53 protein-coding genes and 2 rRNA genes (1 of these 55 only partly in view) are annotated in these 57150 nt (G+C 57.6%); 32 read left to right on the forward strand and 23 right to left on the reverse strand.

Annotated features, from left to right (window positions below):
- Positions 1-199: 199 nt before the first annotated feature.
- Positions 200-3091 (forward strand): 23S ribosomal RNA (locus C7H09_RS15715).
- A 101-nt stretch (positions 3092-3192) separates the two neighbouring features.
- Positions 3193-3307 (forward strand): 5S ribosomal RNA (gene rrf / locus C7H09_RS15720).
- 179 nt (positions 3308-3486) lie between these two features.
- On the opposite strand, the gene C7H09_RS15725 is transcribed toward rrf, so the two are convergent.
- Together C7H09_RS15725 and C7H09_RS15730 are read right to left on the reverse strand one after the other, a co-directional pair.
- On the reverse strand, positions 3487-3981 hold the full coding sequence (locus C7H09_RS15725) for a hypothetical protein (RefSeq protein ID WP_106764433.1): 495 nt from the start codon (positions 3979-3981) through the stop codon (positions 3487-3489).
- Between the two features lie 7 nt (positions 3982-3988).
- Positions 3989-4861 carry a M15 family metallopeptidase gene (locus tag C7H09_RS15730; RefSeq protein ID WP_106764435.1) on the reverse strand — a complete coding sequence of 291 codons (873 nt, stop codon included), beginning with the start codon at positions 4859-4861 and terminating at the stop codon, positions 3989-3991.
- A 473-nt stretch (positions 4862-5334) separates the two neighbouring features.
- On the opposite strand from C7H09_RS15730, the gene C7H09_RS19795 reads away from it, so the two are divergent.
- From C7H09_RS19795 to C7H09_RS15750, 4 genes are read left to right on the forward strand one after another with little or no spacing between them, the layout of a single operon-like run.
- Positions 5335-5853, forward strand: a complete 519-nt coding sequence (locus C7H09_RS19795; protein ID WP_133166243.1) for a DUF6795 domain-containing protein — start codon at positions 5335-5337, stop codon at positions 5851-5853.
- 35 nt (positions 5854-5888) lie between these two features.
- Positions 5889-6386, forward strand: a complete 498-nt coding sequence (locus C7H09_RS15740; RefSeq protein WP_206074343.1) for a DUF6795 domain-containing protein — start codon at positions 5889-5891, stop codon at positions 6384-6386.
- 51 nt (positions 6387-6437) lie between these two features.
- Entirely contained in the window at positions 6438-7586 is a 1149-nt protein-coding gene (locus C7H09_RS15745; RefSeq protein ID WP_240616619.1) for a lipase family protein, read from the forward strand.
- Between the two features lie 39 nt (positions 7587-7625).
- A complete protein-coding gene (locus tag C7H09_RS15750; protein WP_106764446.1) occupies positions 7626-7931 on the forward strand; it encodes a hypothetical protein in 306 nt (101 codons plus the stop codon).
- A gap of 75 nt (positions 7932-8006) precedes the next feature.
- On the opposite strand, the gene C7H09_RS15755 is transcribed toward C7H09_RS15750, so the two are convergent.
- The 6 genes from C7H09_RS15755 to mutM form a co-directional block, all read right to left on the reverse strand.
- A complete protein-coding gene (locus C7H09_RS15755; RefSeq protein ID WP_106764448.1) occupies positions 8007-9542 on the reverse strand; it encodes a phosphoenolpyruvate carboxykinase in 1536 nt (511 codons plus the stop codon).
- Positions 9543-9714: 172 nt separating this feature from the next.
- Positions 9715-10569 carry an Hsp33 family molecular chaperone HslO gene (gene hslO / locus C7H09_RS15760; protein ID WP_106764451.1) on the reverse strand — a complete coding sequence of 285 codons (855 nt, stop codon included), beginning with the start codon at positions 10567-10569 and terminating at the stop codon, positions 9715-9717.
- Positions 10570-10628: 59 nt separating this feature from the next.
- Positions 10629-11036 (reverse strand): ribosome-associated heat shock protein Hsp15, encoded by a 408-nt coding sequence (gene hslR / locus C7H09_RS15765; RefSeq protein WP_106764454.1) that lies wholly within the window; start codon positions 11034-11036, stop codon positions 10629-10631.
- 48 nt (positions 11037-11084) lie between these two features.
- Positions 11085-11774 carry a GMP/IMP nucleotidase gene (gene yrfG, locus C7H09_RS15770; protein WP_106764456.1) on the reverse strand — a complete coding sequence of 230 codons (690 nt, stop codon included), beginning with the start codon at positions 11772-11774 and terminating at the stop codon, positions 11085-11087.
- Positions 11775-11856: 82 nt separating this feature from the next.
- The gene (locus C7H09_RS15775; protein ID WP_106764458.1) at positions 11857-12189 is read right to left on the reverse strand and encodes a hypothetical protein; all 333 of its coding nucleotides are present in this window, start codon (positions 12187-12189) and stop codon (positions 11857-11859) included.
- Positions 12190-12360: 171 nt separating this feature from the next.
- Positions 12361-13173: a bifunctional DNA-formamidopyrimidine glycosylase/DNA-(apurinic or apyrimidinic site) lyase gene (gene mutM, locus C7H09_RS15780; RefSeq protein ID WP_106764460.1), complete on the reverse strand. Its 813-nt coding sequence runs from the start codon at positions 13171-13173 to the stop codon at positions 12361-12363.
- A 185-nt stretch (positions 13174-13358) separates the two neighbouring features.
- Between mutM and C7H09_RS15785 the strand changes: the two genes are divergently transcribed.
- A complete protein-coding gene (locus tag C7H09_RS15785; RefSeq protein WP_106764463.1) occupies positions 13359-14537 on the forward strand; it encodes a DesA family fatty acid desaturase in 1179 nt (392 codons plus the stop codon).
- Positions 14538-14569: 32 nt separating this feature from the next.
- On the opposite strand, the gene rsmD is transcribed toward C7H09_RS15785, so the two are convergent.
- Positions 14570-15223 (reverse strand): 16S rRNA (guanine(966)-N(2))-methyltransferase RsmD, encoded by a 654-nt coding sequence (gene rsmD, locus C7H09_RS15790; protein ID WP_106764465.1) that lies wholly within the window; start codon positions 15221-15223, stop codon positions 14570-14572.
- Positions 15224-15420: 197 nt separating this feature from the next.
- Between rsmD and ftsY the strand changes: the two genes are divergently transcribed.
- The 7 genes from ftsY (at position 15421) to C7H09_RS15825 (ending at position 22819) form a co-directional block, all read left to right on the forward strand.
- Positions 15421-16692: a signal recognition particle-docking protein FtsY gene (gene ftsY / locus C7H09_RS15795; protein ID WP_106764467.1), complete on the forward strand. Its 1272-nt coding sequence runs from the start codon at positions 15421-15423 to the stop codon at positions 16690-16692.
- A 26-nt stretch (positions 16693-16718) separates the two neighbouring features.
- Positions 16719-17393: a cell division ATP-binding protein FtsE gene (gene ftsE, locus C7H09_RS15800; protein ID WP_106764470.1), complete on the forward strand. Its 675-nt coding sequence runs from the start codon at positions 16719-16721 to the stop codon at positions 17391-17393.
- On the forward strand, positions 17383-18387 hold the full coding sequence (gene ftsX, locus C7H09_RS15805) for a permease-like cell division protein FtsX (protein WP_116704455.1): 1005 nt from the start codon (positions 17383-17385) through the stop codon (positions 18385-18387). The genes ftsE and ftsX overlap by 11 nt, the downstream gene beginning before the upstream one ends.
- Positions 18388-18579: 192 nt before the next feature.
- A complete protein-coding gene (gene rpoH / locus C7H09_RS15810) occupies positions 18580-19440 on the forward strand; it encodes an RNA polymerase sigma factor RpoH (protein ID WP_106764472.1) in 861 nt (286 codons plus the stop codon).
- Between the two features lie 146 nt (positions 19441-19586).
- Positions 19587-20504: an NAD(P)-dependent oxidoreductase gene (locus C7H09_RS15815; RefSeq protein ID WP_106764474.1), complete on the forward strand. Its 918-nt coding sequence runs from the start codon at positions 19587-19589 to the stop codon at positions 20502-20504.
- A gap of 166 nt (positions 20505-20670) precedes the next feature.
- Positions 20671-21351 (forward strand): winged helix-turn-helix domain-containing protein, encoded by a 681-nt coding sequence (locus tag C7H09_RS15820; protein WP_106764476.1) that lies wholly within the window; start codon positions 20671-20673, stop codon positions 21349-21351.
- On the forward strand, positions 21338-22819 hold the full coding sequence (locus C7H09_RS15825) for a HAMP domain-containing sensor histidine kinase (protein WP_106764479.1): 1482 nt from the start codon (positions 21338-21340) through the stop codon (positions 22817-22819). The genes C7H09_RS15820 and C7H09_RS15825 overlap by 14 nt, the downstream gene beginning before the upstream one ends.
- Position 22820: 1 nt before the next feature.
- Here the strand turns inward: C7H09_RS15825 and C7H09_RS15830 are convergent, their stop codons facing one another.
- Complete coding sequence (locus C7H09_RS15830) at positions 22821-23102, reverse strand: hypothetical protein (RefSeq protein WP_106764482.1); 282 nt, start codon at positions 23100-23102, stop codon at positions 22821-22823.
- Between the two features lie 274 nt (positions 23103-23376).
- On the opposite strand from C7H09_RS15830, the gene greB reads away from it, so the two are divergent.
- Entirely contained in the window at positions 23377-23892 is a 516-nt protein-coding gene (gene greB / locus C7H09_RS15835; RefSeq protein ID WP_106764485.1) for a transcription elongation factor GreB, read from the forward strand.
- 126 nt (positions 23893-24018) lie between these two features.
- Positions 24019-24462: a hypothetical protein gene (locus tag C7H09_RS15840; RefSeq protein ID WP_240616620.1), complete on the forward strand. Its 444-nt coding sequence runs from the start codon at positions 24019-24021 to the stop codon at positions 24460-24462.
- A gap of 10 nt (positions 24463-24472) precedes the next feature.
- On the opposite strand, the gene C7H09_RS15845 is transcribed toward C7H09_RS15840, so the two are convergent.
- From C7H09_RS15845 to C7H09_RS15865, 5 genes are all read right to left on the reverse strand, one after another.
- Positions 24473-24781, reverse strand: a complete 309-nt coding sequence (locus C7H09_RS15845) for a site-specific integrase (protein WP_106764490.1) — start codon at positions 24779-24781, stop codon at positions 24473-24475.
- 124 nt (positions 24782-24905) lie between these two features.
- The gene (locus C7H09_RS15850) at positions 24906-25166 is read right to left on the reverse strand and encodes an acyl-CoA-binding protein (RefSeq protein WP_106764492.1); all 261 of its coding nucleotides are present in this window, start codon (positions 25164-25166) and stop codon (positions 24906-24908) included.
- Between the two features lie 133 nt (positions 25167-25299).
- Positions 25300-25635, reverse strand: a complete 336-nt coding sequence (locus C7H09_RS15855) for a hypothetical protein (protein WP_106764495.1) — start codon at positions 25633-25635, stop codon at positions 25300-25302.
- A 41-nt stretch (positions 25636-25676) separates the two neighbouring features.
- Positions 25677-26372 carry a PspA/IM30 family protein gene (locus C7H09_RS15860; protein ID WP_106764498.1) on the reverse strand — a complete coding sequence of 232 codons (696 nt, stop codon included), beginning with the start codon at positions 26370-26372 and terminating at the stop codon, positions 25677-25679.
- 14 nt (positions 26373-26386) lie between these two features.
- On the reverse strand, positions 26387-26791 hold the full coding sequence (locus tag C7H09_RS15865; protein ID WP_106764500.1) for a YjfI family protein: 405 nt from the start codon (positions 26789-26791) through the stop codon (positions 26387-26389).
- 264 nt (positions 26792-27055) lie between these two features.
- On the opposite strand from C7H09_RS15865, the gene C7H09_RS15870 reads away from it, so the two are divergent.
- The 8 genes from C7H09_RS15870 (at position 27056) to C7H09_RS15905 (ending at position 38315) form a co-directional block, all read left to right on the forward strand.
- Entirely contained in the window at positions 27056-27619 is a 564-nt protein-coding gene (locus C7H09_RS15870) for a hypothetical protein (protein ID WP_240616621.1), read from the forward strand.
- 39 nt (positions 27620-27658) lie between these two features.
- Entirely contained in the window at positions 27659-29662 is a 2004-nt protein-coding gene (locus C7H09_RS15875) for a flotillin family protein (RefSeq protein ID WP_106764504.1), read from the forward strand.
- An 89-nt stretch (positions 29663-29751) separates the two neighbouring features.
- Entirely contained in the window at positions 29752-35016 is a 5265-nt protein-coding gene (locus C7H09_RS15880) for a DNA repair ATPase (RefSeq protein ID WP_106764506.1), read from the forward strand.
- Positions 35017-35162: 146 nt separating this feature from the next.
- A complete protein-coding gene (locus tag C7H09_RS15885; protein WP_106764508.1) occupies positions 35163-35486 on the forward strand; it encodes an ElaB/YgaM/YqjD family protein in 324 nt (107 codons plus the stop codon).
- Positions 35487-35488: 2 nt separating this feature from the next.
- The gene (locus C7H09_RS15890; RefSeq protein ID WP_106764510.1) at positions 35489-36025 is read left to right on the forward strand and encodes a hypothetical protein; all 537 of its coding nucleotides are present in this window, start codon (positions 35489-35491) and stop codon (positions 36023-36025) included.
- Positions 36026-36114: 89 nt separating this feature from the next.
- Positions 36115-36987 carry a DNA ligase gene (locus C7H09_RS15895; protein ID WP_106764512.1) on the forward strand — a complete coding sequence of 291 codons (873 nt, stop codon included), beginning with the start codon at positions 36115-36117 and terminating at the stop codon, positions 36985-36987.
- Positions 36988-37149: 162 nt separating this feature from the next.
- Positions 37150-37728: a porin family protein gene (locus C7H09_RS15900; protein WP_106764514.1), complete on the forward strand. Its 579-nt coding sequence runs from the start codon at positions 37150-37152 to the stop codon at positions 37726-37728.
- A gap of 149 nt (positions 37729-37877) precedes the next feature.
- The gene (locus C7H09_RS15905; protein WP_106764516.1) at positions 37878-38315 is read left to right on the forward strand and encodes a YtoQ family protein; all 438 of its coding nucleotides are present in this window, start codon (positions 37878-37880) and stop codon (positions 38313-38315) included.
- 105 nt (positions 38316-38420) lie between these two features.
- Here the strand turns inward: C7H09_RS15905 and cysK are convergent, their stop codons facing one another.
- The gene (gene cysK, locus C7H09_RS15910) at positions 38421-39392 is read right to left on the reverse strand and encodes a cysteine synthase A (RefSeq protein WP_106764518.1); all 972 of its coding nucleotides are present in this window, start codon (positions 39390-39392) and stop codon (positions 38421-38423) included.
- A 172-nt stretch (positions 39393-39564) separates the two neighbouring features.
- On the opposite strand from cysK, the gene C7H09_RS15915 reads away from it, so the two are divergent.
- A complete protein-coding gene (locus C7H09_RS15915) occupies positions 39565-40344 on the forward strand; it encodes an ATP-binding protein (protein WP_106764899.1) in 780 nt (259 codons plus the stop codon).
- Between the two features lie 18 nt (positions 40345-40362).
- Here the strand turns inward: C7H09_RS15915 and C7H09_RS15920 are convergent, their stop codons facing one another.
- The 3 genes from C7H09_RS15920 to pdsR are packed head-to-tail and all read right to left on the reverse strand — an operon-like array spanning position 40363 to position 44438.
- Positions 40363-41697, reverse strand: coding sequence for a DUF3422 family protein (locus C7H09_RS15920; RefSeq protein ID WP_106764520.1), 1335 nt, complete (start codon positions 41695-41697; stop codon positions 40363-40365).
- Positions 41694-43733 carry a proteobacterial dedicated sortase system histidine kinase gene (gene pdsS / locus C7H09_RS15925; RefSeq protein WP_106764522.1) on the reverse strand — a complete coding sequence of 680 codons (2040 nt, stop codon included), beginning with the start codon at positions 43731-43733 and terminating at the stop codon, positions 41694-41696. Before pdsS ends, C7H09_RS15920 begins: the two co-directional genes overlap by 4 nt.
- Positions 43734-43736: 3 nt before the next feature.
- Positions 43737-44438, reverse strand: coding sequence for a proteobacterial dedicated sortase system response regulator (gene pdsR / locus C7H09_RS15930; protein WP_106764524.1), 702 nt, complete (start codon positions 44436-44438; stop codon positions 43737-43739).
- 201 nt (positions 44439-44639) lie between these two features.
- Here pdsR and C7H09_RS15935 point away from each other — a divergent pair, with 201 nt between their 5' ends.
- The 5 genes from C7H09_RS15935 to C7H09_RS15955 all read left to right on the forward strand — a co-directional run bounded on the left by C7H09_RS15935 (position 44640) and on the right by C7H09_RS15955 (position 48863).
- Positions 44640-46781 carry a marine proteobacterial sortase target protein gene (locus C7H09_RS15935; protein ID WP_106764526.1) on the forward strand — a complete coding sequence of 714 codons (2142 nt, stop codon included), beginning with the start codon at positions 44640-44642 and terminating at the stop codon, positions 46779-46781.
- Entirely contained in the window at positions 46781-47362 is a 582-nt protein-coding gene (locus C7H09_RS15940; protein WP_106764529.1) for a class GN sortase, read from the forward strand. Before C7H09_RS15935 ends, C7H09_RS15940 begins: the two co-directional genes overlap by 1 nt.
- Positions 47363-47408: 46 nt before the next feature.
- The gene (locus tag C7H09_RS15945; RefSeq protein WP_106764531.1) at positions 47409-48128 is read left to right on the forward strand and encodes a lysophospholipid acyltransferase family protein; all 720 of its coding nucleotides are present in this window, start codon (positions 47409-47411) and stop codon (positions 48126-48128) included.
- Between the two features lie 95 nt (positions 48129-48223).
- Complete coding sequence (locus tag C7H09_RS15950; protein WP_106764534.1) at positions 48224-48460, forward strand: GlsB/YeaQ/YmgE family stress response membrane protein; 237 nt, start codon at positions 48224-48226, stop codon at positions 48458-48460.
- A gap of 1 nt (position 48461) precedes the next feature.
- A complete protein-coding gene (locus tag C7H09_RS15955) occupies positions 48462-48863 on the forward strand; it encodes an MAPEG family protein (protein ID WP_106764536.1) in 402 nt (133 codons plus the stop codon).
- Between the two features lie 53 nt (positions 48864-48916).
- Here C7H09_RS15955 and C7H09_RS15960 read toward each other — a convergent pair whose 3' ends face one another.
- A complete protein-coding gene (locus C7H09_RS15960; RefSeq protein WP_106764537.1) occupies positions 48917-49357 on the reverse strand; it encodes an OmpA family protein in 441 nt (146 codons plus the stop codon).
- Between the two features lie 224 nt (positions 49358-49581).
- Here C7H09_RS15960 and C7H09_RS15965 point away from each other — a divergent pair, with 224 nt between their 5' ends.
- Positions 49582-51033, forward strand: a complete 1452-nt coding sequence (locus tag C7H09_RS15965) for a rhomboid family intramembrane serine protease (RefSeq protein WP_106764538.1) — start codon at positions 49582-49584, stop codon at positions 51031-51033.
- A gap of 33 nt (positions 51034-51066) precedes the next feature.
- Here C7H09_RS15965 and C7H09_RS15970 read toward each other — a convergent pair whose 3' ends face one another.
- The 3 genes from C7H09_RS15970 to C7H09_RS15980 form a co-directional block, all read right to left on the reverse strand.
- Positions 51067-52521, reverse strand: coding sequence for a hypothetical protein (locus tag C7H09_RS15970; RefSeq protein WP_106764541.1), 1455 nt, complete (start codon positions 52519-52521; stop codon positions 51067-51069).
- 111 nt (positions 52522-52632) lie between these two features.
- Positions 52633-53616: a response regulator gene (locus C7H09_RS15975; RefSeq protein WP_106764543.1), complete on the reverse strand. Its 984-nt coding sequence runs from the start codon at positions 53614-53616 to the stop codon at positions 52633-52635.
- Entirely contained in the window at positions 53616-56519 is a 2904-nt protein-coding gene (locus C7H09_RS15980) for an MHYT domain-containing protein (RefSeq protein ID WP_106764546.1), read from the reverse strand. Before C7H09_RS15980 ends, C7H09_RS15975 begins: the two co-directional genes overlap by 1 nt.
- 218 nt (positions 56520-56737) lie before the next feature.
- Between C7H09_RS15980 and acnA the strand changes: the two genes are divergently transcribed.
- Positions 56738-57150, forward strand: the beginning of a protein-coding gene (gene acnA, locus C7H09_RS15985; protein ID WP_106764548.1) for an aconitate hydratase AcnA. Its footprint extends 2350 nt past the window's final position; the window shows 413 of its 2763 coding nt (coding positions 1-413); it begins with the start codon at positions 56738-56740; its stop codon lies beyond the right edge, outside the window.

Raw genomic sequence — 57150 nt, forward strand, 5'->3', positions numbered from 1 at the left:
CTTTCTGATCACTGGGTCAGATTTGCTCTTTAACAAATTGGACGAGATAGAACAGAATATTCTTCTCTCATTATCTCCGAGAGAAGATTGTTCAAAGTGATAGCGATTTCAAGCGTTATCCGGTGTTATCGTTGAGGTTGTTGATGAAACAGCCACAAGAGATTGAGTTCCTCGGAACCCAGTTATCTTGGGGTTATATAGTCAAGCAACTAAGCGCATACGGTGGATGCCTTGGCAGTCAGAGGCGATGAAAGACGTGGAAGCCTGCGATAAGGCTCGGGGAGCTGGCAAACAAGCTGTGATCCGGGCATCTCTGAATGGGGAAACCCACCGATCTTCGGATCGGTATCTTGCACTGAATACATAGGTGTAAGAGGCGAACCAGGGGAACTGAAACATCTAAGTACCCTGAGGAAAAGAAATCAACCGAGATTCCCTCAGTAGCGGCGAGCGAACGGGGACCAGCCCTTAAGCTGAACAACTGGTAGGAGAAGGCTCTGGAAAGTGCCGCCATAGTGGGTGATAGCCCCGTATCCGAAACCTGAGTTCAGTGAAATCGAGTAGGTCGATGCACGAGAAACATTGACTGAACATGGGGGGACCATCCTCCAAGGCTAAATACTCCTGACTGACCGATAGTGAACCAGTACCGTGAGGGAAAGGCGAAAAGAACCCCTGTGAGGGGAGTGAAATAGACCCTGAAACCGTATGCGTACAAGCAGTCGGAGCAGACTTGTTCTGTGACGGCGTACCTTTTGTATAATGGGTCAGCGACTTATGTTTAGTGGCGAGGTTAACCGTTTAGGGGAGCCGTAGGGAAACCGAGTCTGAATAGGGCGAATCAGTCGCTAGGCATAGACCCGAAACCGGGCGATCTATCCATGAGCAGGTTGAAGGTTGAGTAACATCAACTGGAGGACCGAACCCACTGTCGTTGAAAAGCCAGGGGATGACTTGTGGATCGGAGTGAAAGGCTAATCAAGCCCGGAGATAGCTGGTTCTCCCCGAAAGCTATTTAGGTAGCGCCTCGGACGAATACCACAGGGGGTAGAGCACTGTTTGGGCTAGGGGGTCATCTCGACTTACCAACCCCATGCAAACTCCGAATACCTGTGAGTACTATCCGGGAGACACACGGCGGGTGCTAACGTCCGTCGTGAAGAGGGAAACAACCCAGACCGCCAGCTAAGGTCCCAAAGTACCAGTTAAGTGGGAAACGATGTGGGAAGGCTCAGACAGCTAGGAGGTTGGCTTAGAAGCAGCCATCCTTTAAAGAAAGCGTAATAGCTCACTAGTCGAGTCGGCCTGCGCGGAAGATGTAACGGGGCTCAAACTGGTCACCGAAGCTGCGGCTGCATACTCTGTATGCGGGGTAGGGGAGCGTTCTGTAAGCCTGCGAAGGTGTGTTGAGAAGCATGCTGGAGGTATCAGAAGTGCGAATGCTGACATGAGTAACGATAATGCGGGTGAAAAACCCGCACGCCGGAAGACCAAGGGTTCCTGCGCAACGTTAATCGGCGCAGGGTGAGTCGGCCCCTAAGGCGAGACCGAAAGGTGTAGTCGATGGGAAACGGGTTAATATTCCCGTACCTTGGATAGCTGCGATGGAGAGACGGAGAAGGCTAGGTGAGCCGGGCGACGGTTGTCCCGGTTTAAGCGAGTAGGGAGAGGACTTAGGCAAATCCGGGTCCTCAATCCTGAGACGTGACGACGAGTGTCCACGGACGCGAAGTCATTGATGCCCTGCTTCCAGGAAAATCTTCTAAGCTTCAGGCTATTCGAGACCGTACCCCAAACCGACACAGGTGGTCAGGTAGAGAATACCAAGGCGCTTGAGAGAACTCGGGTAAAGGAACTAGGCAAAATGGTGCCGTAACTTCGGGAGAAGGCACGCTGGCGTGTATGTGAAACCCCCGCGGGTGGAGCAGAAGCCAGTCGAAGATACCAGGCCCCTGCGACTGTTTATTAAAAACACAGCACTGTGCAAACACGAAAGTGGACGTATACGGTGTGACGCCTGCCCGGTGCCGGAAGGTTAATTGATGGGGTTAGCATTCGTGCGAAGCTCTTGATCGAAGCCCCGGTAAACGGCGGCCGTAACTATAACGGTCCTAAGGTAGCGAAATTCCTTGTCGGGTAAGTTCCGACCTGCACGAATGGCGTAACGATGGGGGCGCTGTCTCTACCCGAGACTCAGTGAAATTGAAATCGCCGTGAAGATGCGGTGTATCCGCGGCTAGACGGAAAGACCCCGTGAACCTTTACTATAGCTTCACAGTGAACTTTGAGCATGCTTGTGTAGGATAGCTGGGAGGCTTTGAAACCGGGACGCCAGTTCCGGTGGAGCCAACCTTGAAATACCAGCCTGGCATGTTTGAGGTTCTAACTCTGGCCCCTTATCGGGGTTGAGGACACTGTGTGGTGGGTAGTTTGACTGGGGCGGTCTCCTCCCAAAGCGTAACGGAGGAGCACAAAGGTGGGCTAAGCACGGTCGGACATCGTGCGGTTAGTGTAATGGCACAAGCCCGCTTGACTGCGAGACAGACACGTCGAGCAGGTACGAAAGTAGGTCATAGTGATCCGGTGGTTCTGTATGGAAGGGCCATCGCTCAACGGATAAAAGGTACTCCGGGGATAACAGGCTGATACCGCCCAAGAGTTCACATCGACGGCGGTGTTTGGCACCTCGATGTCGGCTCATCACATCCTGGGGCTGAAGCCGGTCCCAAGGGTATGGCTGTTCGCCATTTAAAGTGGTACGCGAGCTGGGTTTAGAACGTCGTGAGACAGTTCGGTCCCTATCTGCCGTGGACGTTGGAGATTTGAGGAAAGCTGCTCCTAGTACGAGAGGACCGGAGTGGACGAACCTCTGGTGTTCGGGTTGTTTCGCCAGAAGCATTGCCCGGTAGCTATGTTCGGACAGGATAACCGCTGAAAGCATCTAAGCGGGAAGCCCCTTCCAAGATGAGATCTCCCCGAGGCCTCGAGCCTCCTGAAGAGCCGTTCAAGACCAGGACGTTGATAGGCCGGGTGTGTAAGCGCTGCGAGGCGTTGAGCTAACCGGTACTAATTGCTCGTGCGGCTTGACTATATAACACCCAAGATAATTGCGGATAACCTGCGAAATCGTTCATCACAGCGGAGTGAAAACTCCCATCTTCTATCCCGTCCAACCAGTGATCAACCGATTTGCCTGACGACCATAGCGGTCTGGAACCACCTGATCCCATCCCGAACTCAGAAGTGAAACAGTCCTGCGCCGATGGTAGTGTGGCGTTGCCCATGTGAGAGTAGGTCATCGTCAGGCTCCTAATACCAAACCCCAGTTTCTATGAAGCTGGGGTTTTTTTATTTTGGGCCTAAGACAAGTTAGATGCATCTGAAACTAAAACCCCTGCGCCTCACGGCGCGGGGGTTTTTCGTTCCGAGTTTTGCAACAGGTTGTGGAAGAGGTTTGGAAGCTGGATAAACCCCGATACGGTGACGTTAAGGGCGTGTTCTCTTGATGTTAAATTTCTCACCATTCTGAGTTGCCTCTATGGATACCTCGTCGGGCTTAAACTGGTACAGATAGCCTGGAATGTCGCGCCCTTCAAACGTTCGTTGTACGAAGTTGTAGACTTGGGGTTCAACGATCGGGCCGGGGTAGAGATAACCCTTGGCCTTACCTTTCTTCATAAACAAAACAGAGTACGCTGGCACCTCGACGTCGATCGTAATTGGTAATCTATTCCGGGTGGATCTGGAGTCCTGGTTGAAGAACGCCCAACTGTCGTCGACGGAGGTGGCAAATTCGTTGAGGTAGTGCGCAAAGTCGCTATAAGTTTCGCTCGTATTATTGGGTACGACATCCATTGTCACGACAACAGATCTTCCCGACAACCAGGCCTCCGCCAGTGGGCTGCCTGAGGGGTCTGCTTGTGCACAGGCACTGATCATGGCGCCCAGTGCCAAGGGCGTCAGGGGGCGTAACAAGGCCATAGCAGGGTTACTCCACGTTTTTGATCGGAATTGGCTGGTTGTTGGTGATGGAGCGCTGGTTGAAAAAGAATTTGAATGTGTATGCGTCACCGTAGGGATCCAGCCGTTTGTCAAAGTGCGGGGTATCCGGGTTGGAGAAGTCGCCGCCCCAGCGGAAGCCAGCGGCTTTCAGGTCGCTAATCAGATTATCCGCTCCGGTTGTCTGGTTTCCAGCCGCAAAGGTGCGGCTGGTGTTCCAGTTGTCACCATCCACAATATTGCAGTCGATTGCATGCCCTATCAGGTGCTGTGAGCGCGTAGCAGGGGTAACGACGGCTCCGGAAACTGGAGCGCCGTTTACCCGGAAGGCCTGATTGAGCACCAGTTTAACGGATCTTTCTCCAGCCTTGGTGTTAGCGGTTTTGATCAGGTCTACGGCCTCTGATGCCAGCACCACATCGCCTTCGCGTACTGAGCCATGATTCAGAACCCGGAAGCCCGCGCCTATCTCCACATGCTCAAGAGTGGAGCTGCTCACTCTTACAAGGTCGCCGGTACTGCTATAGCCCTGATCCAGCCACCGCTTGAGTTCGCTGGCCGTTTGCTGATCCAGGCGTCCACTCATTGTTTGAACAACTTTGCGGGTGTCGGCCACTGCGGCCTGATTGCACAGTCGGTAAGGGTGGCTATTCAGGCACCATTGAAACATCTTCAAGGCGCGCTCGGTGCCTGGGCCAAACTGTCCGTCTACGGAGAGAGGAATGTTCACCGCCTGCAATGATTCTTGCAAGTTGGTGACATAGGTTCCGATATTCGGCCGTTGGTGGCCACCCCAGATTTTTTGTTTGTCGCTGTCACCGCGTTTTAATTCGAAGGAACCGAACAGAGTCGATGTCGTCATAGGATATCCTTATCACCTCCGGTTACGGGATTGAATTATTACCGGAGTATCGTTTTAGTCAGGTGAATGGCAGGTAAACAAAGCAATATGTCTTGGTATTGCCCTGTATATTTTGCTGTTTTTCGGTTTGGACAGTAAGACCGGGGGGCAAGTCTGTCAATGACGGTTTCATTTACATATAGTGGGCTCGCGTCACTTCGGGTTTCTGCATGCGAAGGGGTAATCCAGGCCGTTAACGCTGTTTCAGGTTCAGAGTGTAACCAAATCGAAATTGACAGTAGCGAAAGGCTTGTATAACTTTTAGCTTGAAGTCCGCCAGGTAACGGCATTTTTTGTTCAGGGATCAGGAACATGTATATTTTTTTGGCATGTGCAATGCGTGCTCTGGAAATCCGCGAGTCAAAGCGGGTTGCGTGTATTAATACCTTCCTTTCCCCTGAAATAATGCCCGCCTGTCACGAAGTAGTGCTGCTGTGATTAAGCGTATTGTGGCTCGATTTCTTATTATATTGACTGCCGCAACCGCGACTGGGGTATACGCAGGAACGTTTAGCTTTTTAAAGAAATATGATGTTCTGCTCTTTCCGCGGGTTGAAGGCAGCTTGAGCAATCATGGAAAGCCCCTTGTCGATGTGGAAATCATTCGCGAAGCGACGTATGACGAAGTGGAAGCGACGACGGTCTATACGGACTCTCATGGTCGTTTTTCTTTTCCGGAATGGGTGACCCGTTCGACCACCCCGGGTAAGCCACTGGTTGAAGCCCGCCTTCGTCAAGTTATTGCAGCCAGGTATGAAGGTGAATATTACGTTCTCTGGCAATACACAACCGATCAAACCGACCAGGTACCGGTGGTTGCTGAACTTCTGAAGAACCTGGATTGTGATTTGGAAAATAAAGAAATTGATCACTACTTTGCCGTCCAAGGTAAGCCTGATTTGAGTCATGTCGTAGGAAGCGTTTGTCGCTGGGAACAGGCTCCCGAAAAATGAGGTGTTCTCTATGGTTTTCAAAAGGTTTATTAGCGATGAAACTGGCGGTTTCTGGTGTTGTGGTGTTGTTAGCGCTGTTGTATTCGGAATACGGAGTTACAGGAATGTTTGGCATTTTTGATAAGGCGGAAGTGCATCTTTCACCTGAAGTCAGGGGAGTTGTTACGCTAGGTGGTGAGGCCCTTTCTGGGGTCAGGGTGTATCGCACGCTTGACTATGACCGGGAATATAAAGATTGGACGGTTACAGATGGTGAGGGCAGATTTTCTTTTCCAGAAATGAACATCAAGTCCCGTAGGCCCAAGCAGCTTGGTGATGAAACCAGAGTTCGTCAGGTAATCGGGCTGGACTATGAGGGTAAGAACTACCTGCTCTGGTATTTTGTTCCAGGTGGAATAACACCTCGGCAAGCGGCATCAGATCGTCTGGCAGATATGGCATGCGAGCTCTCAGTGCCTGAGACAGAGCAGGTGTTTGAAAATAAAGAACACCCGGATTTTCCGCACAGTATTTTTAGCATTTGCCGTTGGTAATTTGTTGTACAAATAGAAGGAATGACGTTCATGAGGACAATATCTCCAAGGATGGCTGCAGAGTTTGCAGAATTGGTTTACCAGTTTCGATCTGCCAATAGTGAGGGTAACTATCGTATTCCAACCGCTCACCTTTCTCTTTCCCGTGCTTTTGACTTGAACCTTTCAGGTGGGCCTGTCCTTGGGAAGACGGGCGGAATGTTCGGGTTATTTCAAAAGACTTCGGGTTTCGCCATTCTTGGAACGGGAAAGCAGGCTTTTCTTGGTCATCATGTCATCGCGGTTCGTGGAACCGCTACAAGCTATGACTGGCTGACCAACGCTAATGTTGGTGTTTCCGCTTCCTTCAACGGGAGTGCAGTTCATTCAGGTTTTAATGCCACGTTTACCAGCATGCAGCCAGCACTTGAGCGACTGCTAACGCCGTCAATGGAGCAGCCGAATGTCCGAGGCCTTCATTGCGTGGGCCATAGTCTGGGCGGAGCTCTGGCTTCATTGGTGGCGGACTGGATAAAAGTACGTTATAGAAAGCCCGTGAATCTTTATACTTTTGGCGCACCAAGGGTAGGTATGGTGGGCTATTCCCGGTCTGCTACTGCCGGTATTGAGGCCTTGCACCGCTGCACTCACGGTGCAGATCCTGTGCCGAACGTGCCTTTGTGGCCATTTATTCACGCGCCTGTGTCAGGGGCTGAGTATCGACTCGATAACAGTAGTGGCATAAGTGTTTCAGCCCATGGCATGGGTGAGGAGGATGTTCCCGGCTATAGAAATACCGTTAATGTTGAGGACTGGTCTCAACTGCAGAGACGTTCTGAGAATATTCTCAGCCCAGTAGTTCGGCTGGATTACGAGAGGCGCCACGAAGCTTTTTTCTCAGGGCAATGGGCCGATAAACTGTCGGCGGCTTTGATTACCTTGTTGAAAGATGCGGGGTATTATTCCGCTGTTTTGGCGCAGGCTACGATTGGCTCTGCCCTGACATTTTACGATCTTTTGGCGAAAACACTGGAAAAAATAGCGGCTGCATCCGGTCGTTTCGCTGAGCAGACCAAAGGGCTGCTTGGTCATATGCTTGCTTTCGCACGGGTTGCTGTAACAACAGTTGTCGATCTGACATTCAAATTTATCCGCTGGGTGTTTGATCAAACAGCTGGCGCGTTATACCGTGCGGTCAAGCAGGCGATTGAGAGAACCTGATGGTTGGCGACGCTCTAAATTCTGCGAGGGATACCAGAAATGTTGCAGGACAATGCCTTCTATATCCGAAATGAACTGAACCAGGTGATGGTTTTTACAGCAATGCCCAGGCTGGACGAGTCGGGGATGCCGGAGAGCGAAGCTTTCTTACCGCATGCGACTTACGCCAGAGAAGCATTGCGTGTCATCCTCGATGCCCAGCAGGATCCCTTTGCAAATCTGATGACAGACCTCTGGTTGTACACCTACGCGAAGCCATGGGCGGTGCCGGATACCGCGGAGAAGCTGGTTTCCGATATTGCTGACAAGATCGAGAACAGGGAGTTATTTGTCTATCTGGATTGAGGTTTGGGGCTGGGTTGGGAGAGTCTCTGAAAGAAAGAAGCCCTCAAATGAGGGCTTCTTTCGGTTCTGGGCTTTTTACTGAAGCTTGGGGCCAGCTTCAACAATGGCCTCTGCCACATCGAATTTCTTGAAGTTATCCACAAACTGGGCAATCAGCTCCTGAGCCTTGCCGTCGTAGTACTCCGGGCTGGTCCAGGTGTTGCGCGGGTTCAGCAGTTCGGTATCGACGCCCGGGATATGCTTTGGCACATCCAGATTTAGCGCATCCAGATGCTCGGTCTCTACATCATCCAGGTCGCCATTTTGAATTGCCGCAATAATGGCGCGGGTTGTCGGAATGCTGAAGCGCTTGCCTTCGCCGTAAGGGCCGCCAGTCCAACCGGTATTTACCAGGAAGACCTTGCTACCGAATTCGTCAATCCGCTTCATCAGCAGTTCAGCGTAAACACCGGCCGGACGCGGGAAGAAGGGGGCGCCGAAGCAGGTGGAGAAGGTGGACTTGAGCTTGGAAGAGGAGCCCATCTCTGTGGAGCCAACCAGGGCGGTGTAACCACTCAGGAAGTGATAGGCCGCAGCTTCACGGCTGAGCACCGATACCGGTGGCAGCACACCCGTCATGTCGCAGGTCAGGAAGATAATGTGCGACGGCTCACCGGCTCGGTTTTCCAGAACGCGTTTCTCAACGTGCTCCAGCGGGTAGGCGCAGCGGGAATTCTCGGTCAGAGAGACGTCGTTGTAATCCGGCTCACGGGTTTCCTCGTCGATCATTACGTTTTCGACGATGGCACCAAAGCGGATGGCGTTCCAGATGATCGGCTCGTTCTTCTCGCTCAGGTCAATGCACTTGGCGTAGCAGCCACCTTCAATATTGAAGACGGTTCCGGGGCCCCAGCCATGCTCGTCGTCACCGATCAGGAAACGGTGCGGGTCAGCCGACAGGGTGGTTTTACCAGTACCGGACAGGCCGAAAAACAGGCAGGTATCGCCGGTTTCGCTCACGTTGGCCGAGCAATGCATGGGCAATACGTCTTTCTCGGGCAGCAGGAAGTTCTGCACTGAGAACATGGCTTTCTTCATTTCACCGGCGTAGTGCATGCCAGCCAACAGAACTTTGCGTTTGGCAAAGTTGATGATTACGCAACCGTTGGAGTTGGTGCCGTCGCGCTCGGGCACACACTCGAAGTTAGCCGCGTTGAGAATTTGCCATTCCTGCTTATCAGCGGGATTGAAGCTGTCGGGGCGAATGAAAAGGTTACGGCCGAACAGATTCTGCCAGGCGGTTTCGGTGGTCATTTTTACCGGCAGGTAGTGCTCGGGGTCTGAGCCAACATGTACGTGAGAAACAAAGCTGTCTTTCTCGGCAATGTAAGCTTCAACCCGATCCCAGAGCGCGTCGAACTTGTCAGCATCGAACGGGCGGTTGATAGGGCCCCAGTGGATGTCGTCTGAGGTGCTTGCCTCTTCAACGATGAAGCGATCCATCGGAGACCGACCGGTACGCTCACCAGTGGTTACCACCAGAGAGCCGTTAGCGGCCAACTGGCCTTCGTTTCTTGCCAATGCCAGCTCGACCAGTCGTGCTGTACTCAGATCATTATAGGTGCTGCTCACTTCGACCTCGCCCTCGGGATGTCTTCGTGATTGCCCAGCCCGCCCCCGAACATTGACGGAAATCTGAACAATCGGGTCAATTCAGGCGCGCTATTATGCCAGAGACGCCCGTAAAAAACGACTGCGCTGTAACCCGCGCCAGGTGCGGGTTACAGACAATTCGGGATGGCAGTCAGTGTAAAGTGTGACCAGTGAAAAGATGATCAATATCATTCCGGTTAAAGCGATAGCTGGCATGACAGAACTGGCAGTCCATATCGATGCTGCCTTGTTCCTCCAGAATGCTATAGCACTCGTCCTTACCAATGGATTCCAGCGCTGCCAGCGTCCGTTCGCGGGAACAGCTGCAGCGGAAGGCAACGGGTTCCGGGTCGAAAAGGCGTACGGTTTCCTCGTGGAACAGGCGGTGGAGCAGGGTTTCGCTGTCCAGTGTCAGCAGTTCCCCGGCTTCCACCGTTGCCGCCAGGTGATTAACCCGATTCCACAGGTCGTCGTCTTCATCGGTATGGCCGGGCAGGCGTTGCAGCAGGAGCCCCGCAGCACCGTCTTCATCGGCGAACAGGAACAGGCTGGTGGCAATCTGTTCAGACCGTTCAAAATACTCTTCCAGGCAGTCGGCCAGATTGTCCGATTCCCGGGGTACCACGCCCTGATAGCGTTGCCCCTGATCCGGTGTGATGGTGATGGCCATGCGACCTTTGCCCAGCAAGTCATCGAGGGTTTCGCCGGTAACCGCTTCTGCGTCGAAACGGGCCAGACCGCGAATATGGCGATCATGGCTGCATTCGGTCATCAATGTGCGCAAGCTGCCCTCTCCTGCGGCTTGCAGCGACAGTGTGCCCTTGAACTTGAGTGTACTGCTCATCAGCACGCTGGCCACCAGGGATTCACCCAGCAGTTGGCGTACCGAGGCAGGATAGGGCGCCTGCCCGGAAATTTCCCGGAAACTGTCACCCAGTTGCACCCAGGCACCCCGCACCTGGCTGTGTTCGAAAATAAAGCGTTGAAACTGGTCTCGGGATGCCATGGGTTCTCCTGAAAAATGAGTCGGTTCTGCTGTCGGGAACCGGGTAATCGAAAGGTGTTTCAGAGACCGTTCTGATCACGGAATCTCTGGATATCGCGACGGTCTTTCTTGCTGGGTCTGCGGGCGGGTGGAAGCTGGGCTGCCTGCATGGTTTTACGCTGCCAGGCCATATCTTCCCGCCGTTTCTGGCTGTCTTCGGTTTCGTGATAGAGCTTTTGAGCTTCCGGGGCGCCCCGGCGGCGATCACTGATGTCATCGACGACCACTATTTTTTCCTGCCGGCCCAGTCTCAGGGTCAGTCTGGCACCAGTCTCCACAACTTTTCCCGGTTTGGTGCGCTGGCTGTTGTAGTGAACCTTGCCACCCTCAATCGCCTCTTTGGCCAGTGATCGGGTTTTGTAGAACCTGGCTGCCCAAAGCCACTTATCCAGTCGCACTTTCTGGTCAGGTGTGTCTGATGCCGTCATATCTCCTCGCTGTGGGCCTGCACCGAATTACGTTTGATTATAGCCGTCTCAGTTGTTTGATGGCAGTGGTCGGTGCGAGCGCAGATCAGGTAGAACTTCGTCAAAATGCAGGATTCCCGGAATTTCCGGATGGCGGTCGCGAACAGGTTGCTGGCTGTCGGGCGCCAGAACGGCAAGGCAGTGTTGAATGCCCGCCTTCAGAGCGCTTTCGAGTACGGGGAAGCTGTCATCCACCATCAGGGTGGTCTGGTGGCGATAGGGTGTGTGCTTCTGGAGATCCTGCCAGAATGCCGGATCTTCCTTGGGTTTGCCCAGCTCGTGGCTGGAGACAATGGCATCGACGTGTTGATCAAGGCCGGTACGCTCCAGCTTGAGCGCCAGTGGATCAGGGTGGCAGTTGGTTACGATGACAGAATGAAGACCGGCTTGCCGAAGGCTTGCCAGAAAATCGGTGACATGAGGGCGGTAGCCGATCCGGTCACCTACTTCCGCTTTCAGGCCGGTTATGTCGACTGAGAGCTTCTGGCTCCAGTAGTCGGTGCAGTACCAGTTCAGCGATCCACGTTCAGCCATGATCATGGGAATCAGATAGTCCCGGGCCTGCTCGGTGTGCATGTTGAACTGTTCGGCATAGCGCCTGGGAAGATGCTCTAGCCAGAAGTGGTTGTCAAAATGCAAATCCAGCAGAGTTCCGTCCATATCGAGGAACACTGTGTCGAGAGATGACCATTCCACCATAGCAAAGCAACCTGAAAAAATTTTCTTCAGGCTGCCTTAGAATATCCGCAGTGACAAGCCGGAATTATACCGACTCGGCCGACTACTGGCCGGACTGTTCCACGGTATCAGCCTTGCGCCCCGAGCGTGTGCAGCCCAGGCAGCGGACAAACGTCGCTTCGGCCGGGCCCAATACCAGCACCTTGCCTGCTTCACCGGCGTTGCCACCCAGAGCCGAGAAGGGCAGGGAAACCAGGTAAACCGCACTGCCGACAATCGTGGTGGCCAGTAATGCCGGGCGAACCAGCAGGGCGTCTGCTGTCATGGCGAGGGCCGAAGGGCTTTCGTCAACGGCCTGGGCATGGCCCAGCGACGAGAAGGCCAGCAGGCAGGCCGCCGCTGTGGCGATCAGAGTGCGTGAAATCTTGCGCGTCATGTCAATTCTCCTGAACTTGTCAGCCAGCCAATCCCGATCGGCTGGCTTTCGGTTGCCTGCAGGGTATCGAGCCCGGACAGGCCACCGAATAGGAATGCTGAGTTAACTATGAATCATATTGCCCCAATTTCAAACGGTTTTTCGTTGCGAAATGTGAGCCATGGCGGAAATTCAGCGTTGGCAGGCAGGGCAATAAACTGTCGAGCGGTTGTTCATACGGATTTCTTTCAGAGTCGTTCCGCAATCCGTACAAGGGGTGCCAGCTTTGCCGTATACCAGAAGAGACTGGGCAAAATACCCTGGCTTGCCGTCGCTGTTGACAAAATCGCGCAGCGTTGTGCCGCCCATCAGAATGGCTGCGCTGAGGGTTTCCCGGATGGCTTCTGCCAGCCTGTGATAGCGGTCTAGACTGATTCGGCCTGCGCTGCGCCTGGGGTGTATGCCTGCCTTGAACAGCGCTTCATTGGCATAGATATTACCGGCACCGACAACGATGTGGTTGTCCATGATAAAGGCTTTTACAGGCGTTTTCCGGTTTCTTGACTGCCGGTACAGCCAGGCACCGTTGAAGCTGTCCGACAGAGGTTCCGGCCCCAGGTTGGCAATGAGTGGATGATGCTGCCAGTCAGTTGTCCATAGCCAGCAGCCAAATCGGCGGGGATCGTTGAAGCGGATGCGTCGGCCAGTGGCCAGTGCCAGTTCGACATGATCGTGGGTCATGGCAGCACTGTCATCGGTGATCACCCGCAAACTTCCGGACATGCCAAGGTGGATGATGACGGATCCGCTGTCCAGATGCAGGAACAGATACTTTGCCCGCCGTTCCACGGTGCGGATCTGCTCTCCTTCCAGTGTGTGGGCAAGGGTTTCCGGTACTGGCCAGCGCAGATTCGGGTTGCGGACGATCACTTGCCGAATGGTCTGGCCCTCGCAATGGGGCGCAATTCCCTGGCGGGTAGTTTCGACTTCAGGCAGTTCTGGCACGGCGCCTCCACCAACAGGCAGTTTTGAGACGTAGTAGTGTAATCAGTAACAAAAAAGCGGACAAATGCGGTTGTTCCGGCGTACAGCTGTACGCTAGAGTGCTTTCGGTGAATTCCTTTCGAATGCCTACAGCATTCGCCGGGCAGGCTCGCCTTCTGAAGTTCATTGTGTGTCGAGGATTTTCTATGTGGTTTAACGGTCTTTTGGACCTTACGGTGTGGCAGCTGGTGGGCGCCACCCTGCTGATGACTCACGTCACTATCATCAGTGTAACGCTGTACCTGCATCGTCACTCTGCCCACAACGCCCTGGATCTGCACCCGGTGCTCAAACATTTTTTTCGTTTCTGGTTGTGGCTGACAACAGCACAGAATACGAAGGAATGGACGGCCATTCACCGTAAACATCACGCCAAGTGCGAAACAGAGGACGATCCTCACAGCCCGGTGGTGCTGGGTATCCGCAAGGTACTGTTGGAGGGGGCAGAGCTATACGCAGAGGCGGCTACTCCGGAAACTCTGGAACGTTATGGCCAGCGCACGCCCGAAGACTGGATCGAGCGCAATCTTTACAGCCGCCACAAGTTGCTCGGTATTGTGCTGATGGCGGCCCTGGATCTGCTGCTGTTTGGTGTCCATGGAATCTGGATCTGGGCAGTGCAGATGATGTGGATTCCTGTGTGGGCGGCCGGGGTAGTGAATGGCATTGGCCATTACCTGGGTTACCGCAACTTCGAGTGTGCAGACAATGCCCGCAACATTTCGCCGCTGGGCCTGCTGATTGGTGGAGAAGAGCTGCACAATAACCACCACACTTACCCCAATTCAGCCAAGCTTTCTCGGCGCTGGTATGAGGTGGACATTGGCTGGGGCTATATCCGCCTGTTCCAGATGTTGGGCCTGGCGACCCCCAAGGGATATCGGCCGATTGCCCATTATGTGCCGGGCAAACAGGAAGTGGATGTGGAAACCGTGCAGGCCATAGCCAACAACCGGTTTGTGATTATGCGCCAGTACAGGAAACAGGTGGTGGAGCCGGTCTTACGGCAACAGAAAGCCCGGCTGGAAGAGGAAATCGGTGCCCGGTATCGGAAGCTCAGGCGGTTGATGTCCCGGGAAGTGTCCTTGATTCAGCCCGGCGACAAAGAACAGCTTGAGACAGTACTTGAACGCAATGAAATGCTGCGACTGATCTACGAAAAGAGTCACCAGTTACAGGCATTGTGGCGCCAGCGCGGCCTGAAGCCTCAGGATAAACTTCAGGCATTGATGGACTGGTGCAAGGAAGCGGAAGCCAGCGGCATCCGCTATCTGGAAGACTTTGCCGCCCATCTGCGGGCTTATTCTCTGCGTCCTTCGGTCTGAAAGTGCTGATTGATCCCCCGGGCTTGCAGACATTAGCAAGCCTCGGGTGAATCCTCATCTTCCCCGGTTATCCGGATCAGGCAATAGCTCACCTGCCCGGCGGTTTTCTGTCGATGTACCTGCCAGCCCGGAGGCAGTGCAGGCAAAGCCGCTTCACTCTCGTGTTCAAGGTATATCCAGCTGCCTGGTCTGACCCAGCCCCTGTCTTGCAGCAGCGGAACCAGCTTTTCCAGCCAGCCTTGCCGGAAAGGCGGATCCATAAAAACAATGTCGAACGAGTTATCACTGGCAGAGGCCAGCAGGCCCTGTACATCCTGACAAACTACGGTGCCCTTGTCTGACCCGAGCAATCTCAGGTTGGTTCTGAGCGCTTTTGCCAGATCGGGGGTGTGGTCTACCAGCGTAGCGCTGCCGGCACCGCGCGACAGGGCTTCCAGGCCGAGGGCGCCTGACCCGGCAAAAAGATCCAGGCAGCGACTGCCCGCCAGCTGAAAGTTAAGCCAGTTGAACAGGGTTTCCCTGGTTCTTGCCGGGCTTGGCCTGACACCACCGACGGCGGGAAAACGCAGTTTTCGGCTGCGCCAATCGCCGCCAATGATACGCAGTTCGCCCGTCTCGGTAGCCAGTTTTCCGGAAACGCGTTGTGTTGTGCCGGAGGTTCGGTGTTTCGTGGATCGTCGCGCCATACAACAAGGCTCCGATGAGTATGCGGGGGTGGTGATCCGCTATGGTACCGGAAAGCCTGCTGGTCGGGTAACACGCCCGGCCTCACTTGCGGCGCTCAGTCTGCTAGAATGTTCGGCTTGTTTCTGGCGAGCTCCGGACGAGCCAGCAGTTACAGTCCGGCGGCCTGTGCCCGCCCTTCTCAGACAATGGATATATTATGACGGCAGAGTGGATTTCAGTCGGCCTTCTGGCCCTTCTTGTTCTGTTTTTTGTATTGGATCTTGCAGGCAGCCGGCAACGGTTACCGCGCCCGAAGCCGGTACCCCAGCGCAAACCGGAGGTTGCCAAAGGCCCAGCGCCGATTGGTGGGTCATCTGAGTCTGCCCCGGAGCCGGAATCACCGGCATCTGAACCGGAGTCTGTTGCCGAGGTAACTCCGGAGCCTGAAACGCTGGAGCCACCCCGGGGGGATGTTGCGGAAGCGCCAGCGGCCGAGCCGGAAGCGGCACCCGCTGCAGAACTGTCTGAAGAGCCGGCACCCGCAGAGCCCGCTCCGGAGCCTGAAACCCGGGAATCTGTTTTCGCCCGCATCAAGAAAGGGCTGAGCAAAACCCGCGCCGGTTTCACCGGTGGTCTGGCCGATCTGTTTTCGGTGGGCAAGAAAATCGATGAAGACCTGCTGGAGGAAATCGAAACGACTCTGCTGATGGCGGATGTCGGGGTTACGGCAACGTCGGAAATCATCGAGTCTCTGACCGAAAAGCTTGAGCGGAATCAGCTCAAAGACGGCGACGCGCTGCGCAAGGCGCTGCGTGACCAGCTACAGGGGTTGCTGAGTGGCGTGACCACTCCGCTGGATATCGATACCGGTAAAAAGCCCTACGTTATCCTGATGGTTGGTGTGAACGGGGTTGGCAAGACCACGACAATCGGCAAACTGACCAAGAAGTTCCAGAGTGAAGGCAAGTCGGTCATGCTGGCGGCTGGCGATACTTTCCGGGCGGCGGCGGTGGAACAGTTGCAGGTGTGGGGCGACCGCAACAACGTGCCGGTGGTTGCCCAGCACACGGGCGCAGACAGCGCGTCTGTTATTTTTGATGCCATACAGTCGGCCCAGTCCCGTGGTGTCGACGTGGTGATTGCGGATACTGCGGGCCGCCTGCAGAACAAGGACAACCTGATGAACGAGTTGTCAAAAGTGGTGCGGGTGATGAAAAAGCTCGACGACGCTGCGCCGCATGAAGTCATGCTGGTGTTGGACGCGGGTACCGGCCAGAACGCCCTGAGCCAGGCGCAGGTATTCCAGCAGGCGGTCGGGGTCTCTGGTATTACGCTGACCAAGCTGGATGGAACCGCCAAAGGCGGTATCGTGTTTGCCATTGCGCGCCAATTACAGTTGCCGATTCGCTTCATCGGCGTTGGCGAGCAGGCGGAGGATCTGCGCAGCTTCGATGCTGAAACCTTTGTTGATGCGTTGTTCGAAGACTGAGCCCCGGGCATGGAGTGACCGAGCCGATGATCGAGTTCCATCAGGTAACTAAGCGCTACGACAGTGATCACACGGCTCTCAGGCAGGTGAACTTTCAGCTGAACCGTGGCGAACTGGCCTTTCTCACCGGCCATTCCGGTGCGGGTAAGAGTACTCTGCTCAAGCTGATCATGGTGATGGAGCGGCCTACCGCCGGTGAGGTGATTGTGGGTGGGCAAAAATTAAACAGCTTGCCGCGGCGGCAGATACCTTATATCCGCCGGCACATTGGCGTGGTCTTCCAGAATCACCAGTTATTGTTCGATCGTACCGTGTTCGACAATGTTGCTATGCCGCTGGAAGTTATGGGCGCGTCTCCAGAAGACACCGGCCGCCGGGTAAGGGCGGCGCTCGACAAGGTTGGGCTGCTGAGCAAGGAAAAGATGAATCCGTTGCAGCTTTCCGGTGGTGAGCAGCAGCGTGTGGGCATTGCCCGGGCGGTGGTCAACAAGCCACCAGTGCTGCTGGCGGATGAGCCTACCGGGAATCTGGATCCGGAGTTGTCGGCCGACATCATGCACCTGTTTGCACAGTTCAGCCAGGTGGGAGTTACCGTACTGGTAGCCACCCACGATATTGCTCTGATCAACGATATGAACCGGCGTACGCTGACGCTGCACCAGGGGCAGTTGACGGCTGGAGGAGGTGTGAGTGGCCACTGACTCACGTGCAAAACCCGACAATCCCAAAGGTGCCAACCGAAAACGGGCTCTTCTGGGTGACCAGGCCCGAAGCTATCTCGGCCATCACCGCAAAGTAGCCGCGGACTCGATGAACCGGCTGCGGCGGGCGCCGGTAGCCAGTGCCATGACCTGGGCGGTGATGGGGGTGGCACTGGCACTGCCGGTGGCTTTGCTGCTGTTGCTGAGTAGCCTTCAAGGAGTCAGTGCGGGCTGGGAGAGCACTGCCCGGATTACCGCTTATCTGGCCATGGACATTCCGGCTGGCCGGGCGCAGGCGCTGGCGCAGGAAATCGCCGCTGATGGTCGGGTAGAAGGTGTTCAGTTGATTGAGCGGGAACAGGCGCTGGAGGAGTTTCGTCGCAATTCCGGGCTTGATGATGCCTTGGATTTTCTGCAGGACAATCCTTTGCCGCATACCCTGTTGATAACGCCGGAAGAAAGCGTGCGCACCGCCGAAGGTGTGCAGGGGCTGGTGGCGTTTGTCTCTGGGATGCAGGCGGTTGAGCAGGTGCAGGTGGATCTTGGCTGGTTGCAACGGCTGAATGCCATGACAGACATTCTTACCCGGGCGACCTGGGTGCTTGCGCTGCTGCTGGGTGGTGCGGTTGTTCTGGTGATTGGAAATACCGTTCGACTGGCTATCGAGAACCGCCGTGACGAGATACTCGTGGCAAAGTTGGTGGGTGGAACCGACGCCTTTGTTCGCCGGCCTTTTTTGTACACCGGTGCCTGGTTTGGCCTGGGGGGCGGGGTGGTGGCCTGGTTGCTGATTCAGCTCTCGCTCTGGTGGTTGAGCGGGCCAATTGACCGGCTGGCAGGCCTTTACCGGAGTGAGTTCGCGTTGCACGGTCTCGGGTTTGATGGCGCGCTGGGATTGATTATCGTTGCAATGCTGCTAGGCTGGCTGGGCGCCTGGGTTGCCGTTAAGCGACATCTGGATGATATTGAGCCCGGAGAAATTGCCGGTGGCTGATCCGGATCGCGGGAAAACCGTATGGTTAACCACCCGCTTTTTGCCGTAACTTTGAGGGGCATCAAAATAGCGTAGTGTTCCCCAGATGTATGAATTTTAACGTTTTACTGGGATTTTTTGGAACTTATCAGCGTCTTGGCGGTCTAAGTTTGTATTGGTATAGTTAAGGGCTGTCAGATCGGAGGTTAATGCATGGGTACAAGTTTACAACTGGTCGACCGACTGGTTCCGGGTGCAAATCTCGAGTCTTATATTCAGGCTGCGAGTCGTATCCCTGTGCTCTCTGCAGACGAAGAGAGGGATCTTGCCGAACGGTTGCACTATCACGGCGATGTTGAGGCTGCCCGTCAATTGGTGTTGTCTCATCTACGCTTCGTCATTCACATTGCTCGTAGTTATTCCGGTTATGGGCTTGCCCAGGCGGATCTGATCCAGGAAGGCAACGTCGGCCTGATGAAGGCGGTCAAGCGCTTCAATCCCGAATATGGTGTCCGGCTGGTTTCTTTTGCCGTGCATTGGATCAAGGCTGAAATTCACGAGTTTATTTTGCGCAACTGGCGAATTGTGAAGGTGGCCACCACCAAGGCACAGCGCAAGTTGTTCTTTAATCTTCGTAGCCAGAAAAAAAAGCTCGCGTGGCTAAACCACGAAGAGCTGAAAGCGGTCGCGAAGGACCTGGGCGTCGAACCAAAGGTAGTTCGTGAAATGGAAGGTCGTTTGTCCTCCCATGACACCGCATTCGATGGCCCCATGGACGATGATGACGACAACGCCTATCAAGCACCGGCGTATTACCTTGAAGATCGCCGCAGTGACCCGGCTGTGCAACTTGAAAATGCCGACTGGTCTGAAGATTCCAACGGGCGGTTGATGCAGGCTCTCGAGCAGCTGGATGAGCGTAGCCAGGATATCCTGAGGGAGCGCTGGCTGTCGGAGAGCAAGTCGACACTGCATGAACTGGCGGATAAGTACGGCGTGTCTGCCGAGCGTATCCGGCAGTTGGAAAAGAATGCAATGAAGAAAATCCGGGTGCAGATGTCAGAAGCTGCCTGAGTGCCTTGATTGTCTTGAGCAGATAAAGCGCCACCTCCTTTCCGGATGGTGGCGTTTTTGTTTAAAAAGTATGTGTGCGGATGCCGGTAAGCCGGTATCCCTGTGGCCATAACCATGGCTGAGTCTTGATACAGGATCCAATAACAATGAGCCAGTCTTCCTTGCACGTTGCGTTTCTGGGTGTCGGATTGATGGGGGCGCCTATGGTTCGTAATCTTCTTGATGCCGGATTTTCTCTTACCCTTTGGAACCGTACCGCTAGCAAGTGCGCGCCTTTTGCTGGTGAGGCCAGAGTCGCGGAATCACCTGCACAGGCGGTGGAAACGGCCGATATTGTCATTACCATGCTGGAAAACGGGCAGGTGGTGGAGGACGTGCTGGTTGGTCAAAAGGTAGTGGCGGCCTTGAAACCCGGAGCTCTGGTGATCGATATGAGTTCTGTTCAGCCGTCGCTGGCCCGCCGGCACGCTGCACTGGCGCAAGAGCAGGGTGCGGGCTATCTGGATGCGCCGGTCTCCGGCGGCACAATTGGCGCTGCGGAGGCTCGCCTGAGCATCATGGCGGGTGGTTCGGTAGAGGATGTGGAGCGGGCCCGGCCGGTCTTTGAAGCAATGGGCAAGTGTACGCGTATAGGACCGGTCGGGGCTGGCCAACTGGCCAAGTTGGCGAATCAGGCGATCGTTGGAATTACCATCGGTGCGGTGTCTGAGGCGCTGCTGCTGGCGGCCAAAGGCGGCGCAGACCCGGCCGCAGTGCGTGAGGCTCTGATGGGGGGCTTTGCCGGAAGCCGGATTCTGGAGTTGCATGGCCAGCGAATGATTGACCGGGATTTTGCGCCGGGTGCTCCGGCCAGGATTCAGTTGAAAGACCTTCGTATGATTCTTGACGAAGCCAGGGCCGAAGGCCTTACTTTGCCGCTGGCACAACAGGTTCACAACGAATACCAGTCGTTGATTGCCAACGGGCACAGCGAAGTTGACCACAGCGGTTTGCTGCTGGAACTGGAGCATCTGAATGGTGCCCTGATGGGGTCAGCTGCGGAGCCCGGCAAAAAGGTAGATTAACTTTTCGAAGGCTTCGGCTGTGTTTGCTGGCTGCTGTCCCGGGCCGATTGTCGGGGAAGAGTGCCCGTCGCCATAGGCGACACCCTCTTACAAGATCGTAACTGGCCGGTGCCCGGAGTTCTTCGTACCCTGTAGTTAATGTATTCCGCTATCAGGAGGAGCACCGGTGAAAGCGCTGGTAATCGAAGACGATCAGGATGTAGCAAACTATCTGCTGAAAGGACTGAAAGAATCCGATTTCGTGGTGGATCATGCGGCCGACGGCAAGGAAGGCATGATGATGGCGGCCAGTGAGGAATACGACATCATGATTGTCGACCGGATGCTTCCGGGCATGGATGGCTTGTCGATCATAAAAACGGTGCGGGCCACCGGAAATCAGACGCCGGTACTCATTCTCAGTGCCCTGGGTGACGTTGACGACCGCGTTGAAGGCTTGCGAGGGGGCGGCGATGATTATCTCACCAAACCGTTCTCGTTCACTGAACTGCTGGCTCGCATTGAATCCCTGATTCGTCGTAACCGCCAGGCGGCCGAGACGGAAACGGTATTGAAAGTGGCGGATCTGGAAATGGATTTGCTGGCCCGGACCGTGAAGCGCGCAGGGCAGAATATTGACGTTCAGCCTCGGGAATTCCGATTGCTGGAGTATCTGATGCGCAACGCCGGGCAGGTGGTCACCCGTACCATGCTGCTGGAGAAAGTCTGGGACTATCATTTTGATCCTCAGACCAACGTGATCGACGTGCACATCAGCCGCTTGCGCGCGAAAATTGACAAAGAATTCGAAACGCCCCTTTTGCAGACTGTTCGCGGGGCCGGGTATATGTTGCGTGAAACTGCTTAGCCAGCTAAGAACATCGTCGTTCCAGCTTGCTCTGCTGTATATGGTGGTGTTTGCCACCTCGGTATTTTTATTGCTGGCGTTCATCTACTGGCGCACCGCCGGTTTTATGACCGCCCAGACCGATGAGACCATTGAGGCAGAGATTGCCGGGCTTGCGGAGCAATACCGTAGCCGTGGCGTCAATGGTCTGATTACCATTATCCGCGAGCGGGTGGCCAGAGATCCGAACGCCAAATCCATCTATCTTCTCACCACCGAAGATTCCCTCAAGCTCGCTGGCAATATTGAAAACTGGCCGGAAGGTAGCGGTTCGGCTGGTGGTGGTTGGATCAACTTTACACTGAATCCGATTGTCGGCTGGCAGGGGCCTGAGCGCCTGGCCCGGGCCAGGATCTTTGAAGTTCAAGGCGGTTTGCGCTTGTTAGTGGGCCGCGATGTGGACGACGTCACCAATCTCAAGCGGGTGATCGAGACCGCCATCAACTGGGGGATGGGCATTACCCTGGCACTGGCGTTGCTGGGGGGGTTTCTGATGAGCCGCAGCACCACCCGCCGGATTGAGGTGATCAACAACACCTCGCGCCGGATCATGAACGGCCACCTCTCCTTGCGTATCCCGACCCGGGGCACCGAGGATGACTTCGACCAGCTGGCCGAAAACCTGAATCAGATGCTAGACCGCATTGTCTATCTGATGGAGGGTATCCGCCATGTGTCCGACAGCATTGCTCATGACCTGCGTACACCGTTAACGCGGCTTCGTAACCAGTTGGAGAACACCCTGATTACTGTCGATAACGAAGAGGCGCGGGAGCATGTGGGGCAGGCCGTAGCCGAGGCAGATCAGTTGCTGGCGACCTTCAATGCTCTGTTGCGGATAGCCCGCCTGGAAACCCGGGGGAACTCTGCCAACCTCACGGTAGTGGCCCTGGATGAGCTGGTGAGTGATGCCTGCGAACTTTACGAGGCTCTTGCGGAAGACAAAGAGCAGTCTTTTTCACAGTCTCTGGAAGCCGGTGTGAAGATTGAAGGTGATCGCGACCTGATGTTCCAGATGATCAGCAATCTGATCGACAACGCCATCAAATACACGCCCGAGCAAGGCGCCATCAACGTGATCGTGCGCAAGGAAGGGGCCGGTGCGGTATTCGAGGTGCAGGACTCGGGCATTGGTATACCTGATGACGAGAAAGACCAGGTATTCCAGCGATTTTATCGGGTGGGTAAAAGCCGCTCGTTACCCGGTAATGGTTTGGGGTTGAGCCTGGTGAGTGCGGTGGCGGAAATCCATCAGGGGCAGATTTTATTGAGCGATACAAACCCGGATGAGGTTCCGCCCGGCCTGACCGTGTCTGTGCGCATGCCGGCTTTTACGGGTGTTCATAAGCGTATAAGGGCAACGGAGCCCGAGACGCCGGGTGATACATCCACCACAGCGTCATCCACTCCGGAGACCAGCCAGCCCTGAATTATTGGCTTGCCCGGGCCCGGTAAATGCGATTCAGCAAGGGCGTGACGATAAACCCCGCCCGATCTTCGGCCTGTTGGGTCAGGTGCTCGAAACGAATCCGGCCACAGGCCATTTTTGCCTGCAGGCTGTCCCATTCGCCCTCCAGGTGCTTTTGTTCTGCCATCAGAAAAGCCGCAATATTGTGACGGTTCACCCGGCTGGTAATACCCATGCTGTCCAGTTGGAAGCCCAGGTTGTCAACGCCTTGCAGGGCAAGGTCGAGCAGTGTTCGTGAGTTCATTTGCTTGTCTCCAAAACCGTTTGTTGTCAATGTCCGGACACTAGGCTGAATGACTAGAGTGTACAACCTAAATTTCCACCGGGCTCTGTCTTGCCAAAAGGTAACACCCCGGCCACGGGCAGGTAATAGACACTCTGCATAATGGAAGCTGTAGATGTGGAGGCGGGCGAACATTCTGCTTGCTTCCCCCTCCAGCACAGCGCTAGCCTTAACCCCGTTACCCACGGGGTTTTTTTTCGCCCGTTCTGTTGTTTTTCCAGGAATCAGGACGCCCATGACCAGAAACACTCCCCGGGCCAATCCCGGCCCCCGATATATCACTCTCGAAGGTGAGCAGGCGCTGCGAAAGGAACTGCATTATTTGTGGAAGATAAAGCGTCCCGAGGTTACCCAGGCTGTTCGAGAGGCTGCGGCTCTGGGCGACCGTTCCGAGAACGCCGAGTATATATACGGCAAGAAGCAATTACGGGAGATCGACAGGCGTGTGCGATTTCTGAGCAAGCGCCTGGATGAAGTGTCTGTTGTTGATCGTCTGCCGGAGGATCAAAACCGGGTGTTTTTCGGCGCCTGGGTGCGTATTGAGGGTGAAGAGGGCGATGAGCAGGAGTACCGCATTGTCGGCGCTGATGAGTTTGATCTTGAGAAAGGATACCTCAGCATTAACGCGCCATTGGCCCGCGCACTGGTTGGCAAACATCTGGATGATGAAGTGTCGGTAAGGACGCCAGAAGGCTGGAAGCAAGTTGTCATTACGGGTATTCGCTACCAGATGGCCCTGAATGACAAGTGAAGGTTGTCACAAAACCGTCTTTCTGGCGAGCAAGGTGTCAATTCTGGCGATAGACTGATCAAATATTGTCACCCGGTCAGAGTATGCCGTTGCCGGGTGGCCTGCATAGTTATCAGGGTGAGCGCCATGAATCACAGGAAATGGAACATAAGGTCTTTGCCCGTGAGGCTGGCACTGCTGTTACCGGGAGGGCTGTTGCCGGTATTGCCGGTGCAGGCTCAGGCCGGGGAAGAAGCGGGCCTCCGGTATGAGCAGCGTTCGACCATCGACACTATTCCGTTTCGCTCCATCGAGGAAGAGGCGCTTGCCAATACTGTAATCGAGGGTGGGCTGGCGGCACCGGCGGCGGGCGTCCCTGTCCAGCAGGCGAGTGATGATCTTTATCTTGATCCACTGGCCTTGCAACCGAGGGATACCCGGATCGATCTGGGACGATCAGAAATACCTGTGAGCATTCGCTTTAGCGATCCGAAAGCGGTTCCCGGCCAGACCCATAGCCACAACTACGTTATCCAGCCGCCGGGAAACCGCAGCTACGATACCCTGAACACCAATCTGATCAGTCGCTGAAACGGTGGTTTCAGGCGGCTGCCGGATCCGCCAGGCTTTTGCCGAGCACATCCTGATAGAAAAAAGCCAACGCCTGGCTCGCCTGATTCAGCCTGGCGCGGGACAGCAGCATATGATTTCTCAGGTAATCCAAAAAAGCCGATTGATCTGATTCACCCAGCGTATCCGGGTCTTTCAGGTTGTGAAACAGCACAAAACGGCTGATCCAGTGCAGGTAGGTTTGCTCGGCGCGCTGGTTCAGTTCGCGATCGCGAATTGCGGCCTGTACCTGGTTGGTCAGGCCGGGGCGTGACTGTTCCAGAGTTTCGGTCATCTCCATGAAATTCACTCGTGTCTGGGCTTGTTGTTTTTATGCTGGACGCATCATATGACAACCGCATGAAAGTCGCAAAGCCGAGGCAGAGCAGCCAGCCCCATCCAGATGTAAGGTGGGGCCGGGATTCTTATTTCAGGGATTCAAGCTTGTCGATATAGCGCTGCATCGCCTCATCGGCGGAAGTCCCTTTCAGCTTTTCCCAGGCATCGTGTTTGGCGCGCCCGACAAAATCCATCATCCCCGGTCGTTTGCCGGAAACATCACCTTCGGTGGCTTGCTTGTAAAGGGCGTAAAATTCCAGCTTCAGCTCGTTGGAAGGTTTGAAGTCGCCGTCGGCGGTCTGGATGTAGTTCACTGCCTCGTCAAACTTTGCTTTCAGATCACTCATATTGTTCGCTCCATCAGGTTAGTCTTCTCAAGAGAATTGCAGGAAGTATAGTGCTGTGCGCAAAGCGCGTCATTGGCCCAAACAACCGGCAAAGCAGCGGCGTATCCGCCCGGAACACAGTAAATATTTGCGTTCAACCCTGATCCGGCTCGGTCAGATAATGTTGGGCAAAGTCCTTCAGTTCGGCCGCGACACGCTGGCGGATTTCTGCGCGATCAGCGGTGTTCAGGGCGTATTTTTCGGCCAGGAGCTCAAAGTCTTCGTCTTTCAGAGTGACCGTCAACCTGGGCCGTGCACGAGCCTTCCGGTAGGGAAGCTGCAGTACCTTCCGAACCATGTCGGCGGTCGTCATGTCTTGAAGTGCCGCCGACACACGGAAAGCGCGCTGGATATCATTCGACAGATCAAAAGCCACCTGAACCGCCTGAACGGCCTGCTCCTCTTTTGACCAGTCTTTTTTCTTGGCCATGATCCTGCCTTTTATAGCGCTCCTGTTCCGGCGCGCAAAGGTTACTCGTTTGTTTTACTCTTCAGCCGCGCAAGTACATCATTGACGGCATCTTGGTCGCCATCAATGCCAGCCGCCTTCAGCTTTTCGTCAAGATCTGCACCCGTCAGTTCTTTTTCCAGAGCTGCGCTGGCGCTCTGTCGGTCTTCCTCACGAGCCTGGCGCTCGCGAATCCGCTCCAGGGTTTCTTTGGCTGTGCTCAGGGACGACTGCTGGCTGTTGATGTTGGTATCAATCTGCGCGGTGGTGCGCAGCACCCGTTCGTTGGTTTTTACCACTTGAAGTTCGCGGCGGTAATCGGCCAGCTGCTTCTCGGCTGTCTGAACCCGGGTTTTCAGGCTGGCAATACGCTGCTGTAACCCTTCCCGGGTCTGGCTCAGCTCGGCCGCGCGCCGCTCGTGGCCGACAATACGTTCTGCCACCTCGCGGGCAAGTTCTTCCTGGCCTGCGGCCAGCGCCTTGCTGGCATCGCCTTCGCGCTTGCTGGCGTTGTCCTGTTCGGTGCGGATCTGTCTGGCCAGGGAGGCTGCTTCTGCCATCAATGAGGCCAGTTCATGTTTGGCCTGCTTGAGCTCCTGCTCGGAGTCTCTGAGTTCCTGCTCCAGAATCCGGTTACCCTGGCTGTCTACAACTGCCTCACCCAGCTCGTTTACGCCACCGCGCATGGCGGTCAGAATTTTTTTCAATACACTTTTCATGGTGGTGTCCTCGCTCAGGCCAGGTAGTCTTCAAAGGTCTGCAACAGGTCGATGGCGTTTTCGGCCAGAGTGACCAGCTCCTGCATGATTTCTGCCGAACCGGAAGCCGGGCTCAGGGCGCCGTAGACGACGTAGTGCTGGCCGGTTTTGCCCAGTGAGCTCAGAGGCATGGGCACACTGATTCGAAGCATGTTCTCGTGCAGCTCGTTCAGGCGCTCAGGGTTCAGTTCCTGTTCATCGAAAAGATACGCAAGGCACAGAATCTGGGTGTCGGTTACGGTAACGTACACGGGTGTTTCTTCCGCGCCGGAAACGGTCACCTGCAGCACCGGCTCGTCGCCGGCAATGGGCATAACATCAAAGGTTCGGCCGGCATGGGTGGCGTCACCCAGGGCCAGAGTAAGGGTTTGGGTATCCACGAATAGCTCCTTCCTGTGCGATGAACCGGTTCGGCCGATCCGGACGAACCTTGTCCTGTGGCTTGACATTTTATGTCGTTAAATTGAGTCTATACTCTGAAACAAAACATATGCAACAATTACTTTGTTTGCATGGTTTAATAGCTGGCGGTCTGACACAGACTGTCGATCAGTGGACTTCCGGAACGGACATCTGGCCCCATGGACACGTTTTTGTCAGTTGCATTTTCCTTCCCGACGGTCGTTTTTTCCGTCCTCCTGTCCGTGGCAATTGTTTACTGGCTGATTTCATTGATCGGGCTGGGCGATGTCGATGCAGATGGCGACATTGATGCCTCCGGTGATTTCAGCGGGTTGATGGTTACCTTGGGTTTGCAGGGGGTGCCGCTGCCTCTGGTGCTTACCTTGCTGTTCCTTTGGGCCTGGCTAATCAGTTATTTTGCCGATCTGGTGTTTGGGGTGCTGGTGCCTGAGGGGCTCTTGCATTGGCTCTACGGGGTGGCGGTGATCGCCATTGCGCTGATCGCCAGTGTGTTTTGTACCTCGGTGATTATTCGCCCTCTGCGCCCCCTGTTTCGCAGGGCCTACCTGCCGCCTTTGCAAAAACGAATTATCGGTACGGCGTGCGTGGTTACTTCCACTACCGTTACCGAGAAAAAAGGCAGGGCCGAGGCTCTGCTGGACGGTGTGCACCTTGTGCTTCAGGTGCGCAGTCACACCCCGTTGGCGCATCGGGAGCGTGCTGTATTGATTGAGCATATCCCGGACAAAAACGCCTGGTGGGTGGTGCCGGAATCCGAATTTCTTGCCGGTCATTCCGCCGGCTAACACCACACCCTTCCTCAACCAGATCAGGAGAAACACTAAATGGATTTATCGTGGATGATGCCAGCAATCACCGCTGTCGGGGTGCTTGTTCTGTTGATTCTCGGGGTGCTTGCCCTGTTCAAAGCGTTTTACCGCAAGGTGGATCAGGGCCAGGCCCTGATCGTGAACGACCTGTCGCCCACCCCCAAGGTATATTTCACCGGGGCCATGGTGCTGCCGGTTATTCACCGCGCCGAGACCATGAAAATCTCGGTCATTACCCTGGAACTGAACCGTACCGGCAAAGAGGGTCTGATCTGTAAGGACAACCTGCGGGCAGACATTACCGTAGCCTTCTACCTGCGGGTGAACGAAACCCAGGAAGACGTGCTGCGGGTGGCCAAGTCGGTCGGTGTGGGCCGGGCTTCGGATCGGGACGCGGTGAACGAGCTGTTCAATGCCAAATTCAGTGAAGCGCTGAAGACGGTGGGCAAGAAGCTCGAATTCATGCAGTTGTTCGAGGAGCGTCAGCGTTTCCGCGATTCCATCGTCGAGACTATCGGGGAAGACCTGAACGGTTACATCCTGGAAGACGTGGCCATCGACTACCTGGAACAGACGCCGAAGACCTCGCTGGATCCGAACAACATTTTGGATTCCGAGGGCATCAAGCGGATCACCGAAATCACCGCCCTGCACAACGTGGAAACCAACCGTCTGGAGCGGGACCAGGAGCTGGAAATCCAGCGCAAGAACGTCTCTGCCCGTGAAGCCTCTCTGGAGCTGGAGCGCAGCCAGGCCGAGGCCGAAGCGCGTCAGCGTCGCGAAATTGAAACCCTGCAGGCCCGGGAGACCTCGGAAACCGATCAGGTGCGCGAGCAGGAACGGGCCCGCGCGGAATCCGCCCGCATCAAGACCGATGAAGAACTGGCCATCGCCGACGAGAACAAACAGCGCCAGATCGAAATGGCGATGAAGGCCCGTGAACGCGCGGTGCAAATTGAAGAAGTGCGCATCCGTCAGGCCCGTGAGCTGGAGGATGTCAACCGTGAGCGGGCGGTGGAAATCGAGCGCATTGGTATGGAGAAGGCGCTGGAAGAAGAGCGCAAGGAAATTGCCGACATCACCAGTCAGCGTATTGCGGTTGAGCGCAACGTGGCGGAAGAGGAAGAGAACATCAAGGATGTTCGTAACCGTTCCGAGGCCGATCGCCTGAAAGTGAAGAAAGTGGTGGCAGCGGAAGCTGAGGCGGAAGAGCTGAAACTGAAGGATGTGAAAGCGGCCGAAGCCGCCTTTGAACGCGCCAAGCTGGAAGCCGAGCAGATCCGGGTGACGGCTCAGGCTGATATGGACGCGGCCGAGAAGAAATCGGTGGCCGATGAAAAACTGGCCCGTGGTCGCCAGGCCATGGCGGCAGCCGATGGCCTTGCCGAAGCGCAGGTCAAGGAAGCCCAGGCGTCTGCCATCCGGGCCGATGGTCTGGCCCGCGCCGAGGTTAAATCGGTTACTGCCAAGGCCGATGAAGAAGCTGGTATGGCCGAAGTCCGGGTACTTGAGCAGCGTCTGGAAACCGAAGCCATGGGTGAAGAGAAGCTGGGTGTGGCCAAGGCCGATGCCCGTAAGGCCATGGTTCTGGCAGAAGCCGAAGGCGAGCAGCGCATGGGCCACGCTAAAGCCGAAGCCCGTGAAGCCATGGCCAAGGCCGAAGCGGCTGGTCTGGTTGAGAAGCTCAAGGCCTACGATGGCATGTCTGAGGAGTCCCGTCACTTTGAAGAGTTCCGCATGAACCTGGAGGTTCATGAGAAAGAAGTGATGGCCCAGATCGACGCCCAGAAGGCCGGTATGCTGGAGAACGGCCGTGTGATGGCCGCTGCACTGAAAGACGCCAAGTTCGAAATGATCGGCGGGGATGGTGGTATCTTCGAGAAGTTCGCCCAGGGTCTTGGTTACGGCAAGAGTGTGCAGGGCGTGCTGGACAAGTCCCCCTCGCTGCAGGCGGCGCTCTCGAACATTGCCGGCCGGGTGGCAGGTGAAAAGCCTAACCGCAGTTCCGAGACGGCCTGATAAGGCCGATGGCTCCCGGTACCGGACCCAAGGTGCCGGGAGTGCTTTCCCCTAACCGCATTCCCCTCTTTGGTTCAGGATGATTTGGTATGTCGACGGATCGCACCGAGCTCGAAAGCATTGTTCAGGAAGGCTCTGCCTTTGAAACCATCAAGCGCCGGCTGAAAGAGCAGGGCACCCAGCTGCGTGAGCAGGTGTCCGGGCTGAATCAGGCCCGGGAGGCGATTTTTGGCAGTGCTGCCATGAACGTGCTGGGCCGGGCCCGGGTGCGTACCGAAAACAACGCCATTGCCCGGGACGTGGTGCGCCTGGGCGACCAGCTGCTGTTCGGCTTCAATCTGCAACTGGGTCTGCGTAAGACGCTGGTGATCGAGGATGTTTTCAGGCTCTATCACCTGGCCGATGGTGATGGCGGTTTTGAAATGACCGAAGCCGCCATCGACGGCTCGTTCCTCAAGGATGAACGTTTCGCCACCGATTTCCGGGAGTTACAGCAATACTACAACACCGCCACCTTGTCCCAGCTCTCGGTGCTCAAGGGAATGCTGCTGATGGCCTTCCGCATCGGCGACAAGCTGGACGATCTGCGGGTGTTCCGCTGGGAGCTGAAGCCCGATGGCAACGTCAGCCGCTATATCGACAACCGCGGCGAGCGGGATCTTACCTATCCGGAGCGGTTCAGTTTCGCCTGGCAAAGTGTGGGGCGGGACAGCCAGGTGCAGGGCCGGTCACCGCACCTGAATATTGCCGATACCCTGTTTGTGGATAACTTGCGGGGCAACATTACCTTCAAGGTGGAAAACAACACCGCCACCGGCGAGGGCATCTATGCCGACCCGGTGGAATCGGACTCCCAGTCCCTGGATGACGCCAGCTTCGATTACGCCGATCTGGGTGAGATTCTGCTGGTGCGGATTCTGCCTTTCAACGAACAGCAGTGGCGCTACTACCTGTTCAACCGCACCGAGCGCCGCGTGGAGCGGGTGGATGCCATGGCGGGCTCGGTGGTGGCGTTGCCGGATAACCACGGGCTGATTTTCCCGTCCGGTTACTACCTGGCCACCGGTGAACTGAAAACCTTCCAGATACCGGCCGGTGACTTCCGCCTGAAACGTACCCTGCGCTCGCCCAACGGCGAGGATGTGCTCTACGTGTTTTTTGAGCAGCGTACCGGCCAGGTGATCCTGTTCCGCTACAACCTCATTCGTAAACAGGCCGATGTGCCATTGATTGGCCATGGCTATGCCCTGTTCGAAAACGGCCACCTGGTGATTTTCAACGCCGATAACGAACCCACGCTGGTGCACCCGCTGCAGGTATGGGAAACCCCGTTCACCTCCGAGAGCTTTCACGCCAGCGCCAGCGTTGCCAACGATTCCGAACTGGCCCGTATTGGCAATCCGGAACTGGTGCGGGGAATTGCCGAGCTGAATACGGTGATTACCCTGGTGGACGGCGCCAACGCCAGCGAACGGCACTTTACCGGCCTGATTCGCACCGTGGACCGCATTCTGGATCAGTTCTTCTGGCTGTCCGCCCGCCAGAGTGAGGCCCTGTTTGCCACCCTGCATCAACAACTGGGCACCATTCGCAGCACCGCCGAGCTGGTGCTCGATGAGTATGAAAAAGTACAGAGTATTCGGGCCCAGACCGAGGCCGCCATTACCGAGGTGGCCCAGGCTCAGGGCGCCTTGATGCGGGATCTGAAACCCGATAGCTGGAAAGCGCCGGATCAGTTTGTCAGCTATCTGGGCCGTTTGCGGGCGCATCGCGGCCGGGTGCGAACCCTCAGCGACCGGCGCTATGCGGACAAGGCCCGTATCGGGACTCTGGAACAGGAACTGACTGATGCCGAAGAGCGGCTGACCGAGCGTACCTTCCGTTTTCTGGCGTCGGCGGAAGCGCTGGATGGTTACCGCCATACCCTCACCGATTTGCAGACCGCGCTGGCCGAGGCTGACAGCCGGGAGGCCCTCAAGCAGATTGTGGAGCGCTATCGGGAGCTGACCGAAGGACTGGATATGATTCAGGGCATGCTGGCCTCCATGGCCGGTGACGATGCCGCCCTGGAAACCGCCATCACCGAGAATATTTCCGGCATCTACGCCACCATCAACCAGCAGCGATCGGAAGCAGAAATCCGGTTGAAGGAGCAGGGCAGCGCCGAGGCCCGGGCCCAGTTTGCCGCCCGCATCCGGCTGTTCGAGCAGAGCCTGGCCAATGGCGTCAGTGCCCTGTCGGATGTGCGCGAATGCGATGGCCTGATGACCCGGATGCTGGATCAGCTGCAGGAGCTGGAAAGCCAGTTCGGCGAATACGATGAGTTTCTGGCCGCCGTTCTGGAGCAGCGGGAAAACGCCCATGAAAGCGTGGAAGCGCGGCGTCAGCAACTTCAAGACCAGCAGCAGCGCCGGGTAACTACCCTGGCCGATGCCGCTGGCCGTATTCTGAAAAACCTGACCCGGCGCACCGAGCGTTTCACCAGCCCGGAGGAGTTACACGCGTTTTTTGCCGCCGACGCCATGGTGTCCCGTTTGCGCAGCATGGCGGGCGAATTGCGGGAGCTGGGGGCGGCCATGGAGGCCGACGATTGCCTGGGCCAGCTCAAGGCGGCCCAGGATACCGCCCTGCGCAGTGTCCGCGACAAAGCGGATATCTTTGAAGACGGTGGTGCGGTTATCCGGCTGGGCAAGCACAAGTTCAGTGTCAACCAGCAAGAGCTGGATCTGACCCTGATTCCCCGGGACGAGCATGTGTTGCTGCACCTCACCGGCACTCAATACTACGAGCGCCTGAACGAGCCTGACCTGGATCGTTTGCGAGGCTACTGGAGCATGAGCCAGCCCTCGGAGTCTGACAAGGTTTACCGGGCGGAATACCTGGCAGCGCTGGTGATTGAGGAATTCCAAAAAACGCCGGACTTGCCGGTCAATGTTGCGGATCTGGAAGAGCTCACCGGCTACATTCGCAAATACGCCTCGCCCCGGTATCGGGAAGGCTATGAAAAAGGCATCCATGATCACGATGCGGCGCTGTTGGTCAGCACCCTGTGGCCTGCCATCCAGAATGCCGGATTACTGAGGTTCAGCCCCCGGGCCCGGGCTCTGGCCATGCTGTTTTGGGCCAGCCAGAGCCAGCAGGCCGAGGCGGCTCAGCCCTTGCGCGCCCGGTGTCTGTCGGCCGGTATTCTCAGCCGCATGATGCAGTCTGATGACCTGCTGCACTCGTTACAGCAGGAACTGGAGCCACAACTTGCCGCGTTCGTGCAGGATCAGGGCCTTGAGCTGGCTAACTCCGACAGTGATGGGCGCAGTCTGGTGCACTCGGCGGCCCGGTATCTGGTGCTGCAATTGGCGCAAGACACCGAGGCCTTCGAGATTACCCGTTATGCCGGAGAGCTGGTTGACGGCTTTGTCGAAGCCCTGAAACGGGACAACCAGTTTGCCCAGTTCCAGGACGCCCTGACCGTGGTGGCGGACCAGCCCTCAGCCCGCTGGACCATCACCCTCCACTGGCTGAATGCCTGGATGGGCAAGAACAGCCGCCAGCACCTGCTGCATTACCTGCCGGAAGCCGTGGCGCTGCTTAACGTGGGTGAGCTTATTAACACCACAGTGCGCAGTATCGAGCTGGCGTTTCAGATTGAAGGCTTGCTGGGGCAGCACGGGCGCATTGCCGAACGTACCTTGAGCCTGCAACTGGATGAGTTTGATGAGCGGCTGCGCTACCACCAGCAGGAAATTATTCCGGGCTGGCAGCAGTTACAGGAGGTGCGCCAGCAGGTGCTGGACAGATGGCGGGATCAGCTTCGGCTAAGTGAGTTCCGGCCCCGGCCCCTGTCGTCGTTTGTCCGAAACAAACTGATCAGCGAGAGCTATTTGCCGATCATCGGCGACAATCTGGCCAAACAGATGGGTACCGCCGGTGAAGATCGCCGCACCGACCAGTCCGGCTTGCTGATGATGATCTCCCCGCCCGGCTACGGTAAGACCACGCTGATGGAATACGTCGCCAATCGCCTGGGCCTGATCTTCATGAAGATCAACTGCCCGAGCCTGGGCCATGAGGTGATGTCGCTGGACCCGGAGAAGGCTCCCCATTCCACCGCCGAAGCAGAGCTGATCAAGCTCAACCTGGCGCTGGAAATGGGCAACAACGTAATGCTGTACCTGGATGATATTCAGCACACTCACCCCGAGTTCCTGCAGAAGTTTATCTCCCTCTGTGACGGCACCCGCCGCATTGAAGGGGTATGGCGCGGCAGAACCCGCACCTACGATATGCGTGGCAAGCGCTTCTGTGTGGTGATGGCCGGTAACCCTTACACGGAGAGCGGCGAAGTATTCAAAGTGCCGGACATGCTGGCCAACCGCGCCGACATCTACAACCTGGGTGATGTGCTCTCCGGCATGGAGCATGCCTTCGCACTGTCCTACATCGAGAACAGCCTGAGCTCCAACCCCGTGCTGGCGCCGCTGGCAACCCGCGGTATGGCAGACTTCTACCGGTTTGCGGATCTGGCCGAAGGCAAAGCGGTGGCAGATTCAGATTTCGAGCACGACTACAGCGCCGCCGAGCGCGATGAAATTGTCTCTTTGCTGAAGAAAATGATCCGGGTGCGGGAAACCGTGTTGCGGGTGAATCAGGCCTACATCGCCTCCAGTGCCCAGGCCGAGGCCTACCGCACCGAACCCACGTTCAAGCTGCAGGGTAGTTACCGCAACATGAACAAGCTGGCGGAGAAGCTGTCGCCTGTGATGAGTGACCAGGAACTGGAAGCGCTGATTGACGACCACTATCAGGGCGAGGCTCAGCTGCTGACCTACGGCGCCGAGGAAAACCTGCTCAAGCTCAGGCAGATGCGCGGCACCATGACCGACGAAGAAGCGGCCCGATGGCACGCCATTTGTGAGGAATACCGCCGTCGCCAGCAGGCGGGCGGTGACGAGGAAACCGGGGTGAAAGTGGTTCGCCAGCTGGGTCTGATCTCAGAGCATATTCAACAGCTGGGTCAACAACTGGTGGCCGGGGCGGGCAACAGAAAGCCGTCAGAACCGGATCTGGACAAGGCTGTCGGCCAGCTGGCCCGCTCCCTTGAAACCGGCCTTACCGAAGGCCTGCAGTCGGTACAGCTGAATCCCGCCGTCACCGTCAACCTGGATAGTCCGCCCCAGGTGGGCGACGCTCTGATGGCCTTTGCCCGGGTGTTCGAGGAATCGATTGTGCCGTTGGTACAAACCATGAGTGGCAAGCTGGATCTTGACCTGAAAACTCAAAAGGAGATGAGCCGCGTGCTTCGCGTGATCCGGGAATTGCAGAACAAGCTCCTGGCGCAGGAGCCGCCTGCGCATTAACGCATGGTCACTTTGCTCTGAAGGTTCCGTGCTACGCTTTCAGATAACTGCTGCAGTTTGTTCATGCAGGGTGGGGCTTTAATTTCCGCCACAGCAGCAGTTATGAGAATGCCTGAACAGCAAACTCGCAGAACGGAGGCAAAGTTATGGCAGCGAAAACCTCGCAGGACGAATACGAGCAGGTCAAACAGGATCTGCAACAGCTCAGGGATGATGTGGCGAAACTGACTCGCGCGGTTACCGAGAGCCAGAAGAGCAATATCAGCCATCTACGGGACGAAATTCGTCGGGAGAGCCAGGAGGCTCTGGATCAGGTACGGCAAAAGGGCGATGCGGCCTTGAACCGTGCCAGGGATGCAGGTGACCGGGCCGTGAACGAGGTGGAGCATCGGATTGAGGAACGGCCGTTTCTCAGTGTTGTTCTGATGTTTCTGGCAGGTGTTCTGGTCGGCAAACTACTTGATCGTTGACGATGGCTGATACCTCACAGCTTCAGAGCATCGCACGCAAGGCCGTCGCAGCCGTCATTGGTTTTATCCTGGCGATGGTTTTGCTTGTGGTGTTGTTGATTGCCGGGAGCTATCTGCTTGTTCATGCCCTGATTCTGGGCCTGACCCCCTGGCTTGGTCAGGCAGGTGCCATGGCATTGGCCGGTGTCCTCTGCCTGCTGCTGCTTGTGGGCGTGTTGTATCGTCTTACCCGGCAGCGCCCTTCAGGGAAACGCCAAAAGACTTCTGATGGGCGCGCTTCGCCGGTGGATAGCCTTCGCAAACTGATCCGGGAAAACCCGTTAGAGGCTGCGCTGATTGCCTTCGCGGCGGGCATCGCCGAGCAGGGTGACCCCCGGTTGAAGTCCTTGCTTCTTCAGGGTGGTATGGTCTTGATGAAGCAGGGCGAGCATGGCTGGGAACACAGAGACAATCCCGGGGATACAGATGGCGTCACAGGGTCGTCTAAGGCGAAGGAACCCCGATCCTCACAGGGAAACGGCCCGGCCTCGGGTCACTGACTCCAGCCATTCCGCCGAAATCCGGACAGGCGGGTGGTTGGCATGGACTTCAAACATTTGAAAAGGGCAAAGGAATGCCGAATTTGCGTATGCAAACCGTCTCTGCTTCGGTGGCGGTTACTTTCTGTGCTGTTTTTTTACTGAATCTTTTTTCTGTTCTTTCAGCCAGGGCGGATACTCCGGCCCTGCCATTGGCCAATGTCTACCATTCGGGTATTAACCTGGAGAGCTACTGGGTCAGCGAGAAACTGGACGGTGTTCGTGCCTTCTGGGACGGCACGCAGTTGTGGTCCAGGGGCGGACACGTCTACAAGGCGCCCGCGTGGTTCATTCGGCAGTTTCCCCAACAACCGTTAGATGGCGAGCTCTGGATTGGTCGGGGCCGGTTTGCCGAGGTCTCCGGTATCGTCAGGCGTCAGCAGCCGGTGGACGAAGAATGGCGCCGGGTGCGCTTCCATGTGTTTGATCTGCCGCTGTCGGGTGTTGTTTTCCAGCAGCGCTATCAAAAGTTGCAACAATGGGTGGCATCTTCCGGCTCGCAGTATCTGGCACTGGTAGAGCAACGCCCTGTTCGCAGTCATACGGCGCTTATGGCGGCGCTGAATGAAGCCGTGGCAGAGGGTGCCGAGGGGCTGATGCTCAAGCGCAAGGCCGGTTTGTATCAGGGGGGCCGCTCCGACGATCTGTTAAAAGTAAAAACCCACAGTGACGCCGAGGCCCGTGTTGTCGGCCACCACCCGGGCAAGGGCCGGTATCAGGGCATGATGGGGTCGCTGGAGGTCGAACTGGCCAGCGGTCGGCGGTTTCGCATAGGTACGGGGTTCAGTGAGGCCGACCGGAAAAGCCCGCCACCGCCAGGTTCGACGATTACCTTCCGGTATCGTGGTTATACCGCCACGGGCCTGCCCCGTTTTGCCAGTTTTCTGCGCATCCGAGACGACGAACCTGAGCCCTTGCCGTGAACCGTATGTGGGCGACCATGAAGGAAAAGTGAATAATTCTTAGTCCGGATTTAACACCCGTGCACTCCATTCGCGGTTAGTCTGTGGGTACGCAATCAGCGAGTAAGTTGTTGATTGATCGTTTCGGTACAAGGAACACTCAACCACAGAGGACTCTCCGAGATGAGCAACAAAACCCGTATGGCCTGTGCAACCGTTCTGACTGCTGCTGTAGTTTCGGCGCCCGCGGTGTGGGCACAGGATTCTGCAAGTCGAGACAAGTCCGGCCCCTATATCAGTGGTAGCTACGGTGGTTACAAGGCCCACAACGGCGAATTCGACGACGAGAACGATCTGCTGGGGGCAGCACTGGGTTACCAGTTCAATGAGTTTTTTGCGCTTGAAGCTGAATACATCGATTTTGGCAAGTTTGGCGATGATGAGGTTGAAGGCAAGCTCAAAGGAGCTGGTTTGGGAGCAATCGGGCGCTTACCGCTTACCAGCAGTTTTGGTATTTATGCGAAGGCGGGTGCGTTTGTGTCGGCATTCGATGTGGATGCTTTCGACCAGAGTGAAACCTACGACGAAGTAAACCCGTTCGTTGGTGCCGGGGTGGACTTCCGGGTGACGGACCACCTGACCGCGTTTGCCGAGTACAACCGTTATAACGTTGATATTGATGAGGATGACTTCAATGGCCAGGTTACCAATGATGGACCGGACTTTGATACCGGTCGCGTGGGCCTGAAATTCCAGTTCTGACCCCAGGCTGATAGTCCGGGTGCAGTCGCCATGGCTGTGCCCGTTTTTTCGCTCCTTCCGTCCCGTTCTGTGCCCGGTGGCCATTTTGCGTCAATGGCGTATGATTTCAGCCCTTGAATGATAAATCCAAAACCAAATGGGGGACCAATATGATCTGGACAGTCTATCTTTCCGGTGAAATTCATACCGACTGGCGCGATCAGATTGCTGCGGGTGCAGAAGCGGCAGGCCTGCCGGTCGAGTTTACTTCTGCCAACACAGACCATGAGTCCAGTGACGCTGCAGGTGATCTGTTGGGTAAACCGGAGAGCGGTTTCTGGCGCGATCACCAGTCGTCCAAGGTGAACGCCATTCGCACCAAAACGTTGCTGGAGCAATGTGACCTGGCCATTATCCGGTTTGGCGACAAGTACAAGCAGTGGAACGCGGCCTTCGATGCCGGTTACTGTGCGGCTATGGGCACGCCGTATATTACCCTGCACGACGAAGCGATTATTCATCCGCTGAAAGAAGTGGATGCCGCCGCCATGGCCTGGGCACAAAGCCCGGAGCAGGTGGTGCAACTGCTGAAATATATTACGGCGTAGGGTTTTCAGGCCGAGGCCTGAGCTGGCCATGGCTTGTTGAAGCCGGCACAGGCACTGTGACCGTTCCGTGCGGAGTGCACCACAGTGCCTGATTCGGCCGCTGTATTACTGAACGTTTTCCTGCTCTCCAAAGGTGTCGGTGAACAGCGCCGACGACAGATAGCGTTCGGCGGAATCCGGCAGGATCACCACGATGTTCTTGCCCTGATGTTCCGGCTGTTGGCTGACACGGATGGCCGCCACCACCGCGGCGCCGCAGGAGATACCACAGAGAATGCCTTCTTCGCGCATCAGGCGGTGAGCCATGGCCATGGCGTCTTCGTTGCTGACGGCTTCCACCTGATCCACCAGATCCAGATCCAGGTTGCCCGGAATGAAACCGGCGCCCAGCCCCTGAATTTTATGGGGAGAGGGTTTCAGTTCCTCACCCCGCAGAGCTTGGCCAATCACCGGTGAATCGGCCGGTTCCACCGCCACGGTGGTGATCGCCTTACCCTGGGTCTGCTTGATGTAGCGGGAGACCCCGGTGAGGGTGCCGCCGGTGCCAACACCGGAGACAAAAATGTCCACGGCACCGTCGGTGTCGTTCCAGATTTCCGGGCCGGTGGTGTCCTCGTGGATACGCGGGTTGGCTGGATTCTGGAACTGCTGGGGCAGGAAGTGATTGTCCGGGTCGGCCGCCACCAGTTCTTCGGCTTTGGCAATGGCACCGGGCATGCCTTTGGCCGGTTCGGTCAGCACCAGTTCTGCGCCCAGGGCTTTGAGTACCTTGCGACGCTCCAGGCTCATGGAGGCAGGCATGGTCAGAATCAGTTTGTAGCCACGGGCCGCCGCCACATAGGCCAGGGCAATACCGGTGTTGCCGCTGGTGGGCTCGACAATGGTCATGCCGGGTTTCAGCACGCCACGCTTTTCGGCATCCCAGATCATGGCGGAGCCAATGCGGCACTTCACCGAATAGGCCGGGTTGCGGCCTTCGATCTTGGCCCAGATGGTGGCCCCGTTGTTCACCCGGTTCAGTTGCACCAGCGGTGTGTTGCCGATAGACAGTGAATTGTCGCTGTAAATGCGAGACATGCAAGACTCCTGTTGTGGTTGTAGAGCGGCCCGCGACCATGAATGAGCGGGGTTGGATTGGCAAGGCTATTCCGTTTGTCTGCGTATGCTGGCAAAGTTTCTACCGTAATCTTATACCGCCGGGGGTAGCAGACAAACCTTGATTTCCCGGCAGGCACAGAGGATGCACTATATGGCAGACAACACCCTTGATTGGCAATCCATACCGGCGGCGGTCTGGCGTCGTCATCGCTCCGGCCTGCGGGCCATTCGCAGGCTGGATCCGATTCAGTGGCAGGCACTGACCGGCATTGACCGACAGAAAGAGGCGCTGGCCCGCAATACCGAGCGTTTTCTGGCGGGCGAGCCGTCCAATAATGTATTGCTCTGGGGGGCCAGGGGCACGGGTAAGTCATCACTGATCAAGGCGCTGTTGAACCGGTACCGGGATCAGGGCCTGCGCATCATCGAGGTGGATAAGGACGACCTGGTCAATCTGCCGGAGATTGTTGACGATATTTGTGACCTGCCGTTCCGTTTTCTGATTTTCTGTGACGATCTCTCCTTTGATGCCGGAGAAACCGGTTACAAGGCCCTGAAAAGCGTGCTGGAAGGGTCGCTGGAGCTGCCGCCGGAGAATGTTCGGGTGTATGCCACCTCCAATCGTCGCCATTTGATGCCGGAATACATGGCCGACAACCTGAACAGCCAGGTTCGTGATGGCGAGCTACACCCGGCGGAGGCCATTGAAGAGCAGGTGTCTCTGGCGGATCGCTTCGGGCTGCAGCTGTCGTTCTACCCGTTTCCCCAGGCGGTGTATTTGCAAGCGGTGGATGGGCTGTTTCCGCAGGTGGCAGATCGGGACGCCCTGCACCAGGAAGCCATTCGCTTTGCCACCGCCCGCGGGGTGCGCAATGGCCGTACCGCCCAGCAGTTCTTTCGCCAGTATGCCGGTGATTCCCGGTTTAGTTGAGCGGCCGGAGTACCGGCGCTACTGGCGCCGGGCCATGCGCAGAAAGCGGTGGTGGATCAGGCGGATGCCAAAAAACACCAGCACCATCACCAGTGGAATGGCAAGGCCGGTCACCAGTGCGCTGTTGATCTCGACGCCGCCATTTTTCAGGGCCTCCAGCGCCAGTTTCAGCAGCCCGATCAGATAGTAGGAAATGGCCACCACCGAGAAGCCTTCCACCGTGTGTTGCATCATCAGCTGGATGCGTGAGCGCCGATCCATGGAGCTGAGCAGTTGCTGGTTCTGGCTCTGAATCGCCAGGTCGACCCGGGTGCGCATCATTTCCGAGGTGCGGTCGATACGCCGTGACAAGTCTTCCAGCCGTTCACCCACCGCCTCACAGGTTTTCACCGCCGGGGTCAACCGGCGGGTCATGAATTCGGTTAGGGTCAGGTGGCCAGAGACTTCTTCTTCCCGTAGTTCCTCTAACCGAGCCAGCACCAGTTCGTGGTAGGCGCCGGTGGCCGAGAAACGGAAGGTGGTGCGGGCCCGGAAGGCTTCAATGCGGGCGGAAATATTGGTCAGCTCGGCCAGCAGTTGTTGTTCGTCCAGGTTTTCGTTGTTCGCCAGCGACTGGGTAATGTGTGCCAGTTGCCGATCCATCAGGTTCAGGTCCGGTGTCAGTTCCCGGGCCAGGGGTAGCGCCAGCAGCGACATCAGGCGATAGTTCTCGATTTCCATCAGCCGCTGCACCAGGCGGCCGAGCTGGCTGTTAGACATCTGCTGGTTGAGTACCATGAAGCGGCCGAAATTGTCGCTGTGCAGCTGGAAGGAGCCTAGAATCCGGGCCGCGCCTTCCTGGGGGCGGCTACCCACCAGGCGCATACCTTCAAAGTGCTTGCGCATGAAGGCCAGTTCACTCTGTGCGTCTTCCGAGGATGGGCGAACCTCGATATGAAAAGCACCGACCACGGTGCCCGCCAGTTGTTCCAGCCAGCCGTCCGGCAGCAATGTCAGGCCGGTTTCGGTAAACGGATTGGCGGGGGAGTCGGCGGTGTTGATGAAGGTGTAGGAAGTAAACTCCATGTGCACTTCACGGCGGATGCGCAGGTTGCCAAAGGTTTGCTCGTAACAGCTGGTTTCCTGCTCGGGCCAGGGCTCGCCCAGCAGACGATGCAGTTTCTGCAGATGCTCGAATTGGTGCTGCCGTTGTTCCGGGGTGGTCAGCACGGCAATCTGGGTGATGCGGGCCTGTGAGGGGATCACCTGAAAGGGGCGGGAATGCAGTTCCTGGTATAGATCGGCCCGGAGCGGATGAAACTCCAGGTTGGCGGTTTTGGCGCGGCCTGCCCGCTTGCCTCGTTCTGCACTCACAATGAAGCCCCTGTTTTGGCTCTGGAAACCGGCATGATAACCCGGAAGCAGACGCCGTCAATGCCACCGAGGTGCTGGTTTCGGGCGTCCACCCGGCCACCATGGTAGTCGGCAATCAGTCGCACAATCAGCAGACCCTGGCCGAGATGGCCATCCTCGGTGCTGCTGCGCCGGGATACAAAGGCGCCGAATATATCCACGCCGTTGTGTTCCGGCAGCCGGGAACCCTGATTGAATACGGTCAGCTCATAGTGTTCGCCGGTACCGGTAAGAGCAATGTTAATAAGGCCTCCGGCCGGGGTGAAATCCCGGGCGTTGTCCACCAGTTTGTCCAGCATCTGCACCAGCATTTCCGGTGAGCCGGTCATGCGATAGCCGGTTGCCGGGCCGGAGTAGACAATCCGGTGTTGGGAATCCAGTTGCTGGTAGGCGCCGGTGGCCTGGGTCAGCACATCGGCCAGATCAAAGTCTTCCAGTTCTGTGTCCTCAAAGCTCTGCTCCAGCCGGGCGGCTTCGCTCATGCTGTTGAGAATGCGCCGGAGCCTTTCGGTGGCGCTGGCGGCCCGTTCCAGATACGGTGCCTGATCATCGGTTGCAGGTTGCTGGGCTAAATTTTCCAGGGAGGAGCGCACTACCGCGACCGGGGTTTTCAGTTCGTGGGACAGCCGCCGGGAAAAACTTTCCAGATACTGGTTGTAGCTTTGCAATCGCTCCACCATCAAGGCGAATTGCTGTTGCAGCTGGCCCAGTTCGTCCCGTCGTTTGGGCTGTGGTATCTGCCCGAGCATCCGGCCATCTTCATCCACGCTGGCTTTAACCAGTTTTTGCAGGCGGGTGATGCGCCAGGACAACCAGCTGGCATAGCCCAGAAGCACCAGCATCAGGGCGAGAATAATCAACAAGCTGCGAGCCAGCACGCTGCCCAGGGTGGAGCCGGACAGCGTGAGCAGCTGATCAATGGATTGTTCCAGCAACAGGGTGCGCCCGGCGAACAGCGAGTGGCGGCTGGCCAGCCAGACCGAGCCATCCGGATGGCGGATCAGGCCGTTGTCCGGCAACTCCGGTACCGGCAGCCGGTAATGCTCCGGGGCTAGCAGGATTGGGCGGGGCTGGTACAGCCGGATCAGCCCGCTCAGGGCATTCAGGCTGATTTTTTCGACAATCTGCAGGGGCGACAGCTGCTCGAAGTCGGTGACTGAGGAGCTGCTTTCCGCGGTGGTGCTGGCCAGAATCCACTGCCCGGGTTCCAGCAAGGTGGCCCGCTGGCCCTGGCTGAGCTGGCTGTGCAGAATGGCTTCCAGCCGGGGATTGCGCTGTACCAGCAAGGGCGGTGGTGTAAGGTCTGTACCCAGGGCGTTGTCCGGCAGGCCCGGGCGCAGGGCCTGAAAGCCTAAACGGCTGCCAGGTGCCGGTAACGGCATCTGGATCTCCAGTTGCCAGCTGGCGCCTTTGTCCTGCCAGCCCGCCCGGAATCGGGCATCCGGTTGCGGTGTGGCCCCTTCCCGAAACACCGGTACCTGCCCCGGCGCACCGGCCCGGATAAACCAGCGTTGCTGATCGCGCTCCGGCTCCAGATCGCCCGAGGGTGGCTGAAGCCGCAGTTCGAACCGTTCGTGGGGCCGTGCCGGGCGCGACGGGTTCCAGGGCGCCAGGCCCTGATCGAGCCGCTGAATCAGCAGATAAAGTTGTCGCCCGTTGCTGGTTGCCTGCCAGCGCAGGCTGGCGGCCTGGCCCGCGCCGTACTGCCAGGGCGCCTGCTCGGGTTCTTCGTCGAATCCCGGCCACTCGTTGCCGTAGCCATCCGGCTGGATGGCGCTGGTTGCTACGCCGACATAAAGCGCTTCGGTGCCTGGCACCACCGGCAGGTTCAGCAACAGGTCGCTGGCGGTCTCGCCCAACCGGTTGCCCTGGGCCTGCAGTTGTTGCAGGGCCTGTTGGCGAAGCGCGTTGTCCAGTTCCAGCACAAAGGTTAGCCCGGCCCAGGGAATCAGCAGCATCAGCAGGCTGGCCAGTAACAGCTGGCGTTTCAGGCTCAAGGGTCAGACCTCTCTGGCATTCCAGCGGTAGCCCATGCCATAGGCGGTCTGGATTCCGTCAAAGTCGCTGTCGAACTTGCTGAACTTGCGCCGGATACGTTTGATGTGGGAGGTCACGGTGTTTTCGTCGAGCACGGTGCTGGCGGCTTCCATCAGCTGTTCCCGGCTGCGGACATGGCCCGGATGCCGAACCAGCGAGTGCAGCATCCAGAATTCGGTCACCGTCAGATCCAGCGCCTGAGAGTCCCAGGCGACGGTCATGCGATCCACGTTCAGCGTCAGCCTGCCCCGGGTCAGAATGTCATCCGGTTTCTGCAGTGCATCGGCCCAGGCCTCGGCCCGGCGCAACAGGGCGGTGATGCGGGCCAGCAGATGTTCCAGGCTCATGTCTTTGGTGACGTAGTCGTCGGCGCCCAGCCGCAAACCGTGTACCGAGTCGATATCGCTGTCCCTGGCGGTCAGAAAGATAATGGGCAGAGTGGCAGACAGATGTCGTAAGTCCTGACACAGGGTAAAACCGCCTTCTGGTTCGTCGCCCAGGCCTACATCAATAATGGCCAGGTCGGGCAGGGCGTGCGCCAGGGCCTGCCAGGCCGTTGGCCGGTCGGCGTAGGCTGACACCCGGTACCCGCGCCGCTCCAGGGCGGCCCGGTAGTTGTCGCGAAGGCCTGTTTCGTCTTCGATCAGGACAATGTGCTTTTTCATATTGCGTCCGGGTTGTGTGGTCTGTCTTCGGCGTTGGCGGTTGATGGGCCCATTAAAGCACGTTGACGGGTGCGGGCAAGCTGGCATCCGGCCATTGCCATAATTGATCATTTTTGATCGCGGGCCTGCCGGATTTCGCCATCGGGTTGCCTTGTCGCCGGGCGGTAATGGTGGCATCTCCATCAAGACAAGGAAAACCTGATGATGCTGCTATCGCTGCGTGCTGCTCCCTCTACCCGGCCACCAACCCCGGTCAGTCGGCCGGTCAGGGGCCTTTCCCGCCTTGCCCGGTTCAGCTGGTTGCGCTGTGCCGAGGGTATCAGCCTGTGGCTGGCCATGGTGCTGATGCTGTTTGTTCATCCGATGTATGCCGAGGCTGGCCCCCTGGAAGCTGAGCAGCCCGGCCAACTCTACCTGATCGATCATAAGAGTGCCTGGCAGGAACCGGCGCTGGTGCTGGATAGCCGGTTTCAGGTGTCGGTATCCGGATTGCTGGCCCAGACCCGCTTAACCCGAACCTTTCGTAACACCAGCGATCGCTGGCAGGAAGGCATCTTCGTGTTTCCGCTGCCCGGGCAGGCGGCGGTGTATGGCCTGACCATGACCGTGGGTGAGCGCCGGATCGAGGGCGAGATCCAGCCCCGGGCCCAGGCCCGAACAACCTATCAACAGGCCCGGGAATCCGGCCGCAAGGCGGCAACGGTTGAGCAGAACCGCCCCAACCTGTTCACTAGTCGTATTGCCAACATCCCGCCTGGCGAGGCGGTCACCGTGGAACTGAGGTACCAGCAACCGGTGGCGTACCGCCGGGGGGAGTTCGAGTTGCGACTGCCCACCACGCTGACTCCGCGGTACATGCCAGGCACACCAGTTTCTTCGCCCGCTGGCAGTTGGCAGGCGGGCTGGTCGGTGCCGACCCGGCAAGTGCCGGATGCGCCGGAGATCAGCCCGTTCACCGTTCTGGCCGAGGATGTAAATGCCAATAGCCATCGGGCTCGAATCGAGCTGGAGATTGATGCCGGGTTTGCCCTGGCCGGGGTCAGCAGCCCCAGCCACCGTCTGCAGGTGTCGGTTGATGGCAGCCGGGCGATGGTGCAGCCGGAGGCCGGACCGGTGCTGATGGACAGGGATGTGATCGTGCGCTGGCAGCCGGTGGCCAGTCAGGCACCTATGGCGGCGCTGTTCCACCAGCAGTGGCAGGGGGAGGATTTTATGATGGCCATGGTGCTGCCACCGGCCACCACCGGCCCAGTACTGCGCCGTGAGCTGGTTTTTGTGATTGATACCTCCGGGTCTATGGCCGGTGAATCCATCCGCCAGGCGCGGTCGGCGTTGCTGCGGGGGCTGGACACCCTGCGCCCCGGAGATCGTTTCAATATCATCGAGTTCAATAGCGAAGCTCATGCCTTGTTCATGCAACCGGTTCCGGTTGACAGCCGAGTCCTGGCCAGGGCTCGGCGTTATGTGCAGGCATTGGATGCCAGCGGAGGCACTGAAATGGCGAGTGCCCTGTCTCTGGCCCTAGCCGGGCAGGCTCCGAGCGACACCGGTAATGGGCTGGTTCGCCAGATGGTGTTCATAACCGATGGCGCGGTAGGCAACGAGTCGGCCCTGTTTGATCAGATACGCAGCGGGCTGGGCAATCGCCGCCTGTTTACCGTGGCCATTGGCTCGGCACCGAATACGCACTTTCTTCGGGAAGCCGCCCGCTGGGGACGAGGCCAGTACACCGCCATTCAGAGCACGGCGGAGGTGGATCAGTCGCTGGGCGCCCTGTTTGCCGCCATGGAAGCCCCGGTAATGACGGATCTTGAGGTGGTCTGGCCAGTTGGCACGGCCGACGCTGAGCCTGCCCGGCCTGGTGATCTGTTTCAGGATCAACCGCTGATTCAGGTGGTGCGTGGCGTCGCGCCACTGGGTGAAGTGGCGGTTTCCGGGCAGTTGCCGGGTGGCCGCCGCTGGCAAACCCGGCTCGATCTGGCCAGTGCGGCGCCGGGGCAGGGGCTGGATCGGCAATGGGCACGGGGACGGATGGACGCCCTGATGGATCATGCCCGGCTGGCCGGGGAACAACCCGACGAGCAAGGCATTGTGGAGCTTTCCGTACGCCACAAGGTAATGTCTCCGTTTACCAGCTTTGTGGCGGTGGAGAAGACCCCTTCCCGGCCGGAACACAGCGCACTGGATCAGGAGCGACTGCCGACCCTGTTGCCCGCAGGCAGTGACGCAGGCATGTTGCGGTATCCGCAAACAGCCACCCTGGCGCCCTTGCTGACCGCGCTGGGCCTGCTCGGGTTGATGTTTGCCCTGGCCATGGCGATGCTCAGCCGCCGAGGTGTGTAATGAGCCGGGCGCTGTTATTAATCATTGGTTGCTCGGCCACCCTGCTGGTGTTCGGGTTGTGGATTCCGTTCAAAGCGCTGGTTGCCCAGGAGCTGCTGGAACTGGCCTGGGCCGAAAGCCAGGCCCGCCAGACCGCGGCCCGGCCCTGGCCCTGGGCGGATACCTGGCCGGTGGCACGGCTGGAGTTTCCGGAACAGGCGGTGTCGCTGATTGTGCTGGAGGGTGTGCATGGCGAAAGCCTGGCGTTCGGGCCCGGGCGGGTATCGACAGGCGCTCCGGCTCCGATGATTCTGGCGGGCCACCGGGATACCCACTTCCGGCCTTTACAGCACCTTCAGCCGGGCGACCCGGTGCGGTTACAGAGCGCGAACGGTGGCTGGCAGAGTTACCGGGTTCTCGATGCCCGGGTGGTGGATAGCCGCCGGGAAGCGATAGATACCGGGGCCATTAACCCCGACGCTCTGATTCTGGTGACCTGCTACCCCTTCGATACCCTCGATGCGGGCGGGCCGCTACGTTATGTGGTCAGCGCAGAGCCGGTTTACGCACAGGAACAAAACGAGACTGTCGCCGCACTGTAATTTTGGCGTACACTTGTGCGCCAAATTCCAGCAAATCGGAACACAGATGCCCCTGATTCGAAAACTTCTGGCCTGGCTCAGCGTGCCAGTGCTGAGCCTGGTCATGTTTGTGATGTACCTTGTCCGGCCTTTCAACCCCGACAACAACCGGGTGCTTGGTAAGCTTGTAGCCCCCACGGGCCGCTGGTTGCTAGGTATGAAACGCCCGGTGTATGGCGCAGAAAACATGCCTCAGGATCGCCCCACCATTATCATTGCCAATCATCAGCAGAATGACGATCTGTTTCTGATGGCGGATTTGCTGCCGCCGAGAACGGTGGCGGTGGGGAAATCCTCGCTGGTGTGGTTGCCGTTTTTTGGTCAGGTGTTCTGGTTAGGCGGCAACATTATTCTTAATCGCAGTCGCTCCCGGAAGGCAGTGGCGATTATGCAGACCACCAGTGATGCCATCATTCGCGAACACAAAAGCATCTGGGTGTTCCCGGAAGGAACGCGCAGTCGCGGGCGTGGTCTGGGTAGCTTCAAGAAAGGGGCTTTTCATATGGCGGTGGCGGCAGGAGCGCCGATCACCATGGTGTGTGCTGGCGAATATCACGGCAAGTCCAGTGGCTGGAGTGGCCGGCGCGAAGCTGTTCCGGTGCGGATTCTGCCTCCGGTGGAAACCCGGGGTTTGACGGCAGAGGATGTCCCGGGCCTGATGGCGCAGTGTCGTCAGCAGATGCAGGATGCCATTGACGGGCTGGCCTTGACTCATCAGACAGCCTGACAGGCGCCGCCATTGCATCTTGAACCAAACGGGTAAACAGGGCAGTCTTGCGAAAAATCGGATTCTGAAGCGGAACAGCAGGGGAGAGAGAAGCGATGATCTGGTTTCTGGTAATTGGTGGTCTGGCGGGCTGGTTTGCGGGCCTGATCATGAAGGGCAAAGGCTTTGGTGTGCTGGCTAACATCGGTATCGGTATTGTCGGCTCTTTTATCGGTGGCTTTCTGTTCGGGATGTTGCAGCTATCGGCCCATGGCGCCATTGGCAAGCTGGTAACCGCCACAGTGGGCGCCGTGCTGCTGCTGGCTGTGGTCAACAAGATCAAAAAGGGCTGACATGATTGTACCTGTTACTGCAGTATTCGCGGCCGTTCTGGGCCTGTTGTTGCTGGTGCTTTCCGGCCAGGTGGTGAAATACCGGTTGAAGTACCGCAAAGGATTGGGCATTAACGACGACCCGGAGTTCGAAGCCGCCGTGCGGGCCCACGGCAATCTGGTGGAATATGCGCCCATGGGGCTGATCATGCTGGCCATTGCCGAACTGAACGGCGTGTCCGGCACGCTGATCTACTGGACCGGCATGGCGCTGGTGGTTGGGCGCATTCTGCATGCCTGGGGCATGATCAATGGCAAGGGTCAGCCCCATAAAGCGCGCATGCTGGGCATATTGCTCACCTGGCTCGCTGTGCTGGTGGCGGCGCTGTTGCTGTTCTGGAACGTGTGGCAGGTGTACGGCTAAAGTTGCAGAGATAGGATGAGCGGGGCCCGAGGGCCCCGTTTGTGTTTGTAGGTTTACAGAGCTTTGGCCAGATCCTGGCTGAAATATTCCAGTTCAATGCGGCGGTTGGCGGCGTGGTCTTCCGGCCTCGCCAGAGGCCTGTTTGACCCCCAGTTGCAAACCTCGACAGCGGCGTCTGGTACGCCCTCCGAGGCGAGCAGACGAACCACCTCGTTAATCCGGCGGCGTGCCAGAAATCGGTTGTAGGCATCGGTACCGAAGTTGTCTGTGTGACCGTGCAATCTCAGTTTCAGCCCGGGTTGGCTGTTCAGGTATCGGGCGTGCCTGCGGAGCATCTCGATGTCGGTATCGGTGAGAATATGTTTGTTGAAACTGTAGTGGAAACGGGTCGGGTGAGGCCTGCGAACGCCCTCCGGCAGCTGCCCACAGGTACCCGCCGACAACAGTGCTGCTTTGGCGAGCATTTCTGGATGATCCAGAACAAGTACGGTCATAATCTGCTTCCTCGCATGGAGTGCCCGGCGCGGGTGGCTGTCACCTGAACACTATTGGGAACCGCGCCAACGACAGCAATTGGCGAAAAGTCGATAGTCCGGGAGTGCCGCGACCAGAGATTCAACGTTATTGCTGTGACTGAGTGATTACACCAGGAAAAGAAGGCCTCGCTGTGGTAAAAAACAGCTTTTCAGGGACAGATTGTGATGAATAGTGACCGACCATGCTGATTATTCCTGCTGAGAACGCCATCGACTGGAAACGCCCGCCCTGGGTGACTCTGGGCCTGATTATGGCCTGTCTGCTGGTATTTCTGTTTTACCAGGGGGGGGACGACCGCAAGCTTGAGGGCGCGTTGGAACAGTACCTCGACAGTGAGTTGCTGGCCCTGGAAGCCCCGGCCTACGAAGATTATCTGCAGCGCAAAATCCGTTTCGAGGATGAGCAGGAGCGGGCGTTGGAATTGCAGGAGTTCCAGCAGTTGCGAGAAGACAACGAGGCACTCTGGCAAGCCATTACCTTATTGCTGGATCGGGAGTTCTACCAGTACCTGCAACAGAACCAGGGCCTGATCTGGGCGCCCGCAGAGCGCAATGCCTGGCAACAGCAAAGAGCGGACATCGAGGCGCGCTGGATCAGTAAAATGAGCGCTTACCAGCTGGGCCTGGTGCCCGCCGAGCTCTCGCTCTACACTTTGATTAGCTACCAGTTCCTGCACGGTGGCTGGGGCCATATCATCGGTAACCTGGTATTCCTGTTCCTGCTGGGCTTTACCGTAGAAAAGGCCCTTGGGCCGGGGCGGTTTCTGGTGGCCTATCTGGTGTGCGGGGCATTGTCGGGGCTGGTGTTTACCGCCTTTTCCATGGGCAGCCAGGTTCCACTGGTGGGTGCGTCCGGTTCGATTTCCGGGCTTATGGGTATGTATGTGGCCATCTATGGTTTGCAGCGTATCCGCTTTTTCTTTTTCCTCGGCGTGTATTTCAACTATTTTCGGGCGCCCGCCCTCGCGGTGTTGCCGGTCTGGCTGGGCAAGGAAATCTATGATTACTGGTTTGCCGGTGCCACTGGCATTGCCTACATGGCCCACGCCGGGGGGCTGATGGCAGGTGCCGGGCTGGTGGGCTTGCTGGGCAAGAGCTGGTTGCAGGTAAAGCAGGAGTTCTTCGAGCCGGAGCCGGAACAACAGGACGAGCAGTTTACCCGGGCTTATGGCCAGGCCATGGCGAGCCTGGGGCGAATGGAGTTCGACCATGCGAGGCGCCAGTTTGAAGCGTTGCGGGAGCGTTATCCGGATCGCCCGGTTCTGCTTGAGCACCTGTACCAGCTGGCCAAGCTACGGCCGGATCTGCAGGATTATCGTGTGCTTACCGAACAGTTGATGGCCGACGCTATGGCGCGGCGGCAGCCGGAGCAGATGGTAACGGTGTGGCAGGAATACCTGGCCAAAGGTGAACCCTATCATCCGCTGGCGGCAGATACACACAACCGGGTGCTGTTTTTCAGCCTGAAACACCACGACTTCAAAGTGGCAGAAAAAGCCTTCGAACGGATGCGTTTATCTGCCAGCGGCGATCAGGTTCATGAAGCCTGTCGCCTGCTGGTGGCCGAGTTCGAAAAGCTCCAGATGGAGCCCAAGGCCCGGCAATACCGGCAACTGCTGCAACAGCACGGGTGAAAGCCCGTATCTGACCAACCTGGCAGGCAGGCGTCAGTCTGGTAGCTGAAAGCTCGCTTTCGGGCCTTTCAGTGGCTGGTGATTCCGGGCCTGCTCCAGCCAGGTGTCTATATGCTGATGCACCGGGTGCCCCGAGCACCGCGTCTGCACAAAGGACAGGAAGGCAACCGCCTTTTCCCATTGTTGCAGGCCGTTGGCCAGCGCCTGGGCGACCACCAGGTAGGCCGGTGCCAGCTGATCGCTGTCCGGAAAACGCTTGTGGAAGTCCTGTAGCAGGCGAATGGCGGCTTTGTGGTGGCCCCTGTGATACAGCGTTGTGGCACAGCGCACCGCCAGCTCCGGATCTTCCAGCCGGAACCCGGGTTCGACTGACTGCAGAGTCCGGATCAGCTGCTCCAGGCTGTCGCCATCGTGCCGTTGTGCCAGCCAGGCCATGATCCTGGGGTGGTTGCGATAAAGCTCGGCGCTGTCGTTGCGTGCCGTCAGCAGCTGATACAGTTGCCCAATGCGGGTGGGGTTGTCCCTGTCACGTTTTAGGGCTTCCTGCAGCATGGACTGAACCCGGTCGTAATTGCCGTCCTTCAGGCTCATGTCCAGGTCTGCATCAAACCGGCTGCTGCGATCCCGCTGCTGGTTGTCGGCTTCTTCGATGCCATCCTGGAGATCTGAGGCAAAGCCCAGCTCTTCCTGGTACTGGAACAGCAAATAACCGAGCATGTGGAACAGAATCAGCGTAAAGGTACTGTTCAGGAAGCCTGCCAATGGCTGGGCGACCCACATGGGGAAGTGGTTGACGGCGAAGTCCTGGGCTGCACCCGAGGCAAGTGTAAGCAGGATCAGGTAGCCATATAGCAGGAAGTAGGGGGTGCCAATCCGTGAAATCAGCACCGCCAGGTTCATCGGGTTGATGGCGGCGCCCACAGACCGCTCCATGGCCAGCACCATAATGCTGGCGGGCAGTGCCAGTACCACGAAGGCAATGGCAAGCAGCATCAGTATCGGGCCACCCAGCATGGCCGCTGTACCCACCAATCCGCCCATGACCACAAACACCAGTAGCTGGAGCAACACAACGTTGAAGCCGCTGCCGGTAAAGGCCACCGACACCGGCGGCGGCTTCAGGTGGCCCTCCGCAGTATGATTGATAACCGCATAGGTGTATTTGAACAGCGCCAGGGCCAGCACCAGCCAGATCAGCAGGCCAATCAGGTTGGCGGGAGCCACTACCGGCACCAGGGTACAGATGGCAATCACCATCAACGGGTCGGTGTGGAACGGATACCGGAAAAAAGCACCGATGCGCTGCCAGAAGGGCACCACTTCAGTGGCCGCACCCAGATAGCGCATGGCTTTGCTGCAGCGCGGGCAGAGCCCCCGGCGCTGGCGGGTATCGGCATCGGGCATACACCGGCTGCAATAATGCACCTGGCACTCGCCACAGTGCCACTTGGCCGGATCACCCGGATGGTAATGACAATCGTGTTTCACGTAATGCAGTTCCTGATCCGTCAGAAATCAGCCGCTAATGATGACAGAACAGGGGTCATGCTGCATCAAGGAATCATCGTTGATGAGGTGCTGAGTCGCATTTTGTGTCTGCTATTCCTGCCAGGTCTCCTTAGCCGCCAGAATGGCAGGCAGGCACCGGAAGAAGGCGTCGACCAGTTCCGGGTCGAAGTGTTTGCCGGACTGCTCGCGGATCAGTTGGGTGGCATCTTCGATCGACCAGGCCTTTTTATAGGGGCGTTCGCTGGTGAGGGCGTCGAAAACATCCGCCAGGGCGACGATGCGGGCGGATATGGGAATATCCTGGCCTTTCAATCCGGCAGGATAGCCGCTGCCATCCCATTTTTCGTGGTGGTTGCGGGCCACCTCACCGGCCATTTTCAACAGCGCCGAGCCGTCGTCGCCGATGATCCGGGCACCGATTTCCGCGTGCTGCTGCATCACCTGCCATTCGTCTGGATCCAGTTTTCCGGGCTTCTGCAGAATCGCGTCGGGAATGCCGATCTTGCCCACGTCGTGCATGGGCGCGGCGTTCAGAAGAGTGTCGGCCCAGGCTTCACCCAGGCCTGCTTCCAGAGCGATCAAGCGTGAGAAGTGGCTCATGCGGATAACGTGCAGACCGGTTTCGTTATCCTTGTATTCGGCAGCCCGGCCCAGCCTTTGCACCACGGCCAGCCGGGTCTGTACCAGCTCTTCCATGCGTACCAGCGACAGGTGGTTGCGCACACGGGCACGGACTATCGGCGCACTGACCGGCTTGCTGATGTAGTCTACCGCCCCCAGGTTGAAGCCTTTTTCCTCGTCCACCGGGTCTGCCAGTGCCGTGACGAAAATCACCGGAATCTGTCGGGTTTCCTGCTGCTGCTTGAGCGTGGCGCAAACCTCGTGGCCGGACAAGCCGGGCATCATAATGTCCAGCAGTATCAGGTTGGGCTGTTCACTGCGGGCCAGTTCCAAAGCCCGGTTGCCGTCCCGGGCAAACAGCAACCGGTAGTGATCGGACAGAATATTGCGCAGCACCTGCAGGTTGGCTGGCTCGTCGTCCACGATCAACAGAGTCGGGGCATCGTTTCGCATCAGCAGTTCTCCAGAGTGCCACGGTAACTGATTAAAATGCTGGCAGCACGTTCGGGTTCAAAATCGTTCATGGCCTGCTGTGCCTCGCGGGCACAGGCCGAGGGCAGCATCGGCCGGAGTTGTTCAAACAGCTGATCCGGCAGTTCACCCTGGTTCAGTAAATGGATGATTCTGTCCAGAGCCTCTGGCTCGAGGGTCTGGGCCGGTTCGGTGGATTCAGCAAGAACAACCGCCCCGCTACCCGTGGACTGCGCGTGCAGCCATTCCCGGGCGTGCTGAAAATCGTCAGTGAGGGATTGCCACAGAGCGTTGGCGACAGGTTCCCGGTTGTTCAGCGTGGATTCAAGTCGGGTGAGGTCCTCGTAGATCCGGCTCAGGCCGAGATTACCGGCAAGGCCGCGCAGCCGGTGCACTGCCGCAGGCAATGCCTGGGGGTCTGTGGTGTGCAGGCTGGCAGGCTGGGACTCGGTGGCCGACAGAAAGTCATCCAGGGCCCGGTGGTGGCGGGCGCTATCCGGCCAAAGTTGCTGCACTCGCACCTCATCGACCACCGGGGTGGCCGGGCGTTCCCCGGGGCCCGGTTGCCGGATGCTGTCCAGCCCCAGCACCCGGGCAATTTCGGCGGTCAACTCAGCCAGATCAATGGGTTTGACGGCAAAACCGTCCATTCCGGCTTCCAGCGCATTCCTGCGATCTTCCTCAAGCACGCTGGCGGTCAGTGCAATCACCGGTATGGGCGAGCGGTGTTCCCGGTATTCCTGTTGCCGGATGGCCTCGGTTGCCTGATGGCCGTTCATGCCAGGCATCTGAACGTCCATCAGAATCAGATCAAACACCTGGCTATTGAACTTATCTACGGCCTCGCGGCCGTCCATGGCGCCGGTCACCTTGTGCCCTCGTTGCTCCAGCAGGGTCTGCATCAATTCGAGGTTTTGAGCCACATCGTCTGCCACCAGAATCTGCAGCGGGGGCAAAGGGGTTTCCCTGTCTGGTAACAGGCTGTCATCCACGGCTTTGCCCGGCGCCAGAGGCAGGTCGACCCGGAACACCGATCCGCTGCCCGGCGCACTGGACACGGAAATCTGCCCGCCCATCAGCTCCACCAGTTGCCGGGCAATGGTGGTGCCCAGGCCGGTGCCGCCAAAGCGACGGGTGGTGCTGGAGTCTGCCTGGGTAAAGGGCTCGAAAATTTTCTTGATACGATCGGCTGAAATGCCGATGCCAGTGTCTTCAACAAAGATACTGACCGACCCGGGCCGGGGCTGATACACCTTCAGCACAACCCCTCCGGTGCGGGTGAACTTGACCGCGTTGTTGACCAGGTTAAGGATGACCTGCTGAATGCGCAGAGGGTCGCCACAGAAAAAGTCCCCGGCCTGGTAATCGAGGGTCAGACTCAGTTGTTTTTTCGCCGCATTCAGGGACTGGGTGGTGATGATCTGGTGGCACAGGCTGCGCAGATTGAAGTCCCGCTGTTCCAGCTCGGTATGGCCACTGTCCAGTTTGGCGGTATCCAGAATGTCATTGAGCAGGGTGAGAAGGGATCGGGCCGAGTTCTTGACCACATGCAGGTGGCGGGCCTGAACCGGTTCCAGGGGGGTGTCCAGCACCAGATCGGTAAAGCCGATAATGGCGTTCATCGGAGTGCGGATTTCGTGGCTCATGTTGGCTAGAAATGCACTTTTCGCCTCTGCGGCCTGCTCGGCGTCTTCTTTGGCCTGGCGCAGATCAGTTTCCATTCGAAAACGTTCGGAGATATCGCTGACAAACCCGACGAAGGTGCTGATGCCTCCAAGTCGGGATTCACCGATGGCCAGGCGTATCGGAACCTGATGGCCATTTTTGTGAAGCGCCATGACTTCCCGGCCCGAGCCGATAATCTTGCGCTCGCCGGTGCGCAGATAGTTTTTCAGGTAGCTGTCGTGGGCGCTGCGGTGGGGGTCGGGCATTAACATGCTGACGTTCTTGCCGATGACGTCGTCCGCACGATAGCCAAAGATGCGCTCGGCAGAATCGTTGAAGGACAAGATAATGCCCCGATCGGAAATCTTGATGATGCCATCAACGGCGGCATCCACTACCGCCCGCAATTCGCTGGTGATTTCCTGGCTGCGTTTCATCAGCGCCCGATACCGGGCCACCGCATTTACACCGGCCGCCAGCAGGCTGAGGGTGATGGTGACAAAGGCGATCGTCAGCGCCAGCATGGTGTGCCGGTTGCTGCCCGGCATGAAATCCGGGTCTGGCTGGCCAATAAAGCGGGCTGCCTCTATGGCCGTGTAATGCATACCGGCAATGGCCAGCCCCATCACGCTGCCGGCCAGCAGGCGCCGCTTGTAGCCCCGCAGCCGGGTGCGGCGCAGCAGCCCGAATTTGATCCAGAGTGCCAGGGTGCCCAACAGTACTGCCACCACAATCGACAGGGCAAACAGTAGCGGGTCGTAGCGCAGGGTTGGCCCGATTTCCATCGCCGCCATCCCCAGGTAATGCATGGCGCCAATGCCCGAGCCCAGCACTACGCCGCCGCCGATCAGCCGGGGTGCGGTTATCTCGTGGCGGGCCAGCAACGACAGGGTCACCAGCGCAGCCAGCAGGCTGGGGGCAGCAGACAGAGCGGTCATCCACGGGTGATAGTGCACATGGGTGGGCATCTCGAAGGCCAGCATGCCAATAAAATGCATAGACCAGATGCCGAACCCCAGCGACGCTGAGCCACTGAACAGATGCAGGCGTTGCATATAAAGGCTGGTGCTGCGCCTTGCCGCCGCCGCGAGAGTCAGCGCCATGTAAGAGGCGCTGATGGCAATCACCAGCGACAAAACCACCAGTGCAAGGTTGTAGTGGCCGGTGACCAGTTTGTCGGGCAGTTGGCCGACTACAAAGAAATCATCAAGTGCCAGCAAGTGAGTAGTCCGTGCATTGTTATAGTGTCGTGGTTGAATACGGTATCAGTACGCCGTGTAACAGAAAACGGCTTTCTGGTAACGCCATACTAGCAAAAAGTCTGACCGCGTAAGCGGACAGTATTCAGCGCAGTGATAACAGGCATTCACCGCACTTGGGTTGAACTCTGGCTATTCGATGCAATAGTTGAAGGTAGATTGCTAAGAGGAGGCCTATCATGTCGGATTCACAGCTTGGTCAAGACAGTCTCAATACCCTCACCAGCCTGCAAGCAGGCGATCAGACCTTCCACTACTACAGCTTGCCGAAGGCGGCGGACACCCTGGGTGATCTGAGCCGCCTGCCGTTTTCCCTGAAAGTCCTGCTGGAAAACCTGTTGCGTAACGAAGATGGCAGCACCGTCGATCGCTCCCATATCGACGCCATGGTGCAGTGGCTGAAGCACCGCACCTCGGACACGGAAATCCAGTTCCGCCCCGCCCGGGTGCTGATGCAGGACTTTACCGGGGTGCCCGGTGTGGTGGATCTGGCGGCCATGCGTGAGGCGGTCAAAAATGCGGGTAAGGATCCGGCATTGATCAACCCGCTGTCGCCGGTGGATCTGGTCATCGACCACTCGGTGATGGTCGA

The organism is Marinobacter fuscus, from assembly GCF_003007675.1.
Taxonomy (GTDB): Bacteria; Pseudomonadota; Gammaproteobacteria; order Pseudomonadales; family Oleiphilaceae; genus Marinobacter; species Marinobacter fuscus.

What these genes read in the sequence shown, in the direction of transcription:
- hslR (WP_106764454.1), bottom strand. Translation starts at nt 11,036, where the DNA reads ATGACGGCATCAGACACACCTGACCAGAAAGTGCGACTGGATAAGTGG.
- C7H09_RS15960 (WP_106764537.1), bottom strand. Translation starts at nt 49,357, where the DNA reads ATGACCGTACTTGTTCTGGATCATCCAGAAATGCTCGCCAAAGCAGCA.
- C7H09_RS15950 (WP_106764534.1), top strand. Translation starts at nt 48,224, where the DNA reads ATGATCTGGTTTCTGGTAATTGGTGGTCTGGCGGGCTGGTTTGCGGGC.
- C7H09_RS15935 (WP_106764526.1), top strand. Translation starts at nt 44,640, where the DNA reads ATGATGCTGCTATCGCTGCGTGCTGCTCCCTCTACCCGGCCACCAACC.
- C7H09_RS15785 (WP_106764463.1), top strand. Translation starts at nt 13,359, where the DNA reads ATGTGGTTTAACGGTCTTTTGGACCTTACGGTGTGGCAGCTGGTGGGC.
- greB (WP_106764485.1), top strand. Translation starts at nt 23,377, where the DNA reads ATGACCAGAAACACTCCCCGGGCCAATCCCGGCCCCCGATATATCACT.
- C7H09_RS15915 (WP_106764899.1), top strand. Translation starts at nt 39,565, where the DNA reads ATGGCAGACAACACCCTTGATTGGCAATCCATACCGGCGGCGGTCTGG.
- C7H09_RS15875 (WP_106764504.1), top strand. Translation starts at nt 27,659, where the DNA reads ATGGATTTATCGTGGATGATGCCAGCAATCACCGCTGTCGGGGTGCTT.
- C7H09_RS15860 (WP_106764498.1), bottom strand. Translation starts at nt 26,372, where the DNA reads ATGAAAAGTGTATTGAAAAAAATTCTGACCGCCATGCGCGGTGGCGTA.
- rsmD (WP_106764465.1), bottom strand. Translation starts at nt 15,223, where the DNA reads ATGGCGCGACGATCCACGAAACACCGAACCTCCGGCACAACACAACGC.
- pdsR (WP_106764524.1), bottom strand. Translation starts at nt 44,438, where the DNA reads ATGAAAAAGCACATTGTCCTGATCGAAGACGAAACAGGCCTTCGCGAC.
- ftsY (WP_106764467.1), top strand. Translation starts at nt 15,421, where the DNA reads ATGACGGCAGAGTGGATTTCAGTCGGCCTTCTGGCCCTTCTTGTTCTG.
- yrfG (WP_106764456.1), bottom strand. Translation starts at nt 11,774, where the DNA reads ATGGTGGAATGGTCATCTCTCGACACAGTGTTCCTCGATATGGACGGA.
- C7H09_RS15830 (WP_106764482.1), bottom strand. Translation starts at nt 23,102, where the DNA reads ATGAACTCACGAACACTGCTCGACCTTGCCCTGCAAGGCGTTGACAAC.
- C7H09_RS15850 (WP_106764492.1), bottom strand. Translation starts at nt 25,166, where the DNA reads ATGAGTGATCTGAAAGCAAAGTTTGACGAGGCAGTGAACTACATCCAG.
- C7H09_RS15730 (WP_106764435.1), bottom strand. Translation starts at nt 4,861, where the DNA reads ATGACGACATCGACTCTGTTCGGTTCCTTCGAATTAAAACGCGGTGAC.
- C7H09_RS15965 (WP_106764538.1), top strand. Translation starts at nt 49,582, where the DNA reads ATGCTGATTATTCCTGCTGAGAACGCCATCGACTGGAAACGCCCGCCC.
- C7H09_RS15845 (WP_106764490.1), bottom strand. Translation starts at nt 24,781, where the DNA reads ATGGAGATGACCGAAACTCTGGAACAGTCACGCCCCGGCCTGACCAAC.
- C7H09_RS15855 (WP_106764495.1), bottom strand. Translation starts at nt 25,635, where the DNA reads ATGGCCAAGAAAAAAGACTGGTCAAAAGAGGAGCAGGCCGTTCAGGCG.
- C7H09_RS15750 (WP_106764446.1), top strand. Translation starts at nt 7,626, where the DNA reads ATGTTGCAGGACAATGCCTTCTATATCCGAAATGAACTGAACCAGGTG.
- C7H09_RS15890 (WP_106764510.1), top strand. Translation starts at nt 35,489, where the DNA reads ATGGCTGATACCTCACAGCTTCAGAGCATCGCACGCAAGGCCGTCGCA.
- C7H09_RS15945 (WP_106764531.1), top strand. Translation starts at nt 47,409, where the DNA reads ATGCCCCTGATTCGAAAACTTCTGGCCTGGCTCAGCGTGCCAGTGCTG.
- C7H09_RS15725 (WP_106764433.1), bottom strand. Translation starts at nt 3,981, where the DNA reads ATGGCCTTGTTACGCCCCCTGACGCCCTTGGCACTGGGCGCCATGATC.
- C7H09_RS15900 (WP_106764514.1), top strand. Translation starts at nt 37,150, where the DNA reads ATGAGCAACAAAACCCGTATGGCCTGTGCAACCGTTCTGACTGCTGCT.
- ftsE (WP_106764470.1), top strand. Translation starts at nt 16,719, where the DNA reads ATGATCGAGTTCCATCAGGTAACTAAGCGCTACGACAGTGATCACACG.
- C7H09_RS15740 (WP_206074343.1), top strand. Translation starts at nt 5,889, where the DNA reads ATGAAACTGGCGGTTTCTGGTGTTGTGGTGTTGTTAGCGCTGTTGTAT.
- C7H09_RS15895 (WP_106764512.1), top strand. Translation starts at nt 36,115, where the DNA reads ATGCAAACCGTCTCTGCTTCGGTGGCGGTTACTTTCTGTGCTGTTTTT.
- rpoH (WP_106764472.1), top strand. Translation starts at nt 18,580, where the DNA reads ATGGGTACAAGTTTACAACTGGTCGACCGACTGGTTCCGGGTGCAAAT.
- hslO (WP_106764451.1), bottom strand. Translation starts at nt 10,569, where the DNA reads ATGGCATCCCGAGACCAGTTTCAACGCTTTATTTTCGAACACAGCCAG.
- C7H09_RS15955 (WP_106764536.1), top strand. Translation starts at nt 48,462, where the DNA reads ATGATTGTACCTGTTACTGCAGTATTCGCGGCCGTTCTGGGCCTGTTG.
- C7H09_RS15775 (WP_106764458.1), bottom strand. Translation starts at nt 12,189, where the DNA reads ATGACGCGCAAGATTTCACGCACTCTGATCGCCACAGCGGCGGCCTGC.
- C7H09_RS15745 (WP_240616619.1), top strand. Translation starts at nt 6,438, where the DNA reads ATGGCTGCAGAGTTTGCAGAATTGGTTTACCAGTTTCGATCTGCCAAT.
- C7H09_RS15840 (WP_240616620.1), top strand. Translation starts at nt 24,019, where the DNA reads ATGAATCACAGGAAATGGAACATAAGGTCTTTGCCCGTGAGGCTGGCA.
- C7H09_RS15880 (WP_106764506.1), top strand. Translation starts at nt 29,752, where the DNA reads ATGTCGACGGATCGCACCGAGCTCGAAAGCATTGTTCAGGAAGGCTCT.
- C7H09_RS15940 (WP_106764529.1), top strand. Translation starts at nt 46,781, where the DNA reads ATGAGCCGGGCGCTGTTATTAATCATTGGTTGCTCGGCCACCCTGCTG.
- C7H09_RS15975 (WP_106764543.1), bottom strand. Translation starts at nt 53,616, where the DNA reads ATGCGAAACGATGCCCCGACTCTGTTGATCGTGGACGACGAGCCAGCC.
- C7H09_RS15885 (WP_106764508.1), top strand. Translation starts at nt 35,163, where the DNA reads ATGGCAGCGAAAACCTCGCAGGACGAATACGAGCAGGTCAAACAGGAT.
- C7H09_RS15905 (WP_106764516.1), top strand. Translation starts at nt 37,878, where the DNA reads ATGATCTGGACAGTCTATCTTTCCGGTGAAATTCATACCGACTGGCGC.
- cysK (WP_106764518.1), bottom strand. Translation starts at nt 39,392, where the DNA reads ATGTCTCGCATTTACAGCGACAATTCACTGTCTATCGGCAACACACCG.
- C7H09_RS15815 (WP_106764474.1), top strand. Translation starts at nt 19,587, where the DNA reads ATGAGCCAGTCTTCCTTGCACGTTGCGTTTCTGGGTGTCGGATTGATG.